This is a genomic window from Nocardia lasii, assembly GCF_042658545.1.
In the GTDB taxonomy this organism is placed as follows: domain Bacteria; phylum Actinomycetota; class Actinomycetes; order Mycobacteriales; family Mycobacteriaceae; genus Nocardia; species Nocardia lasii.
Map to the genome: position 1 here is coordinate 137,475 of NZ_JBHSQN010000007.1, position 41,788 is coordinate 179,262.

The 41,788-nt window shown below is 67.8% G+C and carries 39 protein-coding genes and 3 tRNA genes; 21 read left to right on the top strand and 21 right to left on the bottom strand.

Annotated elements, in window-relative coordinates:
* Positions 1 to 23: 23 nt before the first annotated feature.
* The 3 genes from ACFP3H_RS12325 to hisC all read right to left on the bottom strand — a co-directional run bounded on the left by ACFP3H_RS12325 (position 24) and on the right by hisC (position 3,438).
* The gene (locus tag ACFP3H_RS12325) at positions 24 to 788 is read right to left on the bottom strand and encodes a PRC and DUF2382 domain-containing protein (protein ID WP_378604257.1); all 765 of its coding nucleotides are present in this window, start codon (positions 786 to 788) and stop codon (positions 24 to 26) included.
* Positions 789 to 937: 149 nt separating this feature from the next.
* Positions 938 to 2,032, bottom strand: coding sequence for a nitric oxide synthase oxygenase (locus ACFP3H_RS12330; protein WP_378604260.1), 1,095 nt, complete (start codon positions 2,030 to 2,032; stop codon positions 938 to 940).
* 329 nt (positions 2,033 to 2,361) lie between these two features.
* Positions 2,362 to 3,438, bottom strand: a complete 1,077-nt coding sequence (hisC, locus tag ACFP3H_RS12335; RefSeq protein ID WP_378604263.1) for a histidinol-phosphate transaminase — start codon at positions 3,436 to 3,438, stop codon at positions 2,362 to 2,364.
* Between the two features lie 89 nt (positions 3,439 to 3,527).
* Here hisC and ACFP3H_RS12340 point away from each other — a divergent pair, with 89 nt between their 5' ends.
* The 3 genes from ACFP3H_RS12340 (at position 3,528) to ACFP3H_RS12350 (ending at position 4,531) form a co-directional block, all read left to right on the top strand.
* A complete protein-coding gene (locus tag ACFP3H_RS12340) occupies positions 3,528 to 4,235 on the top strand; it encodes a dienelactone hydrolase family protein (protein ID WP_378604266.1) in 708 nt (235 codons plus the stop codon).
* A gap of 93 nt (positions 4,236 to 4,328) precedes the next feature.
* Positions 4,329 to 4,418, top strand: a tRNA-Ser gene (locus tag ACFP3H_RS12345).
* 40 nt (positions 4,419 to 4,458) lie between these two features.
* Positions 4,459 to 4,531, top strand: a tRNA-Arg gene (locus tag ACFP3H_RS12350).
* Between the two features lie 38 nt (positions 4,532 to 4,569).
* Here the strand turns inward: ACFP3H_RS12350 and ACFP3H_RS12355 are convergent.
* The 7 genes from ACFP3H_RS12355 to ACFP3H_RS12385 form a co-directional block, all read right to left on the bottom strand.
* Entirely contained in the window at positions 4,570 to 5,010 is a 441-nt protein-coding gene (locus ACFP3H_RS12355) for a DUF4189 domain-containing protein (RefSeq protein ID WP_378604269.1), read from the bottom strand.
* A 231-nt stretch (positions 5,011 to 5,241) separates the two neighbouring features.
* Positions 5,242 to 6,513, bottom strand: a complete 1,272-nt coding sequence (locus tag ACFP3H_RS12360; RefSeq protein ID WP_378604272.1) for a PP2C family protein-serine/threonine phosphatase — start codon at positions 6,511 to 6,513, stop codon at positions 5,242 to 5,244.
* Between the two features lie 2 nt (positions 6,514 to 6,515).
* Positions 6,516 to 9,332 (bottom strand): DUF4407 domain-containing protein, encoded by a 2,817-nt coding sequence (locus ACFP3H_RS12365; RefSeq protein WP_378604275.1) that lies wholly within the window; start codon positions 9,330 to 9,332, stop codon positions 6,516 to 6,518.
* A 180-nt stretch (positions 9,333 to 9,512) separates the two neighbouring features.
* Positions 9,513 to 10,235: a hypothetical protein gene (locus ACFP3H_RS12370; RefSeq protein ID WP_378604278.1), complete on the bottom strand. Its 723-nt coding sequence runs from the start codon at positions 10,233 to 10,235 to the stop codon at positions 9,513 to 9,515.
* A 168-nt stretch (positions 10,236 to 10,403) separates the two neighbouring features.
* On the bottom strand, positions 10,404 to 11,129 hold the full coding sequence (locus ACFP3H_RS12375) for a maleylpyruvate isomerase family mycothiol-dependent enzyme (RefSeq protein ID WP_378604281.1): 726 nt from the start codon (positions 11,127 to 11,129) through the stop codon (positions 10,404 to 10,406).
* A 144-nt stretch (positions 11,130 to 11,273) separates the two neighbouring features.
* On the bottom strand, positions 11,274 to 11,669 hold the full coding sequence (locus ACFP3H_RS12380) for a RidA family protein (RefSeq protein ID WP_378604284.1): 396 nt from the start codon (positions 11,667 to 11,669) through the stop codon (positions 11,274 to 11,276).
* 34 nt (positions 11,670 to 11,703) lie between these two features.
* Entirely contained in the window at positions 11,704 to 12,378 is a 675-nt protein-coding gene (locus ACFP3H_RS12385; RefSeq protein WP_378604287.1) for a DUF998 domain-containing protein, read from the bottom strand.
* Positions 12,379 to 12,526: 148 nt separating this feature from the next.
* Here ACFP3H_RS12385 and ACFP3H_RS12390 point away from each other — a divergent pair, with 148 nt between their 5' ends.
* Positions 12,527 to 12,655 (top strand): hypothetical protein, encoded by a 129-nt coding sequence (locus tag ACFP3H_RS12390; RefSeq protein ID WP_378604290.1) that lies wholly within the window; start codon positions 12,527 to 12,529, stop codon positions 12,653 to 12,655.
* 11 nt (positions 12,656 to 12,666) lie between these two features.
* Here ACFP3H_RS12390 and ACFP3H_RS12395 read toward each other — a convergent pair whose 3' ends face one another.
* Positions 12,667 to 13,125, bottom strand: a complete 459-nt coding sequence (locus ACFP3H_RS12395; protein ID WP_378604293.1) for a very short patch repair endonuclease — start codon at positions 13,123 to 13,125, stop codon at positions 12,667 to 12,669.
* A complete protein-coding gene (locus tag ACFP3H_RS12400; protein ID WP_378604443.1) occupies positions 13,122 to 14,255 on the bottom strand; it encodes a DNA cytosine methyltransferase in 1,134 nt (377 codons plus the stop codon). The genes ACFP3H_RS12395 and ACFP3H_RS12400 overlap by 4 nt, the downstream gene beginning before the upstream one ends.
* 377 nt (positions 14,256 to 14,632) lie before the next feature.
* Between ACFP3H_RS12400 and ACFP3H_RS12405 the strand changes: the two genes are divergently transcribed.
* From ACFP3H_RS12405 to ACFP3H_RS12415, 3 genes are read left to right on the top strand one after another with little or no spacing between them, the layout of a single operon-like run.
* On the top strand, positions 14,633 to 16,381 hold the full coding sequence (locus ACFP3H_RS12405) for an ABC transporter ATP-binding protein (RefSeq protein WP_378604446.1): 1,749 nt from the start codon (positions 14,633 to 14,635) through the stop codon (positions 16,379 to 16,381).
* On the top strand, positions 16,378 to 18,231 hold the full coding sequence (locus ACFP3H_RS12410) for an ABC transporter ATP-binding protein (protein ID WP_378604296.1): 1,854 nt from the start codon (positions 16,378 to 16,380) through the stop codon (positions 18,229 to 18,231). Before ACFP3H_RS12405 ends, ACFP3H_RS12410 begins: the two co-directional genes overlap by 4 nt.
* A gap of 49 nt (positions 18,232 to 18,280) precedes the next feature.
* Complete coding sequence (locus tag ACFP3H_RS12415; RefSeq protein WP_378604299.1) at positions 18,281 to 18,898, top strand: putative glycolipid-binding domain-containing protein; 618 nt, start codon at positions 18,281 to 18,283, stop codon at positions 18,896 to 18,898.
* 60 nt (positions 18,899 to 18,958) lie between these two features.
* Here ACFP3H_RS12415 and ACFP3H_RS12420 read toward each other — a convergent pair whose 3' ends face one another.
* Positions 18,959 to 19,906 (bottom strand): prephenate dehydrogenase, encoded by a 948-nt coding sequence (locus ACFP3H_RS12420; protein ID WP_378604302.1) that lies wholly within the window; start codon positions 19,904 to 19,906, stop codon positions 18,959 to 18,961.
* A 58-nt stretch (positions 19,907 to 19,964) separates the two neighbouring features.
* Here ACFP3H_RS12420 and ACFP3H_RS12425 point away from each other — a divergent pair, with 58 nt between their 5' ends.
* The 4 genes from ACFP3H_RS12425 to ACFP3H_RS12440 all read left to right on the top strand — a co-directional run bounded on the left by ACFP3H_RS12425 (position 19,965) and on the right by ACFP3H_RS12440 (position 21,482).
* Entirely contained in the window at positions 19,965 to 20,504 is a 540-nt protein-coding gene (locus ACFP3H_RS12425; RefSeq protein ID WP_378604305.1) for a tRNA adenosine deaminase-associated protein, read from the top strand.
* Positions 20,505 to 20,515: 11 nt separating this feature from the next.
* Positions 20,516 to 20,950: a nucleoside deaminase gene (locus tag ACFP3H_RS12430; RefSeq protein WP_378604449.1), complete on the top strand. Its 435-nt coding sequence runs from the start codon at positions 20,516 to 20,518 to the stop codon at positions 20,948 to 20,950.
* 46 nt (positions 20,951 to 20,996) lie between these two features.
* Positions 20,997 to 21,087: transfer RNA gene (locus ACFP3H_RS12435), tRNA-Ser, on the top strand.
* Between the two features lie 146 nt (positions 21,088 to 21,233).
* Positions 21,234 to 21,482 carry a hypothetical protein gene (locus ACFP3H_RS12440; RefSeq protein ID WP_378604308.1) on the top strand — a complete coding sequence of 83 codons (249 nt, stop codon included), beginning with the start codon at positions 21,234 to 21,236 and terminating at the stop codon, positions 21,480 to 21,482.
* A gap of 40 nt (positions 21,483 to 21,522) precedes the next feature.
* Here ACFP3H_RS12440 and ACFP3H_RS12445 read toward each other — a convergent pair whose 3' ends face one another.
* Positions 21,523 to 23,811 (bottom strand): MMPL family transporter, encoded by a 2,289-nt coding sequence (locus tag ACFP3H_RS12445; protein WP_378604311.1) that lies wholly within the window; start codon positions 23,809 to 23,811, stop codon positions 21,523 to 21,525.
* 168 nt (positions 23,812 to 23,979) lie between these two features.
* Entirely contained in the window at positions 23,980 to 26,274 is a 2,295-nt protein-coding gene (locus tag ACFP3H_RS12450; protein WP_378604314.1) for an MMPL family transporter, read from the bottom strand.
* 201 nt (positions 26,275 to 26,475) lie between these two features.
* On the opposite strand from ACFP3H_RS12450, the gene ACFP3H_RS12455 reads away from it, so the two are divergent.
* From ACFP3H_RS12455 to tgt, 5 genes are all read left to right on the top strand, one after another.
* The gene (locus ACFP3H_RS12455) at positions 26,476 to 27,069 is read left to right on the top strand and encodes a TetR/AcrR family transcriptional regulator (RefSeq protein ID WP_378604317.1); all 594 of its coding nucleotides are present in this window, start codon (positions 26,476 to 26,478) and stop codon (positions 27,067 to 27,069) included.
* A 10-nt stretch (positions 27,070 to 27,079) separates the two neighbouring features.
* Positions 27,080 to 27,556: an RrF2 family transcriptional regulator gene (locus tag ACFP3H_RS12460; RefSeq protein ID WP_378604320.1), complete on the top strand. Its 477-nt coding sequence runs from the start codon at positions 27,080 to 27,082 to the stop codon at positions 27,554 to 27,556.
* Between the two features lie 83 nt (positions 27,557 to 27,639).
* Positions 27,640 to 29,373, top strand: a complete 1,734-nt coding sequence (locus ACFP3H_RS12465; RefSeq protein ID WP_378604323.1) for an ABC transporter ATP-binding protein — start codon at positions 27,640 to 27,642, stop codon at positions 29,371 to 29,373.
* Positions 29,370 to 31,277 carry an ABC transporter ATP-binding protein gene (locus ACFP3H_RS12470; protein ID WP_378604326.1) on the top strand — a complete coding sequence of 636 codons (1,908 nt, stop codon included), beginning with the start codon at positions 29,370 to 29,372 and terminating at the stop codon, positions 31,275 to 31,277. The genes ACFP3H_RS12465 and ACFP3H_RS12470 overlap by 4 nt, the downstream gene beginning before the upstream one ends.
* A 101-nt stretch (positions 31,278 to 31,378) precedes the next feature.
* Positions 31,379 to 32,632, top strand: coding sequence for a tRNA guanosine(34) transglycosylase Tgt (gene tgt / locus ACFP3H_RS12475; protein WP_378604329.1), 1,254 nt, complete (start codon positions 31,379 to 31,381; stop codon positions 32,630 to 32,632).
* 206 nt (positions 32,633 to 32,838) lie between these two features.
* Here tgt and ACFP3H_RS12480 read toward each other — a convergent pair whose 3' ends face one another.
* The gene (locus ACFP3H_RS12480) at positions 32,839 to 33,609 is read right to left on the bottom strand and encodes a queuosine precursor transporter (protein WP_378604331.1); all 771 of its coding nucleotides are present in this window, start codon (positions 33,607 to 33,609) and stop codon (positions 32,839 to 32,841) included.
* Between the two features lie 54 nt (positions 33,610 to 33,663).
* On the opposite strand from ACFP3H_RS12480, the gene ACFP3H_RS12485 reads away from it, so the two are divergent.
* The gene (locus ACFP3H_RS12485) at positions 33,664 to 34,272 is read left to right on the top strand and encodes a DUF4190 domain-containing protein (RefSeq protein ID WP_378604333.1); all 609 of its coding nucleotides are present in this window, start codon (positions 33,664 to 33,666) and stop codon (positions 34,270 to 34,272) included.
* A gap of 80 nt (positions 34,273 to 34,352) precedes the next feature.
* On the opposite strand, the gene ACFP3H_RS12490 is transcribed toward ACFP3H_RS12485, so the two are convergent.
* Genes ACFP3H_RS12490 through ACFP3H_RS12500 form a run of 3 tightly spaced genes read right to left on the bottom strand, consistent with a single transcriptional unit; the run spans position 34,353 to position 36,517 of the window.
* A complete protein-coding gene (locus ACFP3H_RS12490; RefSeq protein WP_378604336.1) occupies positions 34,353 to 35,033 on the bottom strand; it encodes an RDD family protein in 681 nt (226 codons plus the stop codon).
* A 44-nt stretch (positions 35,034 to 35,077) separates the two neighbouring features.
* Positions 35,078 to 36,022, bottom strand: a complete 945-nt coding sequence (gene gluQRS / locus ACFP3H_RS12495) for a tRNA glutamyl-Q(34) synthetase GluQRS (protein WP_378604339.1) — start codon at positions 36,020 to 36,022, stop codon at positions 35,078 to 35,080.
* 9 nt (positions 36,023 to 36,031) lie between these two features.
* Positions 36,032 to 36,517: a DUF309 domain-containing protein gene (locus ACFP3H_RS12500; RefSeq protein WP_378604342.1), complete on the bottom strand. Its 486-nt coding sequence runs from the start codon at positions 36,515 to 36,517 to the stop codon at positions 36,032 to 36,034.
* Between the two features lie 361 nt (positions 36,518 to 36,878).
* Between ACFP3H_RS12500 and ACFP3H_RS12505 the strand changes: the two genes are divergently transcribed.
* Both ACFP3H_RS12505 and ACFP3H_RS12510 read left to right on the top strand, forming a co-directional pair.
* Positions 36,879 to 37,145, top strand: coding sequence for a DUF397 domain-containing protein (locus ACFP3H_RS12505; RefSeq protein WP_378604345.1), 267 nt, complete (start codon positions 36,879 to 36,881; stop codon positions 37,143 to 37,145).
* Between the two features lie 104 nt (positions 37,146 to 37,249).
* Positions 37,250 to 38,671, top strand: coding sequence for a wax ester/triacylglycerol synthase domain-containing protein (locus ACFP3H_RS12510; protein ID WP_378604452.1), 1,422 nt, complete (start codon positions 37,250 to 37,252; stop codon positions 38,669 to 38,671).
* A gap of 1 nt (position 38,672) precedes the next feature.
* Here ACFP3H_RS12510 and ACFP3H_RS12515 read toward each other — a convergent pair whose 3' ends face one another.
* Both ACFP3H_RS12515 and ACFP3H_RS12520 read right to left on the bottom strand, forming a co-directional pair.
* Positions 38,673 to 39,137 carry a helix-turn-helix domain-containing protein gene (locus tag ACFP3H_RS12515; protein WP_378604348.1) on the bottom strand — a complete coding sequence of 155 codons (465 nt, stop codon included), beginning with the start codon at positions 39,135 to 39,137 and terminating at the stop codon, positions 38,673 to 38,675.
* Between the two features lie 185 nt (positions 39,138 to 39,322).
* On the bottom strand, positions 39,323 to 39,961 hold the full coding sequence (locus ACFP3H_RS12520; RefSeq protein WP_378604351.1) for a helix-turn-helix domain-containing protein: 639 nt from the start codon (positions 39,959 to 39,961) through the stop codon (positions 39,323 to 39,325).
* A 39-nt stretch (positions 39,962 to 40,000) separates the two neighbouring features.
* On the opposite strand from ACFP3H_RS12520, the gene ACFP3H_RS12525 reads away from it, so the two are divergent.
* The gene (locus tag ACFP3H_RS12525; protein ID WP_378604354.1) at positions 40,001 to 40,222 is read left to right on the top strand and encodes a hypothetical protein; all 222 of its coding nucleotides are present in this window, start codon (positions 40,001 to 40,003) and stop codon (positions 40,220 to 40,222) included.
* 87 nt (positions 40,223 to 40,309) lie between these two features.
* The gene (locus ACFP3H_RS12530) at positions 40,310 to 41,761 is read left to right on the top strand and encodes a threonine/serine exporter family protein (RefSeq protein ID WP_378604357.1); all 1,452 of its coding nucleotides are present in this window, start codon (positions 40,310 to 40,312) and stop codon (positions 41,759 to 41,761) included.
* Positions 41,762 to 41,788: the final 27 nt, after the last annotated feature.

The window sequence follows — 41,788 nt, forward strand, 5'->3', positions numbered from 1 at the left end:
CCGATGCCAGGTGGTCGGGGGGACTACTTTCCGCGAGGGCGCTTGTCGACTCCGTCGGATTCGATGCGTTCCTTGCGGACGGTGTCGGAGACGGTTTTCTCGTCGGCGACCTCGTCGACGGCCAGGCGCACCCGCTCCACGGGGACGGTCTCCTTCTGGACGTGGACCTGGTCGGCGTGCAGGGTGACTTCGCGCTCGTCCTCGCCGATGGTGGCGCGCCCCGCGTTCTCGCCGGTGATCGGCTCGCGCTCGATCCGCACCTCTTCGTGCGTGACCGGCACCTTGATGGTCTGCTCCTCGGTGACCACGTACTTGCGCAGGTGCGCGGTGCCGACTTCCTCGTTCTCGGTGTCGACACGCAACTGTTCCTCCGAACGCACCATCGAATCCTGGGCGTGCTTCGGGGAGCCGTGGGTCATCGGCGCGTCGGCCTCGGGGCGAATTCCCTGGCGGCCGTAGGTATCCCAGCCCGCCGCGCGCGGATCCACGTGATAGTGCTGGAACAGTTCCTGCTCGGATTGCGCGCTGATCCGCGAACCGTCGTGGTACGGCGCCGACTTCACCTGATCCTTGTCGACGTGCAGTTTCAGTGTGTCGTCGGAGGCCTCGTGTTCGGCGCCGACGAGCGGGACCAACGAGTCGTGCCGCAGCATGCCGGTGGTGACGGATGCCCAGGTCGGCGACCCGGTCTGGTTGTCCAGATAGATCTGCTTGACCTTGCCGATCTTCTCGCCGTGTTCGTCGTAGGCGGTGGCCCCGATCAGCGATTCCAGGGTTGCTTTGCTCATGGTGATGATCCCTCCTACCTGGTGCGAAAGACCGTGTGCGGGCATGTCTTGCCCGACCGTCGGCCTCGCGGGGTTGTTGGGTCGGTAGCTTTTCGGCTACCTCACAGCAAATACCCGGCTGGCAGGGGGTTCAAACACCGTGCCAGCGATCAGTCCCGGCGCACGAAGTTAGGTCGAATGTCCAGGTCCGGGGGATCGTAGTAGCGGTGGAAGGTCGGGGTGAGCCCGGAGGAGATGGGCGGATTGACCCAACTCCAGTCGGTCGGGCAGGCGCGCCCGGCGGCTTCCTCCTTGCGTACGTGATCGCAGAACTGCTTGGCCACGGTGTGATGATCGACCATGTGCACACCGGAGGTCCGGAAACTGTGCAGCACAGCGTGATTGAGTTCGATCAGCGCCTTGTCGCGCCACAGCGTGCGCACCGAGGAGGTGTCGAGGCCCATCATGTCGGCGATCAGCGGCAGCATGTTGTAGCGATCGGTGTCGCTGAGATTGCGCGCGCCGATCTCGGTGCCCACGTACCAGCCGTTGAACGGAGCGAAGGGGTAGCAAACACCACCGACGTCCAGGTCCATATTCGAAACAGCGGGCAGCGCATGCCATTTCAGGCCGAGCCCGGCGAACCACGGATAGTCGGGGTGGCTCAGGTCCACCTCGCGCACCAGCTCGCGCGGCACCTCGAAATACCGCACCTCCTCGGTGGGCGTGCTGATCAGCACCGGCAGCACGTCGAAGGGCGTGCGCGCGCCCTGCCAGCCCAGCGCCTCGGCCTGTTCGGTGGCCGCGATATTGGCCGGGTCGCCAGTGACGGTCCCGTCGCCGTTGCGGTAGCCGGCGTAGCGGATCAACTGCGAACTCTCGATCCGGTATTCGCCGCCGTCGGCCCCGCGCGGTGGGCCGACCGTGATCATCGACTGGATCGCGCCGCCGTTGGTGGCCAGCCGCAAATGCTGCCAGCAGATCTCGGAAAGCTCCCTGGCGGAAGTAACTCGACGGGCGTCCAGCAACTTCAGCGAACGCCAATGTTTGCGGCCGACGCAGCGAGCGTGGTTGCGCCACGCCAGTTTCGCGCCGATCAAGATCTCCTCGGCGCTCTGGCGGTAGGTGCCTGTATCACGTAGTTCGGCGAGCGCGTTCAGGCGGCGCTGGGTGGGCAGGTGCCCTAGTTCGGGGTAGCGGAAGAACTCGTCGCAGTCGCGTAGCCGACGATCGAGGTCGACCGACAGTGCCGGGGTCTTCGTCAAGTCGGGTACCGAAGTGACTGTGGGGGTTGGTTTTTCGCAGACGGCGGGGCGAGATCCTTGGTTCACGGTACATCTCCGGTCGGGCAGCAGGTGCGGGGCCGTGCGGGCGCACCCGGGACGGGTGGAGATCGCCCGCCGAGAACACACTCACTCGACCGGTGGCGCGCGCCGACCAGGTAATCGGTCGGTCGTCGCCGCATACATATTCGTCCTGTTCGAACACCGAAAGTCAGCCGCGGACCAGCCTACGGCCGGTGTGCTGGCGGTGTGCTCGAATTCGCGGTAATACCACCGCGACCCACGTCAAGGAGGCTGACCGTGCCCCGGAGCTACCGGAAGCGGGCCACCGTCTCGGGCGCGGTGGCGAAGGCGAGGAACCGGTCGATCTCGTGCGGATCGCCGACCGTCACCCGCACGCCGTCGCCCGCGAACGGTCGAACCAGCACGCCCGCGGCCGCACTGGCCTCACCGAACTCGACACTGCGCGCGCCCAGCGGCAACCACACGAAATTGGCCTCGCTCGACGGCACCGGGTAACCGGCCGCGAGCAGCGCGTCGCGCAGCCGATGTCGTTGCGCCACCAGCACATCCGTGCGATCGAGCAACTCGCCGCGCGCCTGCAACGAGGCGATCGCCGCCACCTGCGCGATCCGGTTCACGCTGAACGGGATGTGCACCTTCATCAGCGCCGCGATCACCTCGGGGGCGCCCACCGCGTAGCCGACCCGCAGACCGGCCAACCCGTACGCCTTCGAGAAAGTACGCAGGACAACCACATTCGGGCGCGTACGGCCGATCTCGACCCCATCGGGGCGGGTCTCAGGGGTCAGGCGCAGGTACTCGTAGTAGGCCTCGTCGAGCACGACGAGCACATGCGCGGGAATTCGATCGAGGAACCGTTCCAGTTCGGCGCGACCGTGCGCGGTGCCGGTGGGGTTGTTCGGATTGCAGACGAAGATCAACTTGGTGCGCTCGGTGACCGCGTCGGCCATCGCGTCCAGGTCGTGCAGGTAGCCCTCGGCCAGCGGCACCGGCACCGAGGTCGCGTTGCCCACCTGGGTCACGATCGGATACGCCTCGAACGAGCGCCACGCGAACACCACCTCGTCGGTGGGGGCGTCGCAGGTGATCTGCACCAGCTCCTGGCACAGCGCCACACTGCCGCACCCGACCGCCACATTGGCCACCTCGACCCCGAGGAACTCCGCCAGCGCCGTACGCAGCTCGGTGACCTGGTTGTCCGGGTAGCGATTGGCCTGCTCGGCGGACTCCGCGATCGCCTTCGCGGCACTGGGCAGCGGGCCGACGGTGGTCTCGTTGGACGCGAGTTTCACCGCGTCCGGGTGATTGCGGCCGGGGACGTAGGCCGGGATGGTGGCGAGATCGGGGCGGATGTGCGCGGTCACGCCCTCACCCTACGACGATCGGCCCTCGCGACCTGCGGCACGGCTGTCAAGGCCTACCCAAGCGCGGTTGCGCCGCCTACGCTGGGTTTATGTCGGGCACCTTCGACGATGTCGCCCCGCTACGGCCGCAGGATGACGCCGCGGCCGATCCCGCGCGGCGCACCTCGGTGCCGATCACGGTCGTCGAACCCGAACGCGCGGCCCGCGGCGGCATCATCGTCCTGCACGAATCCCGCGAATTCCCGCCCCGCCTGCTCGACCTGATGCGCGCGCTGGCGTTCGAGGGCTGGATCGTCATCGCCCCGCACCTGTTCGACCGCATCGCCGACGACCAGGCCCATGACGTGTTCGGCGAGGAACTGTTCGACGACTTCGACGCCGGCTTCGACTGGCTCACCCACCGCGGCGTCTTCCCCGACACCATCGGCGTGCTCGGCTTCGACTCCGCGGGCACCGCCGCCTTCCTCGTCGCCACCAACCGCCCGATCGGCGCCGCGGTGAGCGTGGCCGCCCCCGGCATCACCACCCCCCTGCCCGACCAGAACGCCGCCCTCATCGACATCGCCGCCGACCTCCAGGCACCCTGGCTCGGCCTCTTCGGCGCCGACGACCCCGCCACCCCCGCCGAGGCGGTCGAGAGCCTGCGCGAAGCCACCGCCAAGGCCGATGTGGCCAGTCTCACAGTCACCTATCCGGGCCTGAGTCACCGCGCCGACGTCGACGACGACACGGTCGCCGCCATCCGAATCGACTCCCAGACCCGCATCTACGACTGGTTCGACAGCAATTTACGCTGATTGACCAGGCGTTTTGGACTACTACGGCTGCTCGTGTAATCTTCATTCCCGGCGGTTCGACAAGGACCGGTGCCCTCGAAAGAGAAGGCTCCAGGAGGCGTGCCAGAGCGGCCGAATGGGACTCACTGCTAATGAGTTGTCCCTTCACGGGGACCGGAGGTTCAAATCCTCTCGCCTCCGCCACACCCAGCTCGCTGGGTAACAACTGAAGATGCACCACCATGCGCCCGTAGCTCAACGGATAGAGCACTTGACTACGGATCAAGAGGTTAGGGGTTCGAATCCCTTCGGGCGCACAAAAGAACGGCTCCCAGCATCCGCTGGGAGCCGTTCTTCATTCGGTGGGTTGTTCGGCGGCGAAGGATTCGATGGCGCCGATGCCGAGGGCGGCGTCCTGGCAGACCGTCTTGATTACCTGTGGTTGGGGGCCTGAGCTGGCGCCGATGGCGTTCGCTGCGGCTACGCCACGGGTGGTGGCTCGGCCCCACGACCAGCTCCCGTTCCTGGCCTGGGCCACGGCGCCGCAGTAGCCGCTGCGGACGGTGATCCAGGTCTCGCAGTCGAGCTTGTCGCAGGCCCTTTCCGCGGCCCGCTCGGCGTCTCGTTGGCTCGGGTAGTTCCACGACGCGGCAGTGGCGCCGGTCCGCACCGAGATGGCGATCGAGGCGTAGAGGGCCGAGTCGGCCGATGCGGGGGCGGCGGTAACGGTGGCTCCGATGCCGGCGAGGGCGACGGCGGAGATCAGCTGGAAGCCGTGTGCGGCAAAGGATTTCATACTGCTGATGATCGGCCGGGTCGGTTGTGGAACTCTTGGCAGCGGCTATCGGCCGCCGCCGTGACATGCTGCCCGGCCGCGCTCTCGGACCGCACCCCGATTTCATCGCTCCGTCCAGGAGCGCACGGCACCTCGACCACGTCGGAACACGCTCACCGTGGCCGGGCTCGTGCGGTAACCATGAACGCGGTGGATGCCGGGCTCGATTCCTCGTCTTGGAGGTCTCCGGTGTCAGTTCGGTGGGATCGGGGCGGCTATGTCGGCGACTATTACGGTGACGTTGTCGGTGCCGCCGGCGGATAGGGCGGCTTGGGCGAGGGCGTTGACGGCGTCTTGGGGGGCTAGGGCGATGGTGTCTATGAGTAGGCGTTCGACCTGGGTGTCGGGGAGGCGGCTCCAGAGGCCGTCGGTGGCGAGTACTACTCGGTCGCCGGTGCCGACGGCGCGGATCCACAGGTCGGGGTCCTTGTTGTCGGAGTCGCCGCCGATGCTGCGGGCCAGGTGTGAGCCCTCGCCGCGGTGGTCGGCTGTCATCTGTTCGGGGACATCGCAATTGGCGGGGAATAACCAGACGCGGCCGTCGCCGATGTGGGCGCCGGTGAGGTCGCCGTTGGGGTCGAGGACGACGAGGTCGAGGGTGGTCGCGCGGCGGCGGGGGTCGTTGGCGGCATCGGATTCGACGCGGGCGGTGGCTTCGCGGATCGCTTGGATCAGGGTGTTTCCGGGTTCGGCCAGGGCTTGCGCGGCGGCGGTCAGGGCTTCCTTGGAGGCCTCGCGTCCGTGGGGGCGCCCGCCCGCGCCGTCAGCGCATCCGAGGACGTTGCGTTCGGCCAGCCAGGCGTCCTCGTTGCGTTGACGTAGGCCGCGCAGGGATTGCGCGCCGAAGTCGAAAAAGTAGCCGTGCGTGGGGGTTTCTCGGGAAGGTGCAGAGGGGGAGGAGATGGCCGCGCCGATTCGCGGTTGGTCCCTTGGTATTTCGGTGGGGCGCTCGGACTCGCCGATCGGGAGCTGTGGCTGCGCGGAGGAGCGACGGTCGACGTGCTCGGGTCGCGGGGAGATGGCCGGCAGTCGGCGATCGACCTGGACGGCATCCGGCGTGCTGGCCGGGTGCCGGCGGTCTACGTGGACGGCGTCCGGTGAGTTGGCCGAGGGCCGACGATCGCCGTGGTCGACGCCCGGTGAGTTGGCGGGAGGTCGGCGATCCATGTGAGGGGGCATGCCCGCCGGCTGCCGTTGCTGCTGCCACATCATGTTCAGTCCGTTCTGCGTGTCCACTGATTGCTCGACCTGTGCCGATGAGGGTTCGGTCGTCGGCTTCGATCTCGCCCGCCACGGCGCCCGCGGCCGCAGGAACAGCGGCGCCAGGCACAGCACGACGATCACGATCGCGCGCGTGTGCTCGGCGATCCACGACACCGAACCGGCCACCGACACCGTGAGGAGAACCAACGCGATCCACGCGACGGCTTTGAGCACGCGGGACCGGGGAATAGTGGGCGACATCGTCACATTCCTCGTCGTCGAAGGGGAAGGGCGATGTGGTCGAGGTCGGGGTTGGCGGCGACGATGCCGCGGATCACCGCGCGGGCGTCGGCCATCACCGAAGTCCCCTGGCCTGGGCGTTCGGCACGCTGTCGCGGGTCATAGGACAACCATTGTGCGACGGCGTCGGCCAGTTCGGTCGGGACTCCGACGAAATCCTCGTCGAGGCGGGGGATGGGCGGCTTGGCCTCGCGCAGCCACCGTGCGTAGTGGTCGGTCGGAATGTCGGGATCGCTCATTCCCGCTTCCTCCGAGATGCGGTGGCGCGGTGACTCGCCGGTGATGATCCAGTACAGCACCGCCGCGACCGCCCACAGATCCGGCGTGAACAGCGGGTGCGTGCGGGTGTCGGTGAGCCCGTACTCGGCGTAGACGCTGGAATCGAGTTGCTCGAGCGGCGCCCACCGGCGGGTGCCCAATACCATTCCCGGGGTCGACATCTCGATATTGATCCCGCGGATGAGCCGCGCGATACCCCAGTCGGCCAGCACCGGGCGGGGCTGGGCGGGGTTGGTGACGTCGACCAAGATGTTGCGCGGCTTGATGTCTCGGTGCAGGAAGCCCATGGTGTGCGCGCGATGCAGCGCCGCCATCAGTTCGTCGGCCATCGCGATCGCTCGGCCCAGCGTGATGCGTTGCGAGCGCAGGTAGGTGTCCAGGTCGCCCGCCGGGTAGTACGGCATCTCCAGGAACCACGCCTCGGTGGCGACGTCGCGGTGCAGCTTGGAGCCGGTGTGGATGATCCCGCGGTGCTGGTACATGCCGCAGAAGTTGGCCTCGAGCATGAGCGCCTGCACCGCCGCGTCCTCGCTCGGCGCCACACACGACTTGACCGCCAGAATGCGCCCGGTCTCGTCCCGCGCCTGCCAGAGCCCGTAATTCTGGCTCTTGGATTCGCCGTCGGCATTGTGCGCGAGGTCCTTGAGCAGTTCGAATCGCAGTGCGGTGGTGGAGTTGGTGGTCTCGAGGATCGTGCCGACCTTGGGCGGGGTCGGACGGCGCATCCAGGAGGTGACCTCCGACATCTTCTGGACGGCACGGCGCAGACCGGTGGGTCGAACGCGTTGGTCATCGTGCTGGGAGATCTCGATGACGGGCACGCTCACCCGATTGCCCGCCACCGGCGTCGCCTCGTTACCGGAACGCGCGTGCGCGCTGTCGAGACCGGGTTCGCCGTCGGTGGGCACCTCCGACAGCGCCGGCCCCGCCTGCGGCTGCCCATCGGTCGGCACCTCCGACAGGGGCACTCCCGAGATCGGGTCGTCCGTGTCGGTCGGCGGGGCGTCGTCGAGGTCGGGGTAGCCGACCGAACCCAGCGCCGAGATCTGCCGATCCTGGGGGATCACCTGCTTGGCCTGCAGGGCGCGGCGGCGCTGCTGCGCGTTCACCGCGCGCTGCTGGGCGTCGCGCTGGCGTTCCAGCCGGTGCGCGTCACTGTCGGCGTGGGCGGCGACGATCTCGTCGGCGGCCTGCTTGCGGAAGGTCTGCGCGTAGAAGGTGGCGCGCTCTTCGGCCGCGGCCTTGCCGGCTTCTTGGGGGAGGTCGTTGTCGAGAAAGTGCGGTGGGCGCGCTCGGAAGGTCGCCCGGACCGCCTCGTCGTGGCCGGTGGTGCCGCCGAACTTGGCGAACAGCGGAACGAGGTCGATGAACAACAGCAGCAGCACCGCGCCGAGATGGGTGAGCGCGACGACCCAGGCGTCGAGCGGGTCCCAGCCCTCACCGTGGCCGATCTTGAACGAGGCCACCACCCGGCGCAGCAGGCCGGTGGTGCTGCGGTCGGGGGGCGGGGTGGCTTTGGTGGCCTCGGCGATCTGGGCGTTGATCGGGCACAGGCGGGCGTCGTATTCGGTCAGTTCGGTCGCGCCGGGACGGTCGCAGGCGGCGAGGACCTCGGGGGTCAGCTCGGCGGGGAGAGGCTTCTTGGTGACCATGTAGTCGTCGTAGGCGGCCAGCGCCGCGAGCTCGCTGCGTTGCGCCTGCACCAGACTCGCGTCGGCATTGGTTGTCAGCGTGCCCTGTCCGCCATTGCCCGAGCTTCGCTGCCGACAGAAGACGGGATCGGCTGCCAGGCCCTGATGTTCGCAGGCCACAACCTTTTCCGCGGTCACGCGATTGTCCTTGGCGGTCGTTCGGTCGGTGTCGAGCCGATTCTTCTGATTTTCGATCGCGGTCGTCGCGTCGGCGTAGATCGCGGTGACCTCTTCGACGAGATCGGCCTGGCGCTTGCTGTCGCCTCGGCTCTTGGCCTGATTGTCGGCCTGGATCTGCTCGTTGATCTCCTGGTGGAAGGCGGTGAGCACGATGCCCTCGGAGATGAACAGGGCGACCGTCACCGCGATCGCGACCCGCAGTCCGATCTGGGTCCACTTGGCCCACGGCTTGGGGTTGTAGGAGGGCTTGCCGACGATGAGGCTGTCGACGACGAAAATGATGGCGCCCCAGAGCAACACACCCACATAGGTCAGCGGCACCAGCCGTAGCGACGGGTAGGCGGCCAGGATCAGCGCGAGCATGCCGATCGCGCCGCAGACGGCGGTGAAGACCATGGACAGGCCGAGGCGCTGATACCACCGCCGCTCCTGCGCGTTCGGAATCAGCGTGGGTTCGGCGCAGGTCAGCTTGATGAGGAAGTCGCCGAGCTCCTGTCCGGCGGGCGGGCTCGCGGACCTGACAGGTCGGGAACGGTCAGCGACACCGGGTGGCGTGGGGGTGCCGACGGGCTCGAGTCTGCCGCCCGATTCAGCGTATTCGTCGGCGCCGCTGCGCATTCCCTGCTGCATTCGATCTCCGTTCGACATCCCCGCATCACTACCGCCGTCGCGACGCATCCGTTACACCTCGCGCCGAGGCGCCCGACTCCGGTTGTCCACAGCGCCTCCCTCGGTCTCGGATCCGGGTGCGAACCCGGTAATTCGAGGATCCGCGCCTGGGGACCGACTGCCAAGGAACGGTCGTTCCGATCACGCGTCCACGTCGACGCCCATCGTCGTGTGCATCCGGTAGTACTCGAAGGGGAAGTTGCCGGAATCGACCAGCCACGTGAGGAATTCGGCATTGAACGCCTGATGTTCGTTGGTGCGAAAGCCATAGTTGACCGACATCGCCCGCAACTTGAGGATGGCCTGCTTCCGAGTCGGGACCAGTTCGCTCGGTGTCGTGGATGGGTCCAATTGTGGCGGCCATTCGAGGAACATGCGGTATGCCCTCGTCAGGTCGTCCTCGACGTCCTGCAACAGCAGATGTGGTTCGCTGCCCACGGGGAACCTCGGCCCCGGCGGCGGGTCGGTGACGTCGCCGGCCACCGATTGCGGTGGCGCCGTGATGGATTCGAGTTCACCTTCCTCGCAACCGAGCAGCACCCAGTGGAAGCCGTGCGGCGTGTCGATCCGAAACGACAGTGGCACAGAGCCGATCGGGATCCAGGTCCCCGGCTCGGCCAGGGAGGTGTGCGCCGAACCCCACCGCTGCACGTACGCGCCGCTGTTCTGTACCACCTCGCACACCGGCCTTCCTGCTTCCCAGTGCAGATGCAGGGCCCGTCGGGAGACCCTCGTGTCCGGCTCGGTGGGGCACAGCTGGATGGTCGATTCGACACTGCGGCCGAAGGTCGCGGGTAGTTCGTGACGGGCGAGGCGACCGGTCCGAATCCGTTCGGGCCTGCCCGCCTGCGATTTGGCGGCCATGCGCCTGGCTTCGACTCTGGTCTCGTCGAATCGACTGGATCTCCACAACTCGAACAGCACCGCCGGACCCTTCCTCGCACCCCCCGAATCGGCTATCGGTGGCATCGGTGCTGGTGTGACAGTTGGAATATCGGGATTGTCGAACCGCTGACAGCGCGGGACCGGCGACTACTTCCAGGCCGGTAGCGGGGGTAGCGGGCCGGTGAGGTCGGTGCCGGGGGTGCGGCCGAGGAGCCAGGCGAGGATGGCGTGGGCGGGGCCCATGACGGTGTGGTTGGGGCGACCGGGGCCGACGGTGGCGATGAAATCGGTGTCGGTGGGCTGGATATCGAAGGTGGGGGTGGCGTCGGGGACGAGGTTGGCGGTGAGGTCGGCGATGGCTTCGGGGAGGAGGCGGGCGACGAAGGACGTGGGCCAGTCGGCGGAGGTGTAGCCGATATCGAGGTCGACGTGGTGGATCTCGGTCTCGCGCAAGCGCATCCAGGGAATGCCGTCGGCGATGAGGGTGCCGCCCTGGCGGTTGCGGACCTCGGCCTGCCAGTCGGCCGGCGGCATGGTGGTGGCGACGGCCTGCCAGCGGTGGGCCGAGGCGGTGAAGTCGTCGTGCTGGACGGTGAGGGGGCGGGGGGCGCCGACCTCGATGTCGGCGTCGCGCACGGCCAGGCTCGCGTACTGGGGGATGTCGATGCCCGTGCGCGCCCACAGCAGCAGGTTGAGCAGGCTGTCGGCATTGCGTGACATGTGGGCCAGCACGTGCCCCCGCGTCCAACCCGGTAACAGGGACGGTTCGGCCACGGCCGCGTCGGTGAGGGTGCCGATCGCGGCGTCGAAGCGCGCGGTGGAGGCCGCTACCTGATCGAGCAGGTCGGTGGGGGTTGCTGTTTCGCTGGTCACGGGTTCGACAGTAGTGCTCGACGAGTGCGACGCACGGCGATAACGGCGGCGTCGAATTCGCCTGTGGATAACTTTCTACCTGTGGATAACTCCGCCTTTTCGGCCGTCGAGGACGGGTCGCCGCCGGCGGAGCGTGTGACGATTTCAGTCAGCGATGATCGCGTCCGCTTCGATCTCGATCAGAAGCTCCGGCGCGATCAGCGCGGTGACCTCGTACATCGAGGCCGCGGGGCGGATGGCGCCGAAGACGGCGGCATGGGCGGCCGCGACCTCGGGCCAGCGGGCGATATCGGTGACGAACATGCGGGTGCGCACCACATCGGCCAGGCTCGCGCCCGCCTGTTCCAGGGCGGTGGCGATCCGGTCGAGGACCTCCGCGGTCTGGGCGCCGATGTCGTCGCCGCCGACCGCGCCGCCACCGGTGATCGAGGCGGTGGTGCCACTGACCACCACCTGATTGCCGACCCGTACCGCCCGCGAATACCCCACGACATCTTCGAAATCGGAGGTAGAGGAAATGTTCACCCGAGTTGTGGTCATGGTCAGCAGAATCTCCCATCGGGTCCGACGAGCGCTAGCTCGCCCGGGATTCGGTGAGGACCGCGGCGGCCAGGGCGAGCAGCCACAGGGACATGGTGGTGACCTGGATGCGCTGGGCGATGCCGAGGGCGTAGGAGCCGGGGAGGTTGTCGGCGATCATCATCCACAGGGTCGCCGCGGTGCCGATGAGCAGGACGACCACGCCGAATTCGCGCAGGATCTTCCAGCGGTGGTAGCGGTAGGCGGCGGCGCTGAAAGCGAACGCCGCCACCGCTATCGAGGTCACCGCCAGGGTGCTGGTCATAGCGTGGGGTTGGTGCAGTTGCGGGAACAGGCCGCTGTCGCCGCCGCAGGAACTGTCGCCGGGGTCGCAGTCGTGCAGGGGGAGCAGGGTGTCGGCGATCGTGGACGCGCCGAAACACAGCAGGGCGACCCAGCCGATCGTGGTGAGCCCGCGTCGGGGGAACACGAGCAGGGCCCCGAGCGCGGCCGGGATCAGCAGCAGGCCGACGATCTTGTCGGCGGTGCCGAACACCGCGCGGTACGGCTTGCCCTCGGCGTCGAGTTCGCTGAGGAAGGTGTTGACCGGGTCGGTGTGGATCGGCAGGACGAATTCGAGCAGCCACGAGGAATAGCACAGGCCCGCGAGCGCGATCGCCAGGGCGATCAGCAACGAGTAGCCGCGGATGTGCCGGGCGGGTTCGGTCACATCGCCCATTGTGCTGGTCGCGATCATGCCGATCGGATCAGGCGCGGCGGGGGTCCGGCCGTGGTTTCATCGCAGGGCACGGCGGCTCGCACAGGTTGCTGTCAGGTTCACCGGGCAGGGTGGTCGGTACCCAACGGAAAGGTCTTCGATGAGCTACGTGATCGCGCTGGCAAGTTTCGCCACGATCCTGGCGTTGGCCGTATCCGGCTTCGTCGCGGCGGACGCCTCGCGCGCACGGGTGCGGGTTCGCGCCGATCGCACGCCCCGCCGCCGCTGAGAATCAGCAGGTCAGCGTCGCTTGGAGGCTTCCACCAGCGAGCTGATCTGCTCGGCTGCGGCGTGCGGGTCCTCGTGTTCCCACACCCGAACGACCTGCCAACCCGCGGCCGTCAGGGCCGCGTCGGTGGCCCGATCCCGCGCCACATTCCCCGCCAACTTCTCGGCCCACCACTGCGCGTTGTTCTTCGGATGCGTCGCGTGGTCCGGGCAGCAGTGCCAGAAACAGCCATCGACGTAGACGGCGATGCGAAGCCTCGGAAACACCACGTCCGCGCGCCGCCGCTGCCCTTTCAGAGGTGCGCGGTCGACGAAATAGCGCAGGCCCGCGCGGTGCAATTCGCGGCGTAGCGCCAGCTCAGGAGCGGTATTCGCCCGACGCTGCTTGGCCATGCGCGCACTCGTGGCGGCATCGGTCGTCGGCGTGCGCGCGCGATTCGGTTCGAGGTGGTCGGGGTCGAGCCCGCTCACGCCGCCCAGCCGCCCATGCGGTCGAGGTGGCTACGGACATCGTCGAGGAAGCCAGGAGGGAATCGGAGGGTGCCCATTTCGGTGCGGCGGAGAAAGCCGGCCGTGGCGCGGGGGGAGAGGAGGCGGGGCTCGGTGAGGAAGTTCTTCAGGTCCTCGTAGGGCTCGTGGACCGGCCAGGTGGACAGGGGAACGCGGTGGACGACGCCGGCGTGACCCCACGCGGCGCTGGGCCACGGTTGACCCGGGGCCAGGGGTTCGCCCAGCGTCAACGGGTCCGAGGGCGCGGCCAGGCGTTCGCCGACCCAGTTCGCCATGCGCACACTCACCGCGTTGCCCACCAGCTTCCACCGGTGGCCGTGTCGGACGCCCGGTACGTCCAGCGCGGGGGCGGTCCAGTCGGCGGCGAAACCTTGTAATCGTTCCCCGTCGACGATGCCGGGGGTGACGAGTTCGCCCGCGGGTAGTCGGACCGCGGGCGGGCTGGCGATGCCGAGGCCGGAACCGCCTTTCAGCGTCGGCACCGCGTTCACCGCCCAGCCGAGGCCGCGAACCCCTTCGGTCCAGTAGAAGCCGCACGGGTCGCAGTCGGGATCGCCGTAGTCGCGGGGGCCCGCGTCGTCGCCGAACAGGACCTGGCGCGGGTCCTCGGTGCGCGAGGCCAGCATCAGTACGCGTTGGCGGCGCTGCGGTAGGCCGAACGCCCGCCCGTCGACGACCCGGTACGCCCACAGGTAGCCGAGTTCCTCCAGCGCGGCGGTGATGTGGCGCATGGCCGCGCCCCGGCCGAGTTGCAGCATGAACGGCACGTTCTCGATCAGCAACCAGCGCGGTCCGCGCTGCCTGCGCACCAGCCGGAACACCTCGTCCACCAGGCCCGATCGACGTCCGGTGATGCCCGCAGTGCGCCCGGCCTGGGACAGGTCCTGGCAGGGGAAGCCCGCCGCGACGAGTTCGGTGCCGGTGGGCAGCGAGCGCAAGCGGGTGATGTCGCCGTGCAGGTCGGTGTCGGGGAAGCGCGCGGCGAGCACTCCCTGGGCACCGGGGTCGATCTCGCAGAGCAGTTCCGAGGTCCAACCGTGCCCGCTCAGGCCGAGTTCGAGTCCGCCGATCCCGGCGAACAACCCGACCATCCGCATCAACGACCCCTGTTGTCTCTGGGAGCGCGGCGCGCTCGATCGCGCGGGCCACCACTCACGCCTGCGGCGCATTGTATCGGGCCGCGGCACAGCGAGCCGCGTGCGAACGAGCCCGCGCGAGCTCGGAGCTCCGCGGGTGCGGGCGCGGGGGCTCGGGCGCCGGAAAATCGGTGGCCCGGCGCCGGGGTGCTCTGGGAGTCTGGAGGGACCGAACTTGTCGGACCCCGGTGCGAACATCACCTCGAGTCCGCAGCGGAAACCAACCAGCCACACCAGGCATCGAGGGGGGAATCTTGTCTGTCACATCAGACCTGGCAGCCGATACGGAGGCCGACAGAGCAGTGCGGCCGGTGCCGCGGTCCAGGGGCGGCATGCGGTCGCTGCGTCGATTCCTGCCCTTTCTCCGGCCGTACCGGACGCCGCTGATTCTGGCCAACGTCCTGGCGATCCTCATGGCGAGCACCGCGATCGCGATTCCGCTCGTCATCGCGCGGGTGATCGACGGGCCGGTCGCCCGCCGCGACTTCGTCGGCCTGCTGGTGCCGGTAGCCCTGATCTTCCTGCTCGGCTCGCTCGAATCGTTCGGCATGTGGGGCAGGCGTTGGCTGGTGTCCAAGCCGTCGACGATGATCGAGATCACCCTGCGCGCCAAGCTCTTCGCGCGACTACAGGCGCTCTCGATCGGACGCCATGACGGCTGGCAGTCGGGTCAGCTGCTCTCGCGCGCCATCGACGATCTGGGGGTGATGCGTCGGTTCGTGGCGTTCGTCGGGCCGTTCCTCATCGTCAACATCGTGATCATGCCCATCGGCCTCGTCGTTCTGTTCACGATGAATTGGCAAGTGGGACTGATCTTCACGGTGACCTCGCTGCCGCTGGTGGTGTTCTCGATGCGCTTCGTGCGCCGATTCGAGGTGGCCTCGCGCCGTTCGCAGGATCAATCCGGCGACCTGGCGACCATCGCGCAGGAGTCCGCCCAGGGGGTTCGGGTGCTCAAGGCGCTCGGGCGCGGGCGGTTCTTCGGTGCGCGCTTCACCGCGCTCTCGCGAGAACTACAGCGCACCGAGCTGGAGAAGGTGCGCCTCGATGCGACGCTGTGGGCGGCGCTGGTGGTGTTGCCGACGGTGGCGATCGCGCTGTCGCTCGGGGTCGGCGCCTACTCGGTGGTGCAGGGGTCGATGACGATGGGCACCCTGGTCGCCGCCGTCACGCTGGCCACCTTCCTGCAGTGGCCGATCATCTGGCTCGGTTTCCTGCTGTCGGACCTGTTCGAGGCGGCCACCGCGGCCGACCGGTACTGGGAACTCATCGACACCCCGCTCGACATCACCGACCCGCCGCACCCGGTGAGTCTGCCGCACACGTCGCGCGGCGAACTCGTCATCGACCGGGTCGGTTTCGGCTACCCGCGCGCCGACGGCGGCCCGGAGAACGCGGTGCTCGAGGAGATCTCGCTGCGGGTTCGACCGGGTGAGACGGTCGCGCTCGTCGGCGCGACGGGCAGCGGCAAAACCGCGCTGCTGGAACTGATTCCGCGCCTCTACGACGTCGATCGCGGTCGGATCACCATCGACGGGATCGATATCGCGACCCTGCGACTGGCCGACCTGCGTCGCGTGGTGACGGTGGCCTTCGAGGAACCGGTGCTGTTCTCGGCCAGCGTGCGCGAGAACGTGGCGCTGGGCGACCCACGCGCCACCGACGCGCAGGTGCGCCAGGCGCTCGACATCGCGCAGGCGAGCGAGTTCGTCGACGCGTTGCCGTGGGGCCTCGACACCCGCATCGGCGAGCAGGGGATGAGCCTGTCCGGTGGGCAGCGGCAGCGGTTGGCGCTGGCCAGGGCCGTGCTCACCGGGGAGAGCGAGGCCGGCGGGCGGATCATGGTGCTCGACGATCCGCTCTCGGCGCTGGACGTGGAAACCGAAGAGCGCGTGCAGGATCGGCTGCGTTCGGTGCTGTCGGGGGCGACCACCCTGCTCGTCGCGCACCGCCCGTCCACCGCCGCGCTGGCCGACCGCGTCGCCCTGCTCGCCGACGGACGCATCGTGGCCGAGGGCACCCACGACAAACTGCTGCGCACCAGCAGCCACTACCGAGAACTGATGGGAGGTGAGCCATGAGCACCGCTACCTCGGACACCGAAGCGGCGGAACAACACTCCGACCAAGCTGCCGACTGGCGCGGCATCGCCAAGGAGGACGACGCCGTCACCGGAACCGGAAACCTGGTGCTGGCCGGGCGATCCCGTCGACTGCTGCTCGACCTGGTGCGGCCCTACCGCAAGCAGGCGGTCCTCACCTTCGTCCTGATCCTGCTCGACAACGCGACCAAGGTGTCGATGCCGCTGTTCATCGCCTACGCGCTGGATCACGGCATTTCGGCAGGCCGACAAGGCAATTGGACGCCGTTGCTCGCGACCGTGATCGGGTTCGTGGTGGTCACGCTGCTCTCGGGGCTCACCACGTTCGCGTTCCTGCGGGCCTCCGGCTCGCTGAGTCAGCGGGTGCTGTTCGATCTGCGGGTGCGCTCGTTCCAGCACACGCAGCGGTTGAGCGTGTCGTTCCACGAGAAGTACACCTCCGGCAAGGTCGTCACCCGACTCACCAGCGATATCGAAGCGCTGCAGGAACTGCTCGAAGGTGCGCTGAATCAGGCGCTGAGCGCGGTGATCTCGGTGGTCACCATCGCGGCGCTGCTGATCTGGCTCGATCCGCTGCTGGCCTCGATCGTGCTGCTCGGGTTCGTGCCGCTGGTGCTGGTCACCCGGTGGGCGCAGCGGCGCCAGCGGGCCGGGTACCGGCGCACCCGTGGGGCGATCTCGCGGGTGGTCGTGCAGTTCGTCGAGTCGATGAGCGGGATGCGCGCGGTGCAGGCGTTCCGGCGCGAAGCGCGCAACGACGAGGTGCTCGGCCTCGAGGATGCCAAGTACCAGAAGGCGACCACCGCCGCGGTGCGCGGCGTGGGCGACTACGTGGGGCTGTCGAATTTCATCGGCAAGCTGACCACGGTGACCGTGCTGCTGGTCGGCGCCTGGCAGGTGATGGAGGGCAATCTCGCGATCGGCGTGCTGGCCGCGTACCTGCTCTACCTCGACCAGTTCTACGGCCCACTCGACGAACTCGCGCAAGTGTTCAACTCCTACCAGTCCGCCGCGGCCGCGCTCGAGAAGATCTCCGGCGTGCTCGAGGAGGAGCCCGCCGTCGCCGAACCCGAGCGACCGGTCACCCTCGAGCACGCGAGCGGCGCGGTGCGCATGGACAGGGTCGCCTTCGGCTACAACGACACCTCGGTGCTGCCCGAATTCGACCTGACCATCCCGGCCGGGCAGGTGGTGGCGCTGGTCGGCGCGACCGGTGCGGGCAAGTCGACCATGGCCAAACTGCTCACCCGGTTCTACGACCCGACCGGGGGCGTCATCACGCTCGACGGGGTGGATCTGCGGGACCTGGTCGACGCCGAGCTGCGCAGACACATCGTGATGATCACCCAGGAGGCCTACCTGTTCTCCGGCACCATCGCCGACAACATCCGCCTCGGCCGACCGGAGGCCACGGATGCCGAGGTCGCCGCGGCGGCCGGGGCGGTGGGCTTGGACGCGTTCGTCGCGCAGCTACCGGACGGGTACGCCACCGATGTGCGCACGCGCGGCGGTCGGCTCTCGGCGGGGCAGCGCCAGCTCGTGGCGTTCGCGCGGGTGTTCCTCGCCGATCCGGCCGTGATCGTGCTCGACGAGGCCACCTCCAGCCTGGATATCCCCGGTGAGCGGCTGGTGCAGCGGGCGCTGGAAACCCTGCTGCGCGACCGCACGGCGGTGATCATCGCCCATCGGCTGTCCACGGTGGCGATCGCCGACCGGGTGCTGGTGCTCGACGGCGGTCGGATCGTGGAGGACGGCGCACCGGCGGAGCTGATCGCGGGGCAGGGCCGCTTCGCTGGTTTGCACGCCGCGTGGCGGGATTCGCTGGTGTGATGCGCCCGTGTTGTACAGCGTCGGGGCCGGTGTCGCTTACCGTAGAGAGGTGACGACCCCTGCCCCGGGCCCGGCCGACGGCCCCGCCGAGATCAAGCAGACCTCCCGGTGGCCTGCGGTGCTCACCTGGCGTGCCCACGACAACACCCGCATGGAGTCGGTGCGGGTGACAGTGAACGGCAATCGGATCAGAGCCGCCGGTCGATTGATCGGCAGCGCGGGCGAGGAGCACCCGGCGTTCAGCGCGTCCTACGACCTGGTCACCGACGAGGCGGGCGCCACCCGCCGCCTGTCGCTGCGCACCACCACCGCGGCCGGTGAACGCCACGCCTCGATCTCGCGCGACGAGGAGAACTACTGGCTCGTCGACGCAGGCGGCACGCACGTGCGCTCCACCTTCGGCGGCGCCCTCGACGTGGACGTGGTGCTCAGCCCGTTCTTCAACACCCTGCCGATCCGCCGGTTCGGGTTACAGAACGCCGTCGGCGATGTGCAGGTGCCGGTCGTCTACGTGCGACTACCCGACCTGCTGGTGCAGGAGGCCGAACTCACCTATTCCAGCGCCTCGGACGGCATCAACGTGCTGTCGCCGGTTTCCAGCGCCACATTGCGGGTCGATCCTGAGGGGTTCGTGCTGGACTACCCAGGACTCGCCGAACGGGTCTGAAATTCGGTCCTGGCACACGCAAACGCCTGGCCGACCGGGTCCGACGTGGACGCGCTCCGTTCAGAGCGCCCGCAAGACGCCACCGTCCAGACCGGCACGGTGCAACGCCGCGAGCCAGTCGCCACTACCGGGTTCGACCCCGGTGATATCCCAGGTCGCGCGGTGGTCATAGGCGGTGCGCCCGCGATAACCCGCCTCGACGAGTTCGCCGAGAACACCGTTCGCGCGCAGCGAATCCCGGGTAGTGACGAGTGTCTCGATCGCCTCGTCGAGCACCGCCTCCAGCGCGGCCGCGTTCGGTTCGCAGATCGCCCGCACGAGGTCGGGCGCGGTGCCCGCGACCCGGGTGCCGTCGCGGAACGAGCCCGCCGCCAGACCCAGCGCCAGCTTCCCGCCCTCGGCCCCCGCAGCGGCCAGTGCCTCGGCCAGTACGTGCGGCAGATGCGAGATCCGGGCGACGGCCCGATCGTGTTCCTCGGCGAGGACCGGAACCACCACCGACCCGCAGTCCAACGCCAACCGCACCACCCGCGACCACGGTTCCACGCGGGTGCCCTCGTCCACGCCGACCGCCCATACGGCATCTCGGAACAGTTCGGAATCTGTTGCCGCCCAACCGGATCGAGATGTTCCGGCCATCGGATGACCGCCCACGTACAACGCTTCCAGCCCGTGCTTGCGCACCGCGTCCAACACCGGACCCTTCACGCTCACCACATCGGTCAGCGGGCACTCCGGCGCGAGCGCGGCGATCTCGGCGAGCAGCGAATCCACCGCGGGCATCGGCACCGCGACCACCAGCAGCGCGTCGATCGCCGCGGCCCGGCGCAGCACCGCGGACAGGTCGCCGGACACGTCGAAACCGTCGCGGCACGCCGCGCTGACGCCCGTTGCGGAACGGTTGTAACCGAACGCCACATACCCCGCCCCGACGGCGGCGCGCAGCAGTGAACCGCCGATAAGGCCGGTGCCGAGGACGCAAACGGCCCCACGCTGGTCGATGCTCATCGGAACAGATTGGCACACGAGTTCATCATTAGGGGTTCGACAGACTACCGTTTGGTTCATGGCAGCACAGCGCTCGGGCACGAACAGGGCGACGTCGGATGACGACTTCGACGTCGAAGGGTTCGCAGTGGCCGTGGTCCGCGAAGAAGGCACATGGCGGGTCACTCCGCTCAGCTCCGATGCCCTGCACGACCTGTCGGCCGCCGAGCATGAACTGAAAGCTTTGCGCAGCTCAGGGGCAGTGTTCGGGCTCATCGACGTCGACGACGAGTTCTTCATCGTGTTGCGTCCCGCGCCGAGCGGCACCCGCCTGCTCGTCTCCGACGCCACCGCCGCGATCGAGTACGACATCGCCGCCGACGTGCTCGACGCGCTCAATGTCGAGATCCCCGATATCGACCCCGATGACCTCGACGATGTCGAACCGTGGGAAGAGGGCGACCTCGGCGTGCTGGCCGACCTCGGCCTGCCCGAACCGGTGTTGAGCGTGATCCTGGCCGACACCGACCTCTACCCCGACGAGCAGCTCGGCATGATCGCCCAGCGTCTCGGTTTCGCCGACGAATTCGCCGCGGCCCTGGACAAATTGCCCAGGTGACCGACGAGGACATGATGCGCGCCGCCCTGGCGGCCGCAGCCGACGCCGACCCGCGCGATGTGCCGGTCGGCGCCGTCGTCTTCGACGCCGAGGGCCGGGAACTGGCCCGCGCCGCCAACGCCAGGGAAGCCCTCGGCGACCCCACCGCCCATGCCGAGGTCCTGGCCCTGCGCCGCGCGGCCGCCGTGCACGGCGACGGCTGGCGACTCGAGGACGCGACCCTGGCCGTCACCCTGGAACCCTGCACGATGTGCGCCGGCGCGCTGGTCGCGGCCCGGGTCGGCAAGGTCGTGTTCGGGGCGTGGGAGCCCAAGACCGGCGCGGTCGGCTCCCTGTGGGACGTGGTGCGCGACCGCCGCCTCAACCATCGCCCGCAGGTGCGCGCCGGAATCCTCGAACACGACTGCGTGGCCCTGCTCGACACCTTCTTCAAAAACCAGCGCTGACCAGCCGATTTAACAATCACCACCCCCGTCCGGTACCGTAGTCGGCGGTGGCGTGTCCGAGCGGCCTAAGGAGCACGCCTCGAAAGCGTGTGACGGGTAACCCCCGTCCGAGGGTTCAAATCCCTCCGCCACCGCCAAGAGCCCCCCACCTGTTTACACAGGTGGGGGGCTTTTTCGTCGGGATCGCCCACGATCTGTTGTCGGGTATTCACCTGCACCGCACCTGCGCTGATTTGTCGCGTAATAGACTGGGGTACACCGAATCCGGGAAGGAACGATGTCTATGCGCGGGCGACAGCCGCCACCCGCGAAGTCCGGGATCGGGCTCGGGGGAAAGCTTTTGGTTCTCGTGGTGCTCGGCTGGGTCGCCGTCGGGCTCTTCGCCGCTGGTCAGCGGGATCATTTCAGTCAGTTGCCGCGCGAGTGCTCGGACTGGGCGACCATCGCGGTGACTGCCGCGGCGGGGCCCGCCAACTACATCGGGTTGAATCCGCGCGTCACCGAATGCCAGGTGCCACAACCCAGTCAATAGCGAACCGGCCGGGAACGCGAGGTTCCCGGCCGGTCGGTACTCACCCCTGTGGTGGGGCGATCGCGCGTCGCTCGGCTTGGATATCGCGCACCCTGGTGCCTTCGACGTCGATATCGGGCACGATCCGATCGAGCCACTTCGGTATCCACCATGCCCATTTACCCAGCAGCACCAGCAGCGCCGGGATGAGCACCATGCGCACGACGAACGCGTCCAGGGCCACGCCGACGGCCAGCGCGAAGCCCATGGACTTGGCCGTCACATCCGATTCGAGCAGGAACGAACCGAACACCGAGATCATGATGATCGCCGCCGAGGTCACCACGCGCGCGCCGTGGTGGTAGCCCTTGATCACCGCCTCGGTGGGGGAGGCGCCGTGCACGAACTCCTCGCGCATGCGGGTCACCAGGAACACCTGGTAGTCCATCGCGAGCCCGAACACCAAGCCGATCAACATGATCGGGAGGAAGCTGACCAGGGGGTGTGGGTCCTTGATCAGGTCGAACTTGCCCTCCTGGAAGATCAGGACGGTCGCGCCGAAGGTGGCCGCCATCGAGAGCAGGAAGCCGAGCGCGGCGGTGAGCGGGACCAGGATCGAGCGGAACACCAGGATCAACAGCACGAAGGCCGCGCCCGCCACGATCGCCATGTACGGCACGATCTTGCTGAGCAGGACGTGGTCGATGTCGGCGTAGATCGCGGTGGTGCCGGTGATGCCGTAGGACATGTTGTACTGCTCGTGCAGCGCGGGTTCGGCGTCGCGCGCCGATTGCACCAGGTCCTTGGTCGACTGGGCGTTGGGGCCGGTCTTGGGGATGCCGTTGATCAGCGCGCCCGCCCCGTCCTCGCTCATCTGCGGTTCGGTCACCAGGTCCATGTCGGGGTAGGACCGCAGCTGCTCGCTCAGGGCGTTCAAGGCGGCCGGTCGCTGGTCGACGGGGGTGTCGCTGAGGTCGACGGCGATCTGGAGTACGCCGTTGCTGCCCTCGCCGAAGCCCTCGGTGCGCAGGTCGTAGGCCTTACGGACTGTGGACGTCTTGGGCATGCTGTCGTCGCCGGGCAGGCCGAGATTGAGGTTCAACGCGGGCGCGGCCAGCAGGCCGAGCAGCGCGATCGCCAGGATCATCGTGATGGCCGGGAACTTCGCGATCACCCGGGCCACGCGGGTGCCGTTGGTGACGACGTTGTCGTCCTCGGGGTCGTGCTGGGCGATCAGCGGCAGCTTCGGCTTGAACAGCGCCTTGCCGAAGGCGCCGAGCAGCGCAGGCATCAGTGTGATGGCGGTGAGCACGGCGAACGCGGCCGCGACCGCACCGCCCAGACCCATGAAGGTCAAGAACTTGACGCCGACGATGCTCAACCCGACCAGCGCGATTATGACGGTGAGACCGGCGAACACGACCGCCGAACCCGCCGTGCCCAGCGCGGTGCCCGCGGCTTCCTCCGGCGAATCCTGCACGTGTAGTTCGTGTTTGTACCGGGAGACGATGAACAGCGCGTAGTCGATCGAGAGCGCGATGCCGATCATCGAGGCCAGGAACGTGGTGAAGCTGGGCACCGTCAGCACCGAGGTGGACAGGAAGATCAGCGAGGTCGCCGCCCCGAGTCCGACGATCGCGGTGATGATCGGCACGAACGCGGCCACGATCGCACCGAAGGCCACGATCATCACCACCAGCGCCACGGCCATACCGATCAATTCGGACTTGCCGCTGGGCATTTCCTGTTCCATCGCGATGGAACCGGAGATCTCCACGGTGAGTCCGGCCGAACGGGCCGCGTCGCCGGCGTTGTAGGCGGCGTGGCGGTCGTCGGCGGTGATGTCGGCGAATTCCTTGATGGTGAAGGGGACGCTGAAGAAGGCGACGGTGTCGGGCGCGGTCTTGTTCAGCACGTTCAGCGGCGCGGCCGAACACGTCGACGGATCGGGTTGCGCGGTGAGGCAACCCATTTCCTCGGTGGCGGTGATCGGGTCGACGATCGGTTTCGACTTGTCGACGATGTCGAGTTTCTCGATCGCGGCGATCAGCCCGTCCAGCGCCGCCCGGTTCTGCGGGTCGGTGAGCTTCTGCCCGGCGGGCGCGCCGACGACGTAGGTGCCGGTCACCGCGTCGAAGGCGAAGGCCTCCGACATGCCGGGGAAGTGCTTGTCGAGGATGTCGGTGGCGCGTTCCGAGGGCAGGTTGGGCATGGAGAAGTCGTCGGTCATCGGCTTCTGCAGCGTGGCGCCGAGCCCGCCCAGGATCAGGAAGAACAGTAACCAGACGGGGAGCACGATCCATTTGCGGCGGAACGCGAACTTGCCCCACCGATACAGGTAGATGGACACGGTTGTTCTCCTCATGGATCGGTGCGAAGCGCGGATCGGAGGTGGAGCCGGGTCGAACTAGCCCTGAGTCTGCTGCCAGGCACCGGCGATATCAAGCACCGATGCCGGGAAACGACACGACCCCGCAATCCGGAACCGGACTGCGGGGTCGTGGCGGTGGAAAAGGGATCAGCTGACCGGAACCGGCTGCTTCTCCAGGTCGACGTGCTGGTTACGCAGCTGCTCGAGCTTCGTCCCCTCGACGTCGATATCGGGCACGATGCGGTCGAGCCACTTGGGCATCCACCACGACCACTTGCCCATGATGACCAGCAGCGCGGGCACGATGATCATGCGGACGATGAACGCGTCGATCGCCACACCGGCGGCCAGCGCGAAACCGAACGACTTCGCGGTGACGTCGGTTTCCATGATGAAGGAACCGAACACCGAGATCATGATGATCGCGGCCGAGGTCACCACACGGGCGCCGTGGTGGTAACCGGCGACCATGGCGTCCTTGGGCGACTTGCCGTGCACGAATTCCTCGCGCATGCGGGTCACCAGGAACACCTGGTAGTCCATCGCCAGGCCGAACACCAAGCCGATCAACATGATCGGCAGGAAGCTGACCAGCGGTTGTGGATCCGAGATCAGCCCGAACGCGCCCTCCTGGAAGATCAGCACGGTCGCGCCGAAGGTGGCCGCCATCGACAACAGGAACCCGAGCGCCGCGGTGAGCGGAACCAGGATCGAGCGGAACACCAGGATCAGCAGCACGAACGCGGCACCGGCCACGATCGCCAGGTACGGCAGGATCTTGCTGAGCAGCACGTGGTCGACATCGGCGTAGATGGCGGTGGTGCCGGTGATGCCGTACTCCATGCCGTACTGCGCGTTGAGCTCGGCTTCGGCGCCACGGGCCTCGGCGACGAGGTCCTTGGTGTCCTGGTTGTTCGGACCCGACTTCGGGACGCCGTTGAGCATGACGCCCTGCTTGTCCTCGCTCCAGCGGGGCTCGGTGACGTAATCCATGCCCTCGTAGGAGGCGAGCTTGTCGCGCAGCGCGGTGACCGCGACCTCGCGCTCGCCCTCGGGGGTGCCGCTGAGGTCGGCGGCGACCATGAGCACGCCGTTGCTGCCCTCGCCGAAGCCCTCGGTCCGCAGGTCGTAGGCCTTACGGATGGTCGAGGTCTTGGGCATGCTGTCGTCACCGGGCAGGCCAAGGTTCAGACCGGCGGCGGGCGCGGCGAGCGCGCCGAGCACCACGACCGACAGGATCAGCGCGACCCACGGGGCCTTGGCGATCAGCTTGGCGAAACGCTGGCCGTTGGTGACCGAGGAATCGTCGTCGGGATCGTGCTGCGCGACGATCGGCAGCTTCGGCTTGAACAGCTTGGTGCCGAAGGCGCCCATCAGCGCGGGCATCAGGGTGATGGCGGTGAGCACGGCGAACGCGGCGGCGATGGCGCCACCCAGACCCATGAAGGTCAGGAACTCCACGCCGACGATGCCGAGCGCGCCCAGGGCGATGATGACGGTGAGACCGGCGAACACCACGGCCGAACCGGCGGTGCCGAGCGCGGTGCCCGCGGCTTCCTCGGCTGTATCACGCACGACGAGTTCGTGTTTGTACCGGGAGACGATGAACAGCGCGTAGTCGATCGAGAGCGCGATGCCGATCATCGAGGCCAGGAAGGTGGTGAAGCTGGGCACTTCCATGACCGAGGTACCGAGCATGATCACCGAGGTCGCGGCACCGAGGCCGACGATGGCGGTGACGATCGGGACGACCGCGGCGACGATGGCGCCGAAGGCGATGACCATCACGATCAGCGCGACGGCCATGCCGATCAGCTCGGACTTGCCGCTTGGCTGTTCCTGCTTCATCGCGACCGAGCCGCTGAGCTCGACGGTCAGGCCGGCGTTGCGGGCCTCGGCGCCGATGTCGAAGGCGGTGTCGCGCTGTTCATCGGTCACGTCGGCGACGTTGGCGATGGTGAACTGCGCGCTGACCACGCCGACGGTGTCGGGTGCGGTCTTGCTCAGGACGTTGAGCGGGGCCGAGGAACAGGTCGACGGGTCGGGGTTGCTCAGGCAGCCCATCTGGTCGGTGATCTCGATCGGGCTGACGAGCTTCTGGCTCTTGTCGACCATGTCGAGCTCGTTGAGCTTGGCGACGAAGGCATCGACCGCGGCGCGGTTGGCCGGGTCGGTGAGCTTCTGGCCCTCCGGGGCGCCGATCACGTAGGTGCCGGTGACGGCGTCCATCGAGAACTGCTTGGACATGCCGTCGAAGTGCTTGTCGAGGATCTCGTTGGCGCGGGCCGAGGGCAGCTCGGGCATGCTGAAGTCCTGCGACATCGGCTTGCTCAGGGCGGCGCCGGCCGCGCCGAGCAGCACGAACAACAGCAACCAGACCGGCAACACGATCCATTTGCGGCGGAAAGCGAACTTTCCCCATCTGTACAGGTATACGGACACGCGGGTGCTCCTAGCGCGAAGAACGGGTGGTGGTCATGGGCTCGTAGACAGCACTCACGGGCCACCCCTGCGGGACCCGCCTCCACAACATCGCTTTCTGCCTACCGTGCGGTAGGTAGACTACCGAGCAGGTAAGTGGAGGTGCAACCTCAATTTTGGGGGCACCGAATACGTCACGCAAAATCATGGGAGGATCGCCGCATGCCCGCCCCAGAAATCGCCGACACCGTCACCGCAGGTGGCGGCACCAAACAGGCGATCCGCGACGCCGCGGTTCAACTTTTCGCCGCCAAGGGTTTCGAGCAGACGAGCCTGCGAGAAGTCGCGGATGTGGTGGGAATCACGAAGGCATCGCTGTACTACCACTACGCGTCGAAGCTGGATCTGCTGCTCGCGATCATCGATCCGATCATCGACCACATGCGCGACATCGTCGAGGACATCGACGCCGTCCCCTACGACGACGAGGGCATTCGCGCGGTCCTGCGCACCTACCTGCGCGGCATGATCCGCCACCGCGACGCCGGCGCGCTGTGCGTGCGCGACACCGCGGCCATCGTCAACGCCATCGCCGATCGCTATCCCGATCTGATGGAACCCACCCGTGAGCTGCGGCAATGGCTGGCCGGTCCCGACCCGACGCACGACTCGCAGTTGCGGGCCGCGGCGGCGATCGAGGTGCTCGGGGTGGCGCTGCTGTCCTCGGAGCTGTCACCGGGGGCCACCGACGAGATGGTCGAGAAAACGCTGTTGGACGCGGCCACCGGCGTGCTGACCGCGTGCGGAACCGCGTAAGTTCGACGACGTGCATATCACCGCCAGGGTCGATTACGCGGTGCGAACGCTGCTCGAGCTCGCCGCGGCGGACGGGGTCGTCAAGTCCGAGGTCATCGCGGCCGCCGCCCAGATCCCGCCGAAGGTGCTCGAGTCGGTGTTGGCCGAACTGCGTCGCGCCGAGCTCGTGCTGAGCAGGCGCGGTCCCGACGGCGGCTACCGACTCGGCCGACCGGCGACCGAGATCTCGGTGGCCGACGTGATCCGCGCCGTCGAGTCACCGCTGGCCTCGGTGCGCGGGCAACGGCCAGAGGACGTGCGATATCCGGGCGCGGCCGAGCCGTTGCAGCAGGTGTGGATCGCGCTACGGGTGAACATCAGAGCCGTGCTCGAGAACGTGTCGATCGCCGATATCGCCGCCGACCGACTGCCCGGTTTCATCTCGGAATTGGTCGCTGACCCGGGCGCATGGGTGCGGCGCGAGCCGTGGACACCCGCCGGCGCCTGAGTTATCCACAGGGTCGAAGTTATCCACAGGCTGCGCAAAACCAGGTCTCGCCGGTCACCGACGCGCTGTAGCCTTCGTTCATCATGCTGATCACCCTGCTGCGGACCTATCTGGCCCCGTACCGCGCCCAGCTGACGGCGGTCCTCGTCCTCCAGCTGATCTCGGTTATCGCGATGCTCTACCTGCCCAGTCTCAATGCCGACCTGATCGACGACGGTGTCACCAAGGGCGACATCGGCTACATCTGGAACACCGGCCTGTGGATGCTCGCGGTCAGCTGCGTGCAGATCGTGGCCTCGGCGGCGTCGGTGTACTTCGGTGCGCAGGCGGCGATGAGCGCCGGTCGCGATATGCGCGGCGCCGTGCTGCACCGCGTGGAGACCTTCTCGGCCAGGGAGGTCGGGATGTTCGGCGCGCCCTCGCTGATCACCCGCTCGACCAACGACATCCAGCAGGTCCAGCTCCTCATCGTGATGTCGGTGACGATTCTGGTGATGGCGCCGATCATGTGCGTCGGCGGCATCATCATGGCGCTGCGCGAGGATTTGAGCCTGTCGTGGTTGCTGCTGATCGCGGTGCCCGCGCTGGCGCTGTCGATGGGCACGATCGTGGCCAGGATGGTGCCGCAGTTCCGGCTCATGCAGGAGCGCATCGACGCGGTCAACCGGGTGTTGCGCGAGCAGATCACCGGTATCCGGGTGGTGCGCGCGTTCGTGCGGGAGCGTCAGGAGATCTGGCGCTTCGGGATGGCGAACACCTCGCTCACCGATGCGTCGCTGCGGGTGGGCAAGCTGATGGCGCTGATGTTCCCGACGGTGATGTTGATCAGCAACCTGACCGCCGTCGGGGTGATCTGGTTCGGCGGTCACCACGTCGACAACGGCACGATGCAGATCGGCTCGCTCACCGCGATGCTGTCCTACGTCATGCAGATCCTGACCGCCGTCATGATGGCCTCGTTCCTGGCGATGATCGCGCCGCGCGCGGCGGTATCGGCCGATCGCATCGGCGCGGTGCTCGAGACCGAGTCCTCGGTGCGTCCGCCGAGCCTGCCCCAGCCGTTCGCGGGCGATCCGGCCACGGTCGATCTCCGGTTCGCCGAGTTCGCGTTTCCCGGTGCGGAGAAGCCGGTGCTGCGCGGCATCCGCTTCGAGGTCACGCCAGGTACCACCACCGCGATCGTCGGGTCCACCGGTGCGGGTAAGACCACGCTTATCAACCTGATCCCGCGCCTGATCGATGTCACCGACGGCGCGGTCTATGTCGGCGGCACCGATGTGCGCCACCTCGAGCTCGAAACACTGCGCGGCGGAATCGGATTGGTGCCGCAGAAGGCGTATCTGTTCTCCGGGACGATCGCGACCAACCTGCGCTACGGCAAACCCGACGCCACCGACGAAGAGCTGTGGCACGCGCTCGAGGTCGCCCAGGCGGCCGAGTTCGTGCGCGAGATGCCGCAGGGTCTCGACACTCCCGTCGCCCAGGGCGGCACCACGGTCTCGGGCGGTCAGCGTCAGCGGTTGTGTATCGCCCGCGCGCTCGTGCGCAAGCCGCGCATCTACCTGTTCGACGACTCGTTCTCCGCGCTCGACGTCGCCACCGACGCCCGGCTGCGCGCCGCGTTGAAGCCGGAAACCGCCGATGCCTCGGTGATCATCGTCGCCCAGCGGATCCAGACGATCCGCGAGGCCGATCAGATCGTCGTGCTCGAGGACGGCGCGATGGCCGGAATCGGCACCCATGACCAGTTGATGCGGCGGTGCTCGGAGTACCGCGAGATCGTCGAGTCCCAGCTCAGTGTGGAGGAGGCTCGATGAGGCCCGGTGGACCCGTTCCCGGCGCACCGGGTGCGAAGGCCAAATCGTTCCGTCCATCGCTGAAGCGACTGCTGAGCAGGTTGGCGCCGGAGCGGTTCACGATCGCGGTGATCATCTCGCTGGTGATCGTGTCCGTCGTGCTCAACACGATGGGCCCGTACCTGCTCGGCAAGGCGACGAACCTGGTGTTCGACGGCTTCGTCGGCAAGCAACTGCCCGCCGGTCTCACCAAGGAACAGACGGTCGAGCAGCTGCGCGCCCAGGGCGAGAACACCCGCGCCGACATGCTCTCGGCGATGAACGTGATCCCCGGCACCGGCATCGATTTCGACGCCGTGGGCCGGGTGTTGATGCTGGTCCTCGCGCTGTACATCGTCGCGGCGGTGTTCGGCTGGTTGCAGGGTTACCTGCTCAACATCGCGATCAACCGGACCGTGAAGCGGCTGCGCGACGAGGTGGAGCAGAAGCTGCACCGGCTGCCGCTGCGCTACTTCGACACCGCCCCGCGCGGTGACGTGCTCAGCCGCGTCACCAACGACGTCGACAATGTCTCGCAGAGCCTGCAGCAGACCATGAGCCAGCTGCTGGTCTCGCTGTTCACCGTGATCGGCATCCTGATCATGATGTTCTGGATCTCGCCGCTGCTGGCGCTGATCGCCCTGCTCACCGTGCCCGCCGCGATCATCGTCACCGCGCAGATCGCCAAGCGGTCCAAGCCGCACTTCGTCAACCAGTGGAAATTCACCGGCGAGGTGAACTCCTCGGTCGAGGAGGCCTACACCGGCCACGAGATCATCACCGCGTTCGGTCGCGGCCGCGAGGTCGGCGAGAAGTTCGACGAGCGCAACCAGCAGCTCTACGACGCGAGCTTCAAGGCGCAGTTCATCTCCGGGCTGATCATGCCCGCGATCATGTTCCTCGGGAACGTGAACTTCGTGTTCATCGCGCTGGTCGGCGGCCTGCGGGTGGCCACCGGCAACCTCTCGCTCGGTGAGGTGCAGGCGTTCATCCAGTACTCGCGCCAGTTCAGTCAGCCGCTCACCCAGATCGGCGCGATGGTGAATCTGCTGCAGTCCGGGGTGGCCTCGGCCGAACGGATCTTCGAGATCCTCGACGCGGACGAGCAGAGCCCCGATCCGGTGGTGGAGAGTCAACGTCCGGTGGATCGCGGCCGGGTGGAGTTCGAGGCCGTGTCCTTCGGCTACGACCCGGAAAGCCCGGTCATCGAACGACTTTCGCTGGTCGCCGATCCCGGCCACGTGGTCGCCATCGTCGGACCGACCGGTGCGGGCAAGACCACGCTGGTGAACCTGCTCATGCGCTTCTACGAACTCGACGCGGGCACCATCGCGATCGACGACGTCGACATCACCACTATCACCCGCGATCACCTGCGCGCGCGCATCGGCATGGTGTTGCAGGACACCTGGCTGTTCAAGGGCACCATCCGCGAGAACATCGCCTACGGCAACCCCACGGCCTCCGAGCACGACATCCTCGAGGCCGCGCGGGCGGCGTATGTCGACCGGTTCGTGCACGCGCTGCCCGACGGCTACGACACGATCATCGACGAGGAGGGCGGCGGGGTGAGCGCGGGCGAGAAGCAGCTGATCACCATCGCGCGCGCGTTCCTGGCCGACCCGTCGATCCTGATCCTGGACGAGGCCACCAGCTCGGTCGACACCCGGACCGAGTCGCTGGTCCAACACGCGACCGCCGCCCTGCGCCAGGACCGGACGAGTTTCGTTATCGCCCACCGACTCTCGACCATTCGCGACGCGGATCTGATCGTGGTGATGGACAAGGGCCGCATCGTGGAGCACGGAACGCACGAGCGGCTGCTCGAGGAACGCGGCGCGTACTTCAACCTCTACAACGCGCAGTTCGCGGCGGTGTTGGATTGAGCGCTGGCGCGCTCGAGTTCGCGGCCCCTCGGGTCCCGTTCCTCCCTACGGTCGGGAGTGCGGGGGCTGGGGTGGGTCGGGCGGGCTGGCACGATAGCTGAGTGGCTGACAGCAGCGAGTTCTCCTTCACAGTAGGCACCCGTCTCGACGGGGATCGGCACGGTCGGACCGGGGTGATCAGTACGCCGCACGGTGAGATCGCGACGCCCGCCTTCATTCCGGTGGGGACCAAGGCGTCGGTGAAGGCGGTATTGCCGGAGGCGATGAAGGAGATGGGGGCCCAGGCGCTCCTGGCCAATGCCTACCACCTCTACCTACAGCCGGGGTCCGACATCGTGGACGAGGCGGGCGGGCTCGGGAAGTTCATGAACTGGCCGGGGCCGACCTTCACCGACAGCGGCGGGTTCCAGGTGATGTCGCTGGGGGTCGGCTTCAAAAAGGTGCTGGCGATGGAGGCCGTGGACATCCGCTCCGATCAGGTGATCGCCGCCGGCAAGGAACGGCTCGCCACCGTCGACGACGACGGGGTGACCTTCCGTTCGCACCTGGACGGGTCGAAGCACCGGTTCACCCCCGAGGTGTCGATGGGGATCCAGCACCAGCTCGGCGCCGACATCATGTTCGCCTTCGACGAGCTGACCACCCTGATGAACACCCGTGGCTACCAGGAGAAGTCGCTCCAGCGCACGCACGAGTGGGCCCAGCGCTGCATCGACGAGCACGAACGCCTCACCGCCGCACGCACCCATCGCCCCTACCAGGCGCTGTTCGGCGTGATCCAGGGCGCGCAGTACGAAGACCTGCGGCGCAAGGCCTGTCGCGACCTCGAGACGATCCGGGGAACGGGCGGAACGGAATTCGACGGCTACGGCATCGGCGGCGCGCTCGAGAAGCACAATCTCGGCACCATCGTCGGCTGGTGCTGCGACGAGCTGCCCGAGTCCAAACCGCGCCACATGCTGGGCATCAGCGAGCCGGAGGACATGTTCACCGCGATCGAGAACGGCGCCGACACCTTCGACTGCGTGAACCCGTCGCGGGTGGCGCGCAACGCCGCCATCTACGTCGACGAGGGCCGCTTCAACATCAACACCGCCCGCTTCCGTCGCGACTTCACCCCCATCGACGAGAACTGCGACTGCTACACCTGCGCCCACTACACCCGCGCCTACCTGCACCACCTGTTCAAAGCCAAGGAGATGCTCTCGGCCACCCTGTGCACAATCCACAACGAGCGCTACACAATCCGCCTGGTAGACCGCATCCGAGCCAGCCTGGAAGGCCACTACTTCGACGAGTTCAAGAAAGAATTCCTGGGCCAGTGGCAGGGCCGCATCAAGGCGCCACCCGCCTGAATCACCACACCGCACCCCCGATCCGCCATGACCGCCCAACCCAGCCCCGCACATCCCGACCCCGAGGAGGGATCGCCGCGCAGCGGCGTAGCGGCCCGGCCGCGAGTTAGCCGCCGTTGCGTCCGCGGCGCAGCCGCCAGCAACGGTGGCTAACTCGCGGCCCCCCAGGGGCCGCGCTCGAGCGCGCCAGCGCTCCAAAAACACAGCTACCGAACCTGGGACTCCCCGTAGCTCGGCTCGTTCTTCTTCAAGAACGCGATCACCCGATAGGTGATCGGCATGACCAAGATCTCGACCAGGGTCTTCCACACGAAGCCGACGATCAGGTAGTTGATGAACTGCTGCCAGGTGTCGATGCCGAGTGCGGTCGCGGCGATCGAGCAGAAGATCAGCGTATCGGCGAACTCACCGACGATCGTGGAGCCGAGTAGTCGGGCCCACAGGTACTTCTCCTTGGTGCGTTCCTTGATCAGCACCAGGGTGGCCGAGTTCAGCAGCTGCCCGACGAAGTAACCGGCCAGCCCGGCCAGCACGAACTGCGGCGTGGTGCCGATGACGGTGCGGAAGGCTTCCTGGTTGTCGTAGAAGCCGGCGGCGGGCAGTTGGATGGCGATGGAGAAGCAGCCGACGGTGAGCAGCAGGGCGGCGAAGCCGGTGTAGATCGCGCGGCGGGTGGCGCGGAAGCCGTAGACCTCGCTGAGCACGTCGCCGAGGACATAGGCCAGCGGGAACAGGAAGAAGGCGCCGTCGGTGCCGATCGGCAGGATCTGGATCGGGCCGAGCATCAGTGAGCTGTCGGCGAAGAACTCCACGCCCTTGGTGGCGCAGATGTTGGAGATGATCAGGGTCGCGGTGAAGAAGGCGACGATTACCGGGTAGTACCCCCGCGCAACCTGGGCGAATGCCGCATGGTCCGGCGCGGGGTGTCCAGATTGTGAGGGTTTGTCGAGCGAGTTCGTATCAGTCACGTCGACCATTCTCCCAAGTCGACGATGCCTCACGGTGGGCGGTTGTGCAATACGCTGTCCCCTATGACGAATCCCGGCGATTCCGACGAGTGGTGGAAGCAGTACGGCGGCTCTGGCGTGTCGCCGGAGTCCGGCGCGCCGGGTTCGGTGCCGCACAATCCGACCGCGCAACCGTCGCAGCCTTCCAGTTACCCGTCGTCGCCGCAGTACCCCCAGCAGCCGGCGCCGCCTCCCTCTCAGCCCCAGTACCCGCAGTACCAGCAGCCGAGTCAGCCGCAGTATCCGCAGCCGAGTCAGCCGCAGTACCCGCAGCCGAGTCAGCCGCAGTACCCGCAGCAGCCGCCCGCGTACGGGCAGGCGCCCTACGGCGGTTACCCGGCGGCGGGCGCGTACCAGCCGTACGGGCAGGTTCCGCAGGGCACCAACGGTATGGCGATCGGCGCGCTGGTCTCCTCGCTGATCGGGTTCTGCACCTGCGGCATCGGCTCGGTCGTCGGCATCATCCTCGGAGTGCTGGCGCTGAACCAGCTCAAGGAGCGCGGCGGCGAGGGTAAGGGCCTGGCGCAGGCGGGCATCTGGATCGGTGCCCTCTCGATCGTGGGCTGGGTGCTCTACTTCGTGCTGGTCGTCGTGCTCGGCGTCGTCGGCGAGATGAACTCCTCCACTTACTGATTCCCACCCACCCGACAACGAATCAGGGGCGCTTCCGACAATTCGGAAGCGCCCCTGATGTTTTCGTCAGTGGAGCAGGATCACTCCTTGATGACCTGTGTGCCACCGGCGAACTTGTCGTGCCAACCCTGCTTGTTCGGGTCGTTGTTGATGGTGACGGCGATGTAGATACCGAGACCGACGGTCGCCAGGCTGCCGAGGCAGTAGATGATCTGCGGAGCGAGCCACAGGTTGCGCTTGAGCGACTGCTCCGGGGTCAGCGCCGGTGCGCCGCCGGGGGCAACCACGCGCAGGCCGAGGATCTTCTTGCCGAGGGTGGCGCCCTGCGACACCTCGAGGCCGACGTTGTAGCCGACGATCGCGAGCGTCGTGATGAGCGGCGTCAGGATGAACGACACCAGGAGGTTGCTCGGAAGCAGGAAGCTGGTGACGATGCCGACCGGGATGCCGACGATCAGGCCGTCGATCACGCGCGCGCCGAACCGGATCCACAGATCGGCGGGCTGCGGGCCACCGAAGCCCTGCTGCTGGCCCTGCGGGTAAGCCCCACCGTAGGGGTCCTGCCCGTAAGCCGGTTGCTGCTGGCCGTACGGATCCGCCTGGCCGTAACCCGGCTGGGGTGCGCCACCTAATCCGGGCTGGCCGTAGGGCTGCTGCTGGCCGTAACCCGGCTGCGGCTGCTGGCCGTAGGGATCCTGGCCGTAGCCGCCGGGCTGACCGCCCTGCGGGTACTGGTTGGGGTCGTAACCACCGCTGGTCATATCTCAGTCCTCAATTGTGATCTTCAGATCGGTCAATGCGTACGTTACGGACATCGGCCTGGTCGGAACAACCCGATAGGCTCGAGTATCCACGGTTTCGTGGGGATGCGGGTGGCGTCGAAGACATCTCGCAGCTCCGCCGTCGTGCGTGCGGAGTAGCCGAGCGAGCCCGCGATCGCGGCCACCAGGTCAGCCGGGGTGTGCCCCAGCGCGAGCTGATCCGAAAGGCTGACGGCACCATCGCGTTTGGCCAGCCGTTTGCCCTCTTCGTTGAGGACGAGTGGCACGTGGGCGTAGGTGGGGACGGGCAGGCCGAGCAGTTCGGCGAGGTAGGCCTGACGCGGCGTCGACGGCAGCAGGTCCGCGCCGCGCACCACCTGGTCGACGCCCTGCGCCGCGTCGTCGACCACGACGGTGAGGTTGTAGGCGGGGACGCCGTCGCCGCGGCGCAACACCAAATCGTCGACGGCGCCGCGATATCGGCCGTGCAGCAGGTCGCTGACCTCGTATTCGTCCACCTCGGACCGCAATCGGATCGCGGCGGTGCGCCCTTCGGCGCGTTTGGCCGCGCGCTGGTCCTCGGTCAGGTCGCGGCAGGTGCCGGGGTAGGCGCCCAGCGGGCCGTGCGGCGCGGTGGCCGCCTGCTGTATTTCGCGCCGGGTGCAGAAGCATTCGTAGGTGCGACCGGCGGCGGTGAGGGCGTCGACGGCGGCCGCGTAGTGGGGCAGGCGCTCGGACTGGTAGACCACCGGGCCGTCCCAGTCGAGGCCGATCGCGGCGAGGTCGTCGAGCTGGCGTTGCGCGGCGCCGGGGCGGACGCGATCCAGATCGTCGACGCGCAGCGCGAATTCGCGGCCGGTGGTGCGCGCGAACAGCCAGGCCAGCACCGCGGTGCGCAGGTTGCCCACGTGCAGTTCGCCCGAGGGGCTCGGGGCGTAGCGGCCCGCGCCGCCCGTGGTCGCGCCGTCGTCGGCTGAACTGGTTGGCACGCCTCGATCCTAGGCGTCGGTGCGCCGCAGCCGACCGCGCAGTTGTTCCTCGCCGATCGGGGCGCCCGCGTCGAGTGCGGCGAGCAGCCCGCGCGCGTGCGCGATCACGCCCGCGAGGTCCACCTCGTGGTGCTGGGCGTTCGCCGGATACGACCCGAGCCGCTCGCTCGCGCGGCGCAGCAGGGTAGCGGCGCCCTTGGCGTTGCCGCGCTGAATGTGGGTGAGCCCCACCGCGTATTGGGCCAAACCCTGCCAGAGCATCCGCTCGGCAACCGCCCCGTTCTTCCATGCCGCCTCCAATACCTCATGGGCATTGAAGGCCAATCCGTCGTCCAGCAGTTGCTGAGCGAAGGCAAGAGTTTGCTGGGGTGTGAGGGCGAGGTCGTCGGGAATACGGGCGACCCCGACACTGCCGGGCGGCAGTGGTCGGCCGAGTCGGTCGCGGGGGCGGTCGTTGCGGGCACGACCTGCGGCGTCGCGGTCACGGGAGATCATTCCCCCATGATCCACGCCCGCTGCCGGTGGTGCTCGAGTGACGGGTGGGGCACTCGAGAAATTGACGTATCACGGACTAATCACACGGAAGTTAATCCGGATGTGTGAACTGTCTCGAGAATGGGTAAGGGGCCTGGCAATGCCCCCGCAAACGTGAAGCTTCGCAAGGTTGGCAAAACGATATGGGAAAGCAAATTCTCTTCCGCAACATTGCGGAAGACCTGCTAGTGTTTCTTCCGCGGGGGCAGCCCCCGGAGGCGCAAACCCCTCCATGAGCTGGTTCGTGCCGGTCGGTTGCGCGCGCCGTGTGGCAGTGCCGTGTGTGCCACGAAGTAACTCGTCGGTCGCGCCGGATATCGGAATGTTCAACGAATCCTGGAGTTATCCCTTTCTCGATGAACCCAAAGGAGCAAGTGCCGTGGAAGTTGATGTGACCGACGCTGTGTGGCGCAAGAGCACCTACAGCGGACCCGATGGGAACTGCGTCGAAGTCGCCTTTCTCGCCGGCGGCGATATCGCCGTTCGCGACACCAAGGATCTCGGCCGCGGACCCGTGCTGGCCTTCGGTCCGGGGCAGTGGCGTGCGTTTCTGGCCGATGTCACCGCGGGCGAGTTCGGTCGCGGTTGAGCCGCGAACGAACTCCGTGTCGGCTATAACGGCCCCGGGTCGACCGGACTCGGGGCCTTCTCGGTGACCCGCCGGGGTTGGCCTATCGTGGCCGGATGACCCCGATGGCCGCGCGTGACGCGACGATGTTCTGGCTGTCGCGCCGCACGGCCAATGACGTGTTCGCGCTCTACACCTTCGCCGAAACCGAGACCCCCACCGCCGAACTCCGCGCTTTCGTGGCCGAGCGCGCCGCGCGCATTCCGGACCTGCGGATCCGGTTGGCCGAGATCGCGGGCAACCTCGGTTATCCACACTGGGTCGGCGTCGAATTCCATTCCCAGCAATTCGTGCACCACCGACCCGACGGCCGGTCCTGGCGAGAACTGCTCGCGGACCTCGGCGAACTCCTGGGTACCGGGGTGATCGCGACCGAATACCCCTGGTGCATCCACGTTTTCCGCGCTGTCCGGGATGCCCCGGGCTCTGATGCGCCGGTTGTCGTAGTGCTGCTACAACTTTCGCACGCGCTGGCCGACGGAACCCGTGCCGCCGCCATCGCCCGCGCCCTCTTCGAGACGCCCGTGGATGACTCGGTTGTCCACAGCGCTTCCGTTGTGCCTGTGGATAACTCGGTGAACCACCCGGTCGGACCGGCGGAAACCCTTGCACAGCCTGTGGATTCCTGTGGACAACCCTGTGGATGGATTGCGGACCGGGTAGATCCGAGAGTGCTTGGAGCGCTTCGTTTTCCCTGGCAGGTGCTCTCCACCGCGTGGCGTGGGCGAGCCGCCTACCTCGCGCAACAGGAATTGGCGGAGCGGACCGCGGCTGGTGAAGTACCGCCGACAGCACCGGTATTCGCACCGTGCGTGCTGAATCCCGCAGCCCCGGTGAAGGATCACGATGCCCGCATCGTGGTGATCGATGCGGACGACTTCCGCATTCCGGGCAGAACCATCACTGTCGTTGCCCTCACCGCGATTTCGCGCGCACTGTCCGAGTACCTGACCGAGCGAGGCGAATGCCCGCACCGTCTCGGGACCGCACTGCCGATGGCCCTGCCCGAACCGGGCTCGGCGCGCAACAACTACCGCGGCCTGTCCATCGACCTGCACATCGACGAACCCCACCTGCGGCTACGCGCCGATCTCATCGCCGACGAACTCGCCGCCCGCCGCGAGCGCGCGGTGAATCCGCTTCTCGGCGCCCAGGATCGAGTCGGCGAGGTGGTTCCGTCGATCCTGGCCGCACGCGATGTCGCCCACGCCGATCTGGACAGCGTCGGCGCTTCCCTCGACGGCAATACCGTCGTGTCCAGCGTGTATCGCGGCCCGGCCGATCTCACCTTCGGTGGCGGCCGGATCCTGTTCACCGGCGGCTTCCCAGCCCTGGGCACCGTCATGCACCTGACCCACGGTGTGCACGGAATCGGCGGAACCATCACGCTGTCAGTGCATTCCGATCCCCGGGTCGTCCCCGATCCCGATCACTACCTGACGCTGCTCGCGGAGTCGGTGGCGGCGGTCGTCGCCGTGCACCGCTGACTCAGCGCCGCTTGCCCGCCCGATCCAGCTCGGCACCCACCGCCAGCAGCGCCGAGTGCACGGCGGTCGCCGCGTCGGTGCCGGCGGCGCGACCCTCGATCACCCCGTCGATGCGGAACGGGCAGAAGTACCCGGTTCCGTTGTCCGCCTGGTGCGGTCGACCGATCTCGATGAGCGGTTGCGCCCGATGATGGGCCGCGATCGCCGACGCCAGCGCGGCATCGGCGGCACGCGGATCGCGTCGCCGCGGCGCCGGTAGCGCGGACGCCGATTGCGCGTGCACCCGCTCGTACCAGCCGATCACCTCGAAAGACGCAGCCCGCGCACCGGTTTCGTAGTGACCGAGCGCGGCCCTGCTGTACGGGACGCGAGTGGCCATCCCCGCCAGTGACAGTCCCGCTTCTTCGCGCAATCGCCGCAACCGAGCTCCGACGACGCCGTTCCCCTGCTCGCCCCGACTGGACATGGACCCATCGTAGAGAACTGTAGACGTTTGTAGACGCTTTTTGCTGTCCAAAAGGTCTTGACGGAGACCATACTTTTCTCGGCGGCTTCGAGAACACCATACCGCGCCACCCGTGCAAGCACAGACTCGTTCGGAGGGGACATGAAGAGCAGCTATCCGTGGATTCCCGTGGGGCCGTATGTACTTCAGGCCGAACGCGAAGGCCAGGTCTCGACACTACCGTCGGTGCGCAACATCTCCGCGAGCAGCTTCTCCGCGTCGGAGCGCTCCCGCGCCAACACGCTCCACCCGCGCACCACACCGTCGGACCCGGACTTCGTGGTCCAGGAGCCCACCGCATGAGCGCCCTGCGGGTGCAGGTTGTAGTAGATGGTGCCGACGGGGAAGGCGATATCCATGCCGCGCACCCATCCCGTGAGCGCGTCACCGTCCCAGACCCGCATCTCACCGCGCATCGCGGCGACCGGATCAGCCTGCGGCGCAGGTGGTTCGGCTTCGGAGTCGAGCAGCAGATGGTCGCCCTCGTGCCGGATGGTCACCGCCGCTATCTCGACCTCGTCGCGGTGGTTCGCCGGTTTCTGCCAGGCTGCCCACCAGCGACCCGCCAGGTCGACCCGGTTGTCCACGATGCCGGCCAGTTCGGCCAGCGAGATCTGCAACGCGTCGGCCAGCCGGACCGCGACCGGCAGCGTCGGCGACTGCTCCTCGGACTCGTACCTGGTGATCTGGCGCGAGCTCACCCCGATCGCGGTGGCCAGCGCGGGCTGCGAGAGCCCGAGCAGTCTGCGCCGCTCCTGGATCACCTTCCCCGTCCCGGTGTTCATACCGTCATCGCCTCCATCGCCAGCCCCTCCCGTGACACCGTGTCGGACCTATCCGCACCTGAACCGCCGATATCGCGCGCCGCCATCGATCGCTACGAAGAGCATTGGCGCGTCGCGCATGCCGACTGTGCGGCCGATTCTTCCATTTCTTCGCTGCGGCAGGCCCGTTTCGTGCTGACTCAGCACAACGACTGCGGTCCCCGCTGCCTCCAGCACCTCACGGCCACCGCCTACAGCACCGGTCTGATCGAGGACATCTGAGCGTGCGACGTCGCTGAGCAGCGCCGACACGTTGACGAACTCGTTGCGAGATGACGAAGGACGCGCGTTCGCCGTTACCGTCGAGGTATGGATGCGGACCCCACCTCGGAAGGCGACGGCGCGACCCTGCTCGACCGCCCGGATCCGCGTCACCGATGGTGGCGGCCGCGCCGACCGTTCGTGCTGCCCTCCCAACGCGCCACCGCCGACAACATCGTCGCCGCCCCCACCCCGCTGCAACCGATCGACCTCGCCGACGACGCCGAGGTGGCCCAGGTGCTCGACCTCGCGGTGCGGGTGGGGGAGGTGGTGCTCTCGGCGGGCACCGGCGTCGCCGACACCACCGCGCAGGTCCGCTTCATCGCCTCCACCTACGGCCTGAACAGTTGCGATATCGACGTCACCTTCGACGCGATCCGCATCTGGGCCGACCGCGGACCCCGCCTGCCACCGGCCAGCGATATGCGCGTGGTGAAGTACCGCTCGCTCGACTTCACCCGCTTGGCCGCGGTCGACCGACTCACCCGCCGCATCCGCAGCCAGATCGTCCCGGTCGAGCAGGCGCACACGGCCCTCGACGACCTCATCTCCTCGCGGCATCCGTATCCGCGCTGGGTCTCGACCGCGGGTTGGTCGCTGCTCGCGGCGGCCATCGCGGTGCTGCTCGGCGGCGGGGTGGTGTTGGCCGCGATCAGCTTCGCGACGACCGCGGTGATCGACGTGGTGAACCGGGGCCTGCACCAACTCGGTCTGCCACTGTTCTTCCAGCACATGGTCGGTGGTGTCATCGCGACGATCCCGGCCATCGCGCTCGCCTCGGTGAGCGATCACTGGCGCACCGATGCCGCGCTGATCGTCGCCGCGGGCATCACGGTGCTGCTGTCGGGGCAGCAGTTGGTCGGCGCGGTGCAGGACGCGATCACCGGTGCGCCGATCACCGCCGCGGCCCGCATGCTCGAGGTGGTGATGATGACCGGCGGCATCGTCGTCGGTATCGGTCTGGCCCTTCGGGTTTCGACGATGTTGGGGATCGCGGTGCCCGAGATCGCGGCGAGCGCGGGCCGCGACACCGAGTATCTGGCGATCAAGATCAGTGCCGGTGCGGTCGCGGCGGTCGCGTTCGCGCTGGCCTGCTATGCCGAGCGACGCGCGCTGGTCGCGGCCGGACTCAGCGGCGCGGGCGGCACGCTGGTCTTCCTCGGCGCGCAGGATATCGGCTTCGGGCCGGTGCTGGCCTCGGGGTTGGCGGCTACGGTGATCGGCCTGGCCGGTGGCCTGATGGCGCGGCGGGCGCTCACGCCGCCGCTGGTCGTGGCCGCGGCGGGGATCACGCCGCTGCTGCCGGGTCTGAAGGTGTATCGCGGTCTGTACGCGCTGCTCGAGGACGAGACCCTGCTCGGGTTCGGGCAGATCCTCAGCGCCTTCGGTGTGGGGTGCGCGCTGGCCGCGGGCGTCATCCTCGGCGAATGGTTCGACCGATTGCTGAGCCGTCGTGGCGGGCCGCGCGACTTCGACCCGAGCTACACCAGCGACCGGTGAGTGCTCAGAGCCGCACGAGGGCGCGCG

Bases quoted from the DNA above. Each gene is read 5' to 3' on its own strand.
- ACFP3H_RS12325 (WP_378604257.1), bottom strand. From the start codon at position 788: ATGAGCAAAGCAACCCTGGAATCGCTGATCGGGGCCACCGCCTACGAC.
- ACFP3H_RS12340 (WP_378604266.1), top strand. From the start codon at position 3,528: ATGTCGGGCACCTTCGACGATGTCGCCCCGCTACGGCCGCAGGATGAC.
- ACFP3H_RS12355 (WP_378604269.1), bottom strand. From the start codon at position 5,010: ATGAAATCCTTTGCCGCACACGGCTTCCAGCTGATCTCCGCCGTCGCC.
- ACFP3H_RS12360 (WP_378604272.1), bottom strand. From the start codon at position 6,513: ATGTCGCCCACTATTCCCCGGTCCCGCGTGCTCAAAGCCGTCGCGTGG.
- ACFP3H_RS12365 (WP_378604275.1), bottom strand. From the start codon at position 9,332: ATGCAGCAGGGAATGCGCAGCGGCGCCGACGAATACGCTGAATCGGGC.
- ACFP3H_RS12370 (WP_378604278.1), bottom strand. From the start codon at position 10,235: ATGGCCGCCAAATCGCAGGCGGGCAGGCCCGAACGGATTCGGACCGGT.
- ACFP3H_RS12380 (WP_378604284.1), bottom strand. From the start codon at position 11,669: ATGACCACAACTCGGGTGAACATTTCCTCTACCTCCGATTTCGAAGAT.
- ACFP3H_RS12390 (WP_378604290.1), top strand. From the start codon at position 12,527: ATGAGCTACGTGATCGCGCTGGCAAGTTTCGCCACGATCCTGGCGTTG.
- ACFP3H_RS12400 (WP_378604443.1), bottom strand. From the start codon at position 14,255: ATGGTCGGGTTGTTCGCCGGGATCGGCGGACTCGAACTCGGCCTGAGC.
- ACFP3H_RS12405 (WP_378604446.1), top strand. From the start codon at position 14,633: ATGCGGTCGCTGCGTCGATTCCTGCCCTTTCTCCGGCCGTACCGGACG.
- ACFP3H_RS12410 (WP_378604296.1), top strand. From the start codon at position 16,378: ATGAGCACCGCTACCTCGGACACCGAAGCGGCGGAACAACACTCCGAC.
- ACFP3H_RS12420 (WP_378604302.1), bottom strand. From the start codon at position 19,906: ATGAGCATCGACCAGCGTGGGGCCGTTTGCGTCCTCGGCACCGGCCTT.
- ACFP3H_RS12425 (WP_378604305.1), top strand. From the start codon at position 19,965: ATGGCAGCACAGCGCTCGGGCACGAACAGGGCGACGTCGGATGACGAC.
- ACFP3H_RS12430 (WP_378604449.1), top strand. From the start codon at position 20,516: ATGATGCGCGCCGCCCTGGCGGCCGCAGCCGACGCCGACCCGCGCGAT.
- ACFP3H_RS12440 (WP_378604308.1), top strand. From the start codon at position 21,234: ATGCGCGGGCGACAGCCGCCACCCGCGAAGTCCGGGATCGGGCTCGGG.
- ACFP3H_RS12455 (WP_378604317.1), top strand. From the start codon at position 26,476: ATGCCCGCCCCAGAAATCGCCGACACCGTCACCGCAGGTGGCGGCACC.
- ACFP3H_RS12465 (WP_378604323.1), top strand. From the start codon at position 27,640: ATGCTGATCACCCTGCTGCGGACCTATCTGGCCCCGTACCGCGCCCAG.
- ACFP3H_RS12470 (WP_378604326.1), top strand. From the start codon at position 29,370: ATGAGGCCCGGTGGACCCGTTCCCGGCGCACCGGGTGCGAAGGCCAAA.
- ACFP3H_RS12480 (WP_378604331.1), bottom strand. From the start codon at position 33,609: ATGGTCGACGTGACTGATACGAACTCGCTCGACAAACCCTCACAATCT.
- ACFP3H_RS12485 (WP_378604333.1), top strand. From the start codon at position 33,664: ATGACGAATCCCGGCGATTCCGACGAGTGGTGGAAGCAGTACGGCGGC.
- ACFP3H_RS12490 (WP_378604336.1), bottom strand. From the start codon at position 35,033: ATGACCAGCGGTGGTTACGACCCCAACCAGTACCCGCAGGGCGGTCAG.
- ACFP3H_RS12500 (WP_378604342.1), bottom strand. From the start codon at position 36,517: ATGATCTCCCGTGACCGCGACGCCGCAGGTCGTGCCCGCAACGACCGC.
- ACFP3H_RS12505 (WP_378604345.1), top strand. From the start codon at position 36,879: ATGTTCAACGAATCCTGGAGTTATCCCTTTCTCGATGAACCCAAAGGA.
- ACFP3H_RS12510 (WP_378604452.1), top strand. From the start codon at position 37,250: ATGGCCGCGCGTGACGCGACGATGTTCTGGCTGTCGCGCCGCACGGCC.
- ACFP3H_RS12515 (WP_378604348.1), bottom strand. From the start codon at position 39,137: ATGTCCAGTCGGGGCGAGCAGGGGAACGGCGTCGTCGGAGCTCGGTTG.
- ACFP3H_RS12520 (WP_378604351.1), bottom strand. From the start codon at position 39,961: ATGAACACCGGGACGGGGAAGGTGATCCAGGAGCGGCGCAGACTGCTC.
- ACFP3H_RS12530 (WP_378604357.1), top strand. From the start codon at position 40,310: ATGGATGCGGACCCCACCTCGGAAGGCGACGGCGCGACCCTGCTCGAC.